Consider the following 57,671-nt stretch of genomic DNA (forward strand, 5'->3'; position numbering starts at 1 on the left):
AGCGCTCATGCACGGTTGTGTGGCCGCGGCGGAGGGGCGCGTTGTCCATAATATCGTCGTGCATCAACGTAAAATTGTGAAACACTTCAATCGCAAGCGCAGGCTTGATGGCTGCATCAACATCGCCGCCAAATAAGTCGCAGGCCATTAACAGCAATGCAGGCCGCATTCGTTTGCCACCAAGCGACAGGATATAAGTTAAAGGCTCATATAATTGTGCAGGATATCCCGGGAAATTCAGTTCTTTTACCGCATCACTGATAATCTCCTGCAGTTCGTTCAATTGTTTCATGTGTTTTTTATTCACAGCAACGGTTTCAATATCCCGGTACGCCTGGGGTATCCATTCGGTCCTAATCATTTTATCCGCAGCCATTTTTTGATTTACCCTTAATCTTGTACCAGCGAAAAGTCAATCTGTTTTTTGGTCAAATCAACGTTTTTCACTTTTATTCTCACCTCATCGCCAAGCTGGTAAACTTTCTTTTTACGCTGACCGATGATGGCGTAATTTTTTTCATCTAAAGTATAAAAGTCGTCGGATATATCGCGCAGCCTTATCATACCTTCGCATTTATTCTCAATAATTTCCACATACATACCCCATTCGGTGACGCCTGATATTACGCCGCTAAATACGTTGCCCACCTGGTCGCGCAAGTATTCGGCCTGTTTGTATTTAACGGAAGCGCGTTCAGCATCAGCAGCTTTTTTCTCCATTTGCGAGCTGTGCTGGCAAAGCTTCTCGTAGTGCTCCTCGTTAGCCGACTGTCCGCCATTTAAATAATGAAACAACAATCTGTGTACCATTACATCCGGGTAGCGACGGATAGGAGAGGTGAAGTGGGTGTAATGGTCGAATGCCAGCCCGTAATGGCTGGAACTTTTAGTCGTGTAAATAGCTTTAGCCATCGAGCGGATGGCCAGTTGGGTAAGCACGTTTTGCTCTTTTTTGCCTTCCACATCCTCCATTAAATAGTTAAGGGATTTTGCCGTTTCCTTGTCCGATTTGGTGTTTATCCTATAGCCAAATTTCGCAGCAAATTGCGCAAAATTAGCCAGCGCGTCTGGTTTGGGGGTATCATGCACACGGTAAACAAAGGTGTATTTATGTTTGCCTTTGCCCATTTTGCTTACATGTTCAGCAACTTTACGGTTGGCCAGTAGCATAAAATCTTCTATCAGCTTGTGTGCGTCTTTACGTTCTTTCACGTAAACGCCGGTCGGTTTGCCGGTTTCATCAAGCTTAAATTTCACCTCGGTGGTTTCAAAGCTGATGGCGCCATTTTTAAACTTGCGCTCACGCAGCTTGTAGGCCAGGGAATTAAGTTTTAATATTTCCTGCTCAAAATCGCCGACTTTATTTTCAATAACTTCCTGCACTTCCTCGTAAGTAAAGCGCCTGTTCGAGTGGATTACTGTTTTGCCAAACCATTGGCTAATTACGTTTGCATCCTCGTCCATTTCAAACACTGCGGCGAAGCAAAGTTTGTCTTCTTTCGGCCTTAACGAGCACAAGCCGTTCGATAAACGTTCGGGGAGCATCGGTATCACTCTGTCTACCAGGTAAACCGATGTTGCACGGTCAAGGGCCTCTTTATCCAAAGCTGAGTCGGGCATTATGTAATGCGATACGTCAGCAATGTGGACACCTACTTCGTAATTGCCGTTCTCCAGTACCCTGAATGATAGCGCGTCATCAAAATCCTTGGCATCAAATGGGTCGATGGTAAATGTCGTAACATTTCTGAAATCGCGCCTTTTGGCAATTTCTTCAGGTGTGATAACATCTGATATTTCTTCCGACTCATGCTCAACCTCGGCAGGGAATGCCAGCGGGAAACCGTACTCTGCAAGTATGGCGTTCATCTCCGTATTATTGTCGCCCTGTTTACCTAAAATATGTTTGATACGACCTATGGGGTTTTTGGCATCAACAGGCCAGTCGGTAATTTCGGCAACTGCTTTTATCCCATTTTTGGCGCCGTTTAGCTCGCTCATCGGGATAAAAATATCGTGCATCATTTTACGATCGTCGGGGATGAAAAATGCAAACCGCTCGGATAGTTTTACAATACCTGTAAACTCCATTTTGGCTCGCTGTAATATTTCAATTACTTCGCCTTCTTTGTGTTTTCCTTTGCTTTTGGCGTAAACGTAAACTTTAACGCGGTCGCCGTTCAAAGCGGTGCGCAGTTTACGGGGAGCAACGAAAATATCGCTTTCAAACTCATCATCGGTAATTATAAATGCCGAGCCATCAGCGGTAAGGTCAACTTTACCTTCAATAAAAGTTTTTAGCTCAAGCAACTGGAATTTACCGTGGGTTATTTCTTTTAAGACGCCTTTTTTTGTTTCATCCTTCAGGACATTGAATATAATTTCGTTCGCTTCAGAATCGCGGATATTTAGTTTTGCTGCAACTTGCTTTGTATTTAATGGCGTATTGCCGTTTTGTTCAAATATATCAAGCACCAGTTGCGTGAATACTTTATTTATAGATGAACTGTTTTTCTTTTTAGACATAGATAGAATTAATGTGTCACTGCAAAGATACGATTGTTTTCATTGCGGAATGCGGAGTGTCGATTGCGGAACGTTTTGAATGTGAGAAATTGAAATGCATGGTACTTTTATCAATTCGAAGCATTTTCTTCATCAAACTTTTTTAGCTCTTTTGATGATTTACCTGATAACACATCAGGCAGCCAATTCATAAGATCTGGGTCGTTGATAGTTTTGTTGTTTTGTATATTGTTTATAAGTGCTATGACTTCGGGGTTGGTATAATTATCAATAATTATCCGTTTTCGTAAAAAATCAGGCGAGATGGCATGGTCTAATATGGTGACTGGTAACTTCCTGGCATTGTACAAATCAAGAACGGTGTTGCATAACTTAACATAGTCGTGCACATCGAGGTTTTGCATTGCACAGATAGATATTGCCACTTGACCTGTATTAAATTTTCCATCGTTTAAAAATGAAAGTACATCGTTAAAGTAAAACTTACTATGTTCAAGTACATTTACAAAAGGCTTGTCAGCTAAAAGCTCTTCATAAAAGTCAAGTGTGTCATTTCTATGTTTCCCGATAAAACTAATGAAATCGATTTTGTTAAAATTTGCTTCCTGTTGATGCTGTTGTATTGGCTTGCTATGATTAGCTTTTTCTGTGCAACCGAAAACAATACACGATAGAATTGAAAAAAGTGCGCTGATGTACGGGTTGGTTTTTATAATCATATAAAACTTTACCTTCCTGGAATAGAAGCAATCAACCTCTTCGTATATTCTTCCGTCGGATGATAGTAAATCTCATCCGGGTCGCCCATTTCCACAATTTCGCCCTTGTTCATCACCATCATCCTGTCCGAAATATGTTTAATCACCGCCAAATCGTGCGAGATAAAAATATAAGTCAAATTAAACTCCTGTTGTAACTCCCTTATCAAGTTAAGCACCTGCGCCTGTACCGATACATCCAGTGCCGAAACAGATTCATCGCAAATGATAAACTTAGGTTGCAACGCCAGCGCACGGGCAATTACTATCCGCTGCCGCTGCCCGCCGGAAAATTCGTATGGGTAACGATTGAAATGTTCGGGCAGTAGGTTTACACGTTCCAAAAGTTCCAGCACCTTTTTTTTGCGTTTGGTGTCGTTAGTGTAAAACTGGTGTACCTGTAAGGGTTCCATCAGCGAGTCGCCAACTGTTAGGCGCGGGTTGAGAGACGAATAGGGGTCCTGGAAGATAATTTGAATATCCTTCCTGATATCGCGCAGATCGTTTTTCTTTAACGAGCGTAAATCGGTATTGCCAAACTCTATGCTGCCCGATGTTGGTTCTATCAACCTTAAAATGCTTCGCCCCAGCGTCGTTTTACCGCAGCCCGATTCACCAACAAGTCCCAATGTCTCGCCCGGGTATACATCAAAACTTACCTGGTTAACCGCCTTTACTACCGACTTTGACCTGCTGAACATACCGCCATTCACCGGGAACCAAGTGCTAAGGTTGTTTATTTTTAACAGCGGCTCGCGGCTGTACAATAACGTCTTTTTGTCTTTTATTTCATTCAGATGGTAGGCATACCCTTCCCGGATTTTTTTAATGGTCTCCGCTTTTTTATCGTTTGTATCTAAAAAATCCGCAATTACCGGCAGCCTCTTTAAATGCAGGCCCGGCACAGGCCTGCAGGCCAGCAAACCTTTTGTATATGGATGTTTTGGATGCTGAAATAGTTGTTTTACCGGGGCCTCTTCCACCACTTCTCCCTTGTACATCACCAACACCCGGTCGGCAATTTCACTGATGACACCGAGGTCGTGCGATATAAATATCAGGCTCATATTACGCTCAGCCTTCAGCTTTAGCAATAATTCGATAATGGTCTTCTGCACAGTAACATCCAGTGCGGTAGTTGGCTCATCGGCAATTAATATTTCCGGGTTGCAGGATAGCGCCATGGCAATCATTACCCTTTGCTTTTGTCCGCCCGATATTTGGTGCGGGTAGCTGTCGAATATCGCTTCTGGTCGTGGTAGCTGAACTTCATTGAAAAGGGCTATGGTTCTTTCTTTCGCCTCGGCTTTGCTTACCTTTAAGTGCAATTGAATGGCTTCGGTGATTTGGTACCCGCAAGTTAACACCGGGTTAAGCGACGTCATAGGTTCCTGGAAAATCATCGCCATCTGGTTACCACGGACGGCACGCATTTCGCTTTCGGGAATACTACATAAACTATTGTTATTCAGTAAAATATGGCCACTTATTTCAGCCTGCTTTTTATCAAGTAAACGCATCAGCGCCAACGATGTTACCGACTTGCCCGAACCTGATTCGCCGACTATGCCGATGGTTTCACCTTTTTTTAGGTTAAAAGAGATTCCTTTAACCGCTTCAAATAAACCGTTTTGAGTTTTAAATTTTATTGAAAGGTTTTGTACCTGCAGCATTATGTACCAACAATGGTTATGTGCTCGTCAGTAATCAGTTCCTCGCCGCGGTAGCGCCTTAGCAATTGTGCAGTTGCCACTACATCTTTTTGGCAATAGGTGCTAATACGGTCGAGTTCATTATCAACCCAGTATACTTTACCGACCATGCTACCGTCGATATCATCTTTCGGAGTCGGTATATTGAAGATAGCCGTAAGTAGGCTAAGCGATGTGTAATTTTTATAATCCCCGAATTTCCAGAGTTCCATGGTATCCAGGTGGTTTATTTCCCAGGGTTTTTTGCCGGCAAGTTCCAGTTGGTTTGGTATCCGTACACCATTTACCAGCATACGGCGGCAGATGTACGGAAAATCAAACTCTTTGCCGTTATGCGCACAAAGTATCAAGCTTGCCGGTTGGCCATTTAGCAAAGCAGAAAATTTCTCCAGTAACTCCTTCTCATCGTGCGATGCGATGGACTTTACCCTTAAGCCAACATTACGCCCATTGGTAAATATTCCCATCGATATACAGATGATCTTGCCAAACTCGGCCCAGATGCCGGCCCGCTCGTAAAATGCTTCAGCGGTTTCTTCCTTGCGCTGGTGCAACGTTTTAAGGTCCCAGAATTTTTGAAAGTGCTCCGGAACCTCGTCGAAACTTTTGTATTGCGGCACAGTTTCAATATCAAGTACCATCAGGTTATGAAGGTCGTATTGCTCGAGCATTTAGTAATGTTTGTTTTTTGAGGCAAGATAGTAAATCAGTTGGCAGTTTGCAGTCGGCAGTGGACAGTTTTTAGTTGTGACGCGCTAAATTTACATTTAAACCATCCAATTCCGGTCATTAACTATTAACCATCGCCTATGAACTAATCACTTAGCCAGCACTTCGAACCCTATATGAACCGTATTACCATTCCCATCAACCAAGGTTAGCGTATGCTTGCCAGCGGGCGGGTTTAGCGCTATCTGATGAAAGTCTTTCGTTTCGCCTACATACTTATCGTCCAAATGCCAGAATATTTTTACACCTGCCACCCTGTGCGCTGCATTGAAAATAACCCTGCCGCGCGTGCCATCTGCTTCCAGCGGCACATAAATTTTAGCACCGTCTTTTGGGTAGATAACTTCCATCGGCTGGGCGCTTTCGCCCTGCACACAATCCGGCCGGAAAGGCGGCAGCACCCGGTATTGGTAATTTTTCGTTTTATAGTAATACTCCATCGATGGCGGCAGCACAAACCAGTTTTTGTTAACGATTTGGTTCGGCGGCACACAATTGCCTGTAACCTGCCATTTACCATCGGCACTTAGATGTACCAATTGGTGATATGGGCAAACCTGCACTTTTAAGCCGCTCTTTGGCACCCACATATCGTCGGTATCATCACAATACTGGCCTGCGCGGTAGCCGCTTTGGTGGCACACTTTAATTTTTACCATTTCACCAACCGGCATCTCAAACCAGTCACGGGTAACCGGCAGCAGCCTGAATATCTCGAAAAGGGCAGGGGCGGCGGTGTTTATCCCGGTAAGGTTTGGCCTGCCTTCGCCATCCGTATTACCCACCCAAACGCCCACAACATATTTCGGCGTTATGCCAATCGCCCAGCCATCCCTGAAGCCAAAGCTGGTTCCCGTCTTCCAGGCAACCCGCTGGCTCGAGCTGAATTGTTGCCACAGCATTTCTTCACCGGGTCGCATCACTTCTTCCATGGCCTGCAATGTGTAATATATGGAACCCGCATCCAGCAGGCCTGCTTTTTCAAATTCAGGCTTCGGTTTTTCGCTTATATTATAAACAGGGTTATGGTAATCTGCCGGGTCATATTTGCCATTGTATTTGTTGTAGTGGTTCAACACCCGCGCCATATCAGCATAAGCGCCGGTTAGCTCCCAGAGTGTGTTTTCGCCGCCGCCTAAAATAAGTGATAGGCCATAATGATCGGCGGGTTTGGTTAGGGTGGTAATACCCATTTTATGAAGCGCGTCATAAAATCTTTCATACTTAAATTGCTGCAGCATTTTTACAGCCGGAACATTTAACGAGCGCGATAAGGCCCTCGATGCAGGTACAGCGCCATCATAACCCAAATCAAAGTTCTCCGGGTGATAGCCGGCAATTTGTGTAGGTATATCAGGCATCAGGCTGTTTGGCAGCAACAGGCCGTCGTGCAGCATGTTGGCGTACAATATCGGTTTTAAGGTGCTGCCGGGGCTACGCGGCGCATCAACTACATCCACATCGCTTTCCATCTCGGGGTCTTCGGGGTGTGCTATGTTACCTGCGTAGGCCAGTGCCGCCCCCGTTTCCACGTCAAGCACCACCGCAGCTATATTATTTACATGGTTCGACTTTAATACCTGGTGGTGCCGCTCCAATATTTCATTTATTTGTTGTTGCAAGGCTGAGCGTATGCTGGTTTTAAGCCGGGTGTCGCCATGGGTGTTATTCTTATGGTCGGTTTTAAAACGCTGCAGCAGGTGCGGGGCAAGCTGCGGTAAGGGCACGGGTCTGTCGGGCACGGGTTCAAATTTTGCCAGTGCCGCTGTGGTTGAATCAATTATGTTTTGCTGATAGAGCTTATCGAGCAGCAGGTTTCTCTTTTTTAAAAGAATTTGCCTGTTCTTACCCGGATGCACCAGCGACGGCGAATTTGGCAATACCGCCATCGTCGCCATTTCGCCCCATGACAACTTATCAGGGCTGCGCCCAAAATATCGCCAAGACGCTGCATCCAACCCGATAACATTGCTGCCGAAAGGGGCATTGCTGGCATAAAGTGACAGTATTTCCTCCTTGCTATAACCAACCTCCAGCCTCACAGCCATAAATATGTCACTTATTTTGTTCCAGATGTTGCGTTTATGCTTGGTGGCCAGCCTGATTACCTGCATTGTAATGGTGCTGCCTCCGCTTGTTACTTTTTTCGAACGGAAGTTTTGTTTAATAGCCCTGCCCATTGCAAGCGCGTCAAAACCGGGATGGCGCATAAAGCGTTTATCCTCAAAGGCAATAATACACTGCTTAAACTTTTCGGGCACATTAGCGTTTGGCGGGAAGCGCCATTGGCCATCAGTAGCGATGGAGGCGCCAAGCAACTGGCCATCGGCATCATCAATAACATACGACGTTGGGCTGTTAAATAGTGGCTTGGGTAAACAAAACCAGAACACGATAAACAAAGCCAATAAAAACGCGAGTATTATTATTACTTTTGGTTTTTTAAGAAAAGTTTTTAGTCGATTTAAACCCAGTCGCATTTATTGGAATGAAGATAGGAAAGTTATCAATTATTATCCCCGCTTACAACGAAGGTAATACGATACATTTAATTTTAGATAAAATTAAGGCCGTTAACCTTATTGAGGATATTCAAAAAGAGGTAATTATTGTAAACGATTTTTCATCTGACCATACCGAACAAGCTGTCCAAGACTATCAGCAAAACAACCCCGATCTGCCAATCAGCTACTACAAGCACGAACACAATAAAGGCAAAGGTGCCGCATTGCACACTGGCATATCCAAAGCGACAGGCGAATACCTTATTATACAGGATGCCGATTTGGAATATGATCCCGCCGAATATAACGACTTACTAAAACCCGTTTGTGCCGGCTTTGCCGATGTGGTTTATGGCTCCCGCTTTATGGGCAGCAACCCCCACCGTATCCTTTTTTTCTGGCACACCATTGGCAACCGCTGGTTAACATTTGCATCAAACATGTTCAGCAACCTTAACCTTACGGATATGGAAACCTGTTACAAGCTGTTTGACACCAAACTCATCCAGTCCATAAAACTAATAGAGCAGCGCTTCGGCTTTGAGCCTGAAGTTACCCAGAAAATTGCCCGCGTACCGAAAATTCGTATTTATGAAGTTGGTATATCTTACTATGGCCGTACCTATGAAGACGGTAAAAAAATAGGCTGGAAAGATGGCGTGCGCGCTATTTATTGTATCCTGAAATACGGACTGTTTAAGGCTTAAAAAAATAGGCAGTTTATCTGCTGCAGGGCCCACGTTGAGTGGCCCCCGCGGAAACGGATGAAACAGTTGATACCACTAAATTATTTTACCTGCCTTCTGCCACATTACTGTGGTGGCCTTACGCTGCGCAACCGGTTATCAGCCCAGTCGGCGCCGAAGAGGAGAAAAAGAAGATAAGAAGCTTATACCTTTAGCTGCTATTTTTGGCTGATTCTATTTGAGCATACCGTTAAACATTGTATGAAATTTAAAAATCCCCCGGTTAGGGGGAAAATGGGCTTGCATGAAAGATTTATTTTTACATCGCCATATTATTTTACCTAAATAATAAGGTCAGTTAATAGTTAATCTAAAAAGTCATTGGCGCAAGGCGAATGACTTTTTTGTTTATTTACTAAAACTTAATATAAAAATAACGGATACTGGTTAATACACTCATATTCACTTGTATTATTAGTTATAAATATGAAAATAATTAAGCTGTGAGTTTAAAGAGCATCAGTCCTTGCAATAAAATTTTGTGGGTTTACTTAAAAATATCTACTTTCGCGCCGCATTGTTATTTGAAAGAATAACCATACATCTATCCAAATATAAACCATGAGAAGAAAACAATACCTGAAAATATTTTTGTTTCTGGCATTCATAATTGGCGCTACTTCGTGTATCGATCAAAAGAAATATATCTATTTTCAAAAAAATGCAAATCAATCAGACACAATTAGCGTAGCACAGGCTTATGTACCTAAAATACAGACTGGAGATATTCTAGCAATTACTATAGGTTCATTAAACCCTGCGGCAAGCAGCTTTTTCAACCCCTTTTCAACGAGTGCGGCAGTACCTGATAACACTTCAGCAAACGGGGCTCCAAGTACAGGTGCGGTATCAGCGCCGTCATCGGTAGGGAATTTGGTTGATGCCGCAGGTGTGATCGAGATTCCTATTGTTGGGTTGGTTAAAGTTGCCGGGCTTACAACTTCTGAAGCCAGGGATACAATTAAAAACAAGCTGAAGTTTTACTTAAAAGAACCCACAGTAAATGTGCGTTTCTTAAACTACAAAATATCTGTAATGGGAGAAGTAATGCACCCCTCAGTATATGTTATTCCTAATGAACGGGTTTCACTGCCCGAGGCCATTAGCATGGCCGGCGATCTTACACCTTTTGCCAAACACGAGAATTTATTGGTGATAAGAGACAACAACGGCAAAAAAGAATTTGGCCGGGTTGACTTAAACAGCAGAGAGATATTTACTTCCCCTTATTATTACTTGCATTCAGGCGATATTGTTTATGTTGAACAAACAAAAACAAAAGCTCAGCAAAATGATCCTACCCTGAGGCTGCTGCCAATAATTCTCAGCTCACTTGCAGCATTACTTTTACTTGTCTACAGGATTAAATAAATAATATTAACTAACAGGATATTTTCAATCGATGGATGCTAATAATGATTACAGCGTTGTAACCGAAGACGCGAAAGAGATAAATTTAAGAGAAATTATATTTAAATATCTGCACCATTGGAAGTGGTTTTTATTATCACTAATTATATTCCTTGCGCTGGGCTTTGTTTATATTAGAATTTCTACACCACTATATCAAATTGAAACTGATTTATTAATAAAGCAGGACAAAAATAACCCGACCGGTAGCAGCGATGATATATTGAAGAGTCTGGACCTTTTTTCATCAGACAAGGTAATAGATAACGAGGTGCAAATCCTTAAATCTTATACGTTGATGGAAAAAGTTGTTAAAACTTTAGGGCTAGAGGTTTCATATTATTTAAGTGGTAACGCAAGAAAGTTCCCCATTTATGAGCACCTTCCATTTCGTGCCGAACTGTTAAAATCAAACATTAACAGCTACTCTGATTTTTTAAAAATCAAAATTTTGAATGCTAATGAAGGAGAAATTGACGGCAAAAAATTTAAAATAAACAACCCGGTTCAAACGGAATTTGGCCTGGTGTTGATAAGGGCAGAGCAAATTGATCCTAAATATTTCAATAACGAAATTCAAATAAAATTCAACGACTTGCCCACCTTATACCAGGATTATAGTAAATTATTAAACATCAACCCTGTAAGTAAGGACGGTACCGTACTTATTATCACTTACCAGGATGCTATACCGAAGCGTGGTGAAGACATTTTAAACAGGCTTGTACTTGAATATAATAATGCAGCTGTCGCCGATAAAAATCAAGTTACTGCAAGCACGTTGAACTTCATTCAGACGAGGTTGACCAAATTAGCCGAAGAATTAGGATCGGCAGAGGCAAACGTAGAGACATACAAGTCAAGTAATCGCATAACTGACATTAGTGCACAATCGCAGGTATTTATGCAGAGTGTGCAGGAAAATGACGCGCAGCTAAGCAAGGTGAACATCCAGCTCAGTGTTTTGCATAACCTTGAAGGCTACGTTCATTCCACAAAAGAATCGCCTGATAAATTGCCATCCATGCTGGGTATTGATGATCCTACGCTACTTGGTTTGGTGAGCAATTTGGGCCAGTCTCAACTCAAAAAACAAAGCTTATTAACCACAGTTCCTGAAACAAACCCGATTGTTCACTCAATTAACGATCAGATCGATGCGCTGAAAACGGCTATCGCCCAATCAGTTCAGAATTTAAAAGCCGGCCTGTCTGTTACCAAACAGCAACTTGAAAACAAAAACCGCCAGTTTGAATCTGTTATTAAGCAAGTTCCTTCAAAAGAGCGTGGTTTATTGGATGTAATGCGGCAGCAGGATATTAAAAGTACGCTATTTAACTTTTTGCTGCAAAAACGCGAGGAACAGGAATTGTCGTTGGCGTCGACGCTGGCTGACAGCCGTACAGTTGATGTAGCCCGGAGTACACCAATGCCTGTAAAGCCAGTTAAGCCATTGATTATTATTGTGTTCTTTGCGCTTGGCTTGGTGGTACCAGTTAGCGTAATATATTTGCGCGAAACGCTAAATAACAAAATTGTAAGACGATCAGATATTGAGAAATTAACAAAGGTACCTGTATTAGCGGAGATTGCTCACTCAGACGAATCCATCCCTCTTATAACTGTCGAGAAACCCCGCTCAATGGTATCTGAGCAAATCAGGGCGTTGCGTACCAACTTACAGTTCATCAGTTCGGACCAGGAACATAAAGTATTACTGTTTACTTCGGGCACAAGCGGCGAAGGTAAATCATTCGTGTCATTAAATCTTGGCGCCAGCTTAGCAATGTCGGGCAAAAAAGTTGTTATTCTTGAGCTCGATCTTAGAAAGCCAAAATTGCACATGGCATTAAAAATGGATAATGATAAAGGGCTTTCCAATTATTTGATAACGAATTATAGGTATGATAAGGTTATTAGGGAAATTCCTCAGCAAGAAAATTATCATATAATTACAAGTGGGCCAATTCCACCTAATCCAGCTGAGCTATTGACAAACGGCCGAATAGAATCTCTGATTAAAGATTTAAAAGAAGATTTCGATTTTGTGATTATTGATGCCCCGCCGGTTGGATTAGTTACCGATGCACAAATTTTGGGTCAATATGCCAATGCGACCATGTTTATTGTAAGACACAATTACACTTTCAAGAGCCAGGTATTATTAATTGATGAACTTTATAAGAAAAGGAAATTCCAGAATTTAAATATCGTATTTAACTCTATAGATTATTCTAAAGGTGCTTACGGCTATGGTTACGGTTATGGCTACGGTTATGGTTATGGTTATGGCTATGGCTACGGTGGCGGTTATTACCACGAGGACAAGCCTGCCAAGGTTAGCTTTTTGAAAAAACTTTTTCAAAAAAGGAAGAAGTAGAATTTTATTAATATTTACTACAAGAATTTCTCTGTTACCAGGATAAATTAAAAATATGAAGCTTGATAGTCACGAACAATTTAGAATTGCAATAATTGGGCTGGGTTACGTAGGGTTACCACTTGCCGTTGAATTTGCAAAAAAGTACAAAGTAATTGGATTTGATATCAACAAAGACCGGGTTGAAGAACTGAACGGCGGAAATGACCGCACAAAAGAGGCCAATGTTGAAGAACTGACAAGCGTTATTGAGGTCGGAAAAACAGATGCAGGTAAAGGGCTGGTTTTTTCGTCCAACACAGGCGACCTTCGCAATTATAACACTTTTATAGTAACTGTACCTACGCCAATTAACAAATTCAAAGCGCCGGATCTCACACCATTGTTAAAGGCTTCAGAAATGTTAGGGTCAATACTAAAAAAAGGAGACTTGGTTATTTATGAGTCTACAGTTTACCCGGGTTGTACCGAAGAGGACTGCGTGCCGGTACTCGAAAAAGTATCAGGATTGAAATTTAACACGGATTTTTTTGCCGGATACTCTCCTGAACGGATTAACCCGGGTGATAAAGTAAATACCTTAACAAAAATTAAAAAAGTTACCAGCGGTTCAACTCCGGAAATTGCCGAAAAAGTAGATTTTTTATACCGGTCAATTATCGAGGCCGGCACGCACAAAGCGCCAAGCTTAAAAGTGGCTGAGGCATCAAAGGCCATAGAAAATGCACAACGAGACGTAAATATTTCATTTGTAAACGAATTGGCATTGATTTTTGATAGAATGGGTATCGATACGCACGATGTATTAGATGCGGCAGGTACCAAATGGAATTTTTTGAAGTATAAACCAGGTCTGGTTGGCGGCCATTGCATAGGGGTAGACCCATATTATTTGGCCCACAAAGCCGAATCACTTGGCTATCATCCACAGGTTATCTTATCTGGCAGGCGCGTCAACGATAATATGGGGATGTTTGTAGCTAATAAAGTAGTAAAACTGTTGATACAAAAGGGTCATAAAGTTGCTAAAGCAAGGGCGCTGATATTAGGGATAACTTTCAAAGAAAATTGTCCGGATATACGTAATACCAAAGTGGTTGACATTTATAACGAATTAAAACAATTTGGTTTGGATGTTGAAATAAATGACCCATGGGCTGATGCCGTGGAAGTGAAACATGAATATGGGATTGACCTTTTATCTGAGATTGGTGAAGGTTATGATACAGTGATACTCGCCGTGGCACATGACGAGTACAATACACTGGATTTTAAAAAGATAGTTAAAAACGAGAACTCCGTTATTTTTGATACAAAATCTTTTATTAAAAGAGAATTGGTTGACGCGAGACTGTAAAAGTTTAAACGGATGAATTTAGCAGGTAAAAAAGTATTAGTAACAGGGGCCGATGGATTTATTGGGAGCCACCTGGTTGAAAGGTTGTTGGATGAAGGTTGTACTATAAGAGCTTTTGTTTACTACAATTCTTTTAATAGTTGGGGTTGGCTGGATACGCTGCCAAAAGAGAAACTCGAAAAACTCGAAATATTTTCGGGCGATATTAGAGACCCCAATGGCGTACGAACGGCTATGAAGGACATAGAAGTAGTATTTCATTTAGCAGCTCTTATAGCTATCCCTTTTAGCTACCATTCGCCCGATTCATATATTGATACCAATGTTAAAGGGACGTTGAATATAGTGCAGGCAGCTAAAGATCTTGGTGTAGAAAGGGTCCTGGTTACGTCAACTTCAGAGGTTTACGGAACCGCCCAATATATACCTATTGATGAAAATCACCCACGTCAGCCGCAGTCTCCGTATTCGGCATCAAAAATTGGCGCTGATTGTATTGCCGATTCATTTTACAGGAGTTTCAACTTGCCTTTGACGATTGTAAGGCCGTTCAATACTTTCGGGCCGCGACAGTCAGCAAGGGCCGTTATCCCAACAATAATCACCCAATTGCTAAATGGGAAAGAAGAAATTAAGCTTGGCGACCTTACACCAACCAGGGATTTGCTTTTTGTAAAAGACACCGTAAATGGCTTTGCTGAGATAGCGAAATCAGATTTGCTAATTGGGCACGATTGCAATATCGCAACTCAATCTGAGATTTCGGTTGCTGATCTTGCACAGGAGTTGATAGCGCAAATCAATCCCAATGCCCGCATTGTTACAGATGAGGTGCGCATCAGGCCTGAAAAATCAGAGGTTTTCAGGCTGTACGGGGCAAACGAAAAAATAAGAAAATTCACCAACTGGCAGCAACAGTATGATTTAAAGCAAGGCTTGGCCGAAACCATTGCCTGGTTTAAAAATGCCGAAAACCTGAAGCAATATAAAGCCGATATTTATAATATATGATTCCTTTATCTGTACCTAATCTTGCCGGAAATGAGTGGCAGTATGTGAAAGAATGCCTGGATACCTCGTGGGTATCGTCTGTAGGTAGTTTTGTTAACAGGATGGAAGAAGTATCGGCTGAATTTAGTGGAGTAAATAAGGCGGTTGCCACATCAAATGGTACAGCTGCGCTACACATCAGCCTGCTTTTGGCTGGAGTGCAGCAGGGCGACATGGTTATATTACCCAATATAACATTTGTTGCTCCTGCCAATGCAATCACATATGTGGGAGCTAATCCCCTGTTAATTGATGTTTACGAAGATACGTGGGAATTAGACGTTGAGTTGCTTGAGCTGTTTTTGGACGAAGAGTGCATAATTAGTAACGGCGCATGCCGTCATAAAATTAGTGGCAAGAGAATTCCTGCAATTGTACCCGTTCATGTACTGGGGAATATGGTTAATATGGATAAGCTTATGCCGCTGATGGCAAAGTACCATATACAAGTTATTGAGGATGCTACAGAATCGTTAGGAACGACCTATAAAGGCAAACCTGCAGGTTCGTTTGGCGTTTTTGGTTGCTTAAGCTATAATGGCAATAAAATAATTACAACCGGTGGTGGTGGAATGATTTTGACTAATAATGAACAATTGGCAAAGGAAGCCAAGCACCTCACTACGCAGGCAAAAGCCGACCCGCTGGAGTATTATCACGACCAGGTAGGCTATAATTACAGGATGGTTAATATATTGGCGGCGATGGGGGTTGCCCAAATGGAACAGCTTCCGGGTTTTATACAGCGAAAAAGAGAGATAGCAGAGATGTACAATGCCGGGTTGAAAAATATCCCTGGCTTTAGGGCTCAGCAGACAACTGAGCATGTAACAGCTAATTGCTGGCTTTACACGGGGGTATTCAACAAATCGAACGAATTAATGCACTTTTTAACAGCGAAAGACATACAAACAAGGCCATTTTGGGTACCCATGAATCGTTTACCGGCATTTGCTCTGGATACTTACTATACCAAAAATGATATTGCAGGTAAAGTATACTCCACCTGCCTCAGTTTACCATGCTCAACAAATATAAGTGATGATGAAGTAAATTTTGTCATCGAAAATATAAAGGAATTTTATGCCTAAAAAGCCTTTGATATTGATTGGTGGTGGGGGCCATTGCAAATCGTGCATTGGGGTGATTGAGTCAACGGGCGAGTGGGAGATAAAGGGTATATTGGACGGCAACATCAGTCGGGGCGCTAAAATATTAGGCTATGAAATAATTGGGAATGATACAGACATCGATGAGCTGAATGACGGACTTAATCAGTTTTTTATTACTGTCGGCCAAATAAAATCTGCTGAAACCCGTAAAAGAATTTATAAATCTTTAAAATCAAAAGGTGCAACTATTGCGACAATAGTTTCGGACAAAGCCTCGGTTTCAAAACATGTAACTATTGGAGCAGGAACTATTATTCACCACTTTTGCATAATAAATGCAGACGTGGTTATAGGCGAAAATAACATCATCAATACTGCGGCTAATATCGAACACGATGTTAATTTGGGAGATAATAATCATATTTCAACAGGAGCGATATTAAACGGAAATATTAAAATTGGAAATGATTGTTTCATCGGCAGCGGTACGATTATAGCCAATGGAGTATCAATTGCTGATGAAATAGTTGTTGGCGCAGGTAGTTTGATTTTTAAAAATATTGAGCTCGCCGGAATATATGCAGGTTCTCCGGTCAAAATGATAAAAAATGGATAGAGTACTAATAATAGCAGAGGCTGGTGTAAATCATAACGGAAGTATTGATCTGGCTTTTAAGCTTATTGATGCCGCCAAAGATGCTGATGCAGATTATGTGAAATTTCAAACCTTTAAGGCTGTTAATCTGGTTAGCAGGCAAGCAAAAAAGGCTGCATACCAATCTGAAAATGTTACTTCGTCGTCCGACACTCAGTTTGATATGTTGAAAAAACTAGAGCTGACCGAACAACAACACTATGAGTTGAAAGCCTACGCCGAAGCGAAGGGAATAAAATTTCTGTCGACCGGATTTGATGAAGAAAGTATAGATTTTTTAGACAAATTAGGCATCGATTTTTTCAAAGTTCCATCAGGTGAAATCACCAATTATCCCTATCTTAAACACATAGCGTCAAAAAAGAAACCGGTAATTCTATCTACCGGGATGACAACACTTGGTGAAATCGAAAGCGCTTTAACGCTGCTGATAGACAATGGAATTGATAAAAACGATATCAAAATATTACATTGCAACACCGAATACCCGACGCCAATGGTTGACGTCAACCTGCGCGCAATGAACAGTATTGCTGCTGCGTTTGGTGTTGAGGTAGGTTATTCAGACCATACACTGGGGATTGAAATACCGATTGCCGCAGTTGCAATGGGCGCCTCAGTTATTGAGAAACATTTTACGCTTGACAAAAAGATGGACGGGCCCGACCACAAGGCGTCGTTAGATCCTGCGGAACTTAAAAATATGATTTCTGCCATACGCAACGTTGAGCTGGCGATTTCGGGTACTGGATTCAAACAGCCAAGTAATTCGGAAAAGAAGAACATGGCTATTGCGCGCAAAAGCATTCATTTAAAAACCGCCCTCAAAAAAGGGACTAAATTATCATACCAGGATTTAATTATGCTGCGCCCCGGCGATGGCATAACACCTTTTGATATTGACAAAATAGTTGGCTTAACGCTAAAAGCAGATGTTGAGGCGTGGCATAAACTTTCCTGGCACGATTTATCATGAGAGTTGCAGTATTGACAAGTTCCAGAGCTGACTACGGCATTTACAGGCCTTTATTAAAGGCTTTTAAAGCGGATGCTTATTTCGATTTGAGCGTTATTGCTTTTGGGTCTCATTTGTCAAAATATCATGGGTACACCATTCAAAATATCCTGGAGGATGGTTTCAATGTTGACTATACAGTATCGTCTCTTTTACTTACCGACGATGAAAACGCAATTAGTACCGCTATTGGCTTAACGACAATAAAATTTGCTGAATTTTGGCAGGCGCACGCAGGTGATTTTGACATTGTTTTTTGCCTTGGAGATCGTTTTGAAATGTTTGCGGCAGTTATGGCCGGGCTTAGTTATGGTGTCCCTTTCGCTCACCTTCATGGCGGAGAAATTACACTCGGGGCTATTGACAATGTTTTCAGGCATAGCATTAGTATGGCGGCTAAGCTACATTTTGTTTCTACTCAGGCTTTTGCTGACAAGATAAGCGCTTTGCGCGACGATTATACAGGACAAAGCGATAATATTATTGTTTCAGGTGCCTTAAGTCTCGACAATTTGAGAGAGATTGAGTTTCTGAACGATGCGGAATTCTTAAAGAAATGGCAAATTGACTTGTCAATTCCCACCATACTCATAACTATTCATCCTGAAACTGTTGAGCCTGAAAAAAACAAGCTTTACTTACAAGAAGTTTTACCTGTCTTAACTGAACTAAAAAAACAATACCAATTGGTAATTACGATGCCTAATGTGGATACGAACGGTATAATTTATCGGGAGGCTTTCATTGATTTTGGGGGCAGATATCCGGATAGGGTGAAGCTAATTGAAAATTTCGGGACACAAAGCTACTTTACTTGCATGCAAAGAGTTGATTTTATGTTGGGAAACACGTCAAGCGGTATTATTGAAGCTGCTTCATTTAATAAATTTGTTATAAATGTGGGTGATAGGCAAAAAGGGAGGCTAGCGGGCTCGAATGTTATTCAATGCCCGTTTAATAAAGAGCAAATATTAAAAGCTGTTGCGGATATAAAAAATGCTTCTCCCCGGCAATTTGAAAATATCTATTATAACGGCGGTGCAACCGAAAAAATTGTCAATAAGTTGAAGTCGATAGAATATCGTTAAGCTTTTTAAAACTTAATCTTAATAATGCAATGTCTGATTATAAAAAACATTTAGTAGATCAAAACGCCGGCGTAAAAGAGGCGCTGGCGAAATTGAACATATTGGCAAGCGATGCTATTTTATTTGTAGTTGACGAACATGAAAGATTAATTGGTTCCCTAACCGATGGCGACATTAGGCGAGGCTTTCTTGGTGGCCTGGGACTTGAAAGTAGTGTCTTGAATTTTATCCAAAACAATCCTAAATTTCTGAAAAAGGGCGACTACACTGTTGCGCAGGTGATTGAATACCGCAACAAAGGTTTGCGCATCGTTCCTGTTTTGGACACTGAACATCGGATAGTTAAAATATTGAATTTTCGCTTTCATAAATCGTACTTACCTATTGATGCTATTATTATGGCCGGCGGGCGCGGCGAGCGACTTAAACCTTTAACAGATAACACACCAAAGCCATTGTTAAAAGTGGGCGACAAACCGATAATTGAGCATAACGTTGACCATTTGATAAGTTATGGTATAGACGATATATGGATTTCAGTGCGTTATTTGGGTGAACAGCTTGAAGATTACTTTAGGGACGGTGCATCAAAGGGCACTAATATTAAATATATTTGGGAAACCAAGCCACTTGGCACTATAGGTGCTGCATCAAAAGTAGAGGTTTCTGAACATGACTACGTTTTGGTGATAAATTCTGACCTGCTAACCAATTTGGATTTTGAAGATTTTTTTCAGGATTTTATAGCTAAAGACGCCATGTTATCTGTGGCAAGTATTCCTTATTCGGTTAATGTTCCTTATGCAATAATGGAAATGAATGGCGAGCACGTTACATCGCTGAGGGAGAAGCCTACTTATACTTACCCGGCCAATGCGGGTATTTATTTGATGAAGAAAGAATGTTTGAAGTTAATTCCGAACGACGAGTACTTTGACACTACTGATTTAATGGAATTACTGATATCAGAGGGTCAAAAGGTTTCAAACTATGCGTTGAGGGGATACTGGCTGGATATTGGCAAACACGAAGACTATATTAAGGCACAGGAAGATATTAAACACATAAAGTTTTAATGAAGATTCTCTATTTGATACCTGCCAGAGGCGGTTCAAAAGGCTTGCCCGGCAAAAATATTCTGGATCTCGGCGGGAAGCCGTTAATAGCATATTCTATTGACATTGCAAAACAAGTTTTGGCAGAAGGGGATGAGATATGCGTTTCAACAGACGATGATGACATTATACAAAAGGTAAAAAGCCTGGGAATTGAGCCCCCGTTTATACGTCCGGCTGAATTGGCTGCCGATACATCCGGTACACACGAGGTTATTTTACATGCGCTTAATTTTTACGAACAGGAAAGGGGCACCGTTTTTGATGTAGTGATGTTGTTGCAGCCAACTTCGCCATTCCGGACGTTGCGGCACATTACTGATGTAATTGAGTTAATGGGGGCGCACCCGGATGCCGAAATGGTAGTTTCGGTAAGAGAATCAAAAGATAACCCATACTTTAATTTGTTTGAAGAAACAGATAACGGATATCTTAAAAAATCAAAAGCGGGTAATTATACGCGAAGGCAGGATTGCCCTAAGGTGTTTGCTTACAACGGTTCAGTTTATCTAATAAAGGTAGCAGCGGTTAAAGAAAAACCGTTGCACAGCCTGGAAAAAATAATTAAATATCGAATGGATGATCCGTATAACCTGGACATAGATACCTGGCAAGATTGGAACATTGCCGAGCAGGTTATCAGGAAAATATGAAGATAACATGAAGATATATTTGCCAGGAGTAACTTTTAAAATAATATATGGTTAATACGTTATACATAATAACAAATTAATCTTTAAAAAATATGAATATGGAAGTAAGTAAGAAGGCAATAACTACTGCAGGTGTGCTTGTTGTTGCTGTGGTAATAGCAGCTTTTGCGTTGCTAAAAGTAAACACATTTAAAAATGAAACTTTAAAAATCGACAGTAGCAATACTGCGCAACCTAATGTTAGTCAGCCGGTTGTGTCGACTGTGCCCGAAAAAGAAGCTTCCTCATCTGATAAAATGTCGGCATCGAAATCTAATTCGATTTCGGGTGCTCATGTCAACTCAAAAAAAGACATTGGCTCTGCGGCTAAAGTAGATGCATCTGCAAAATCAATTGCGGGCGCGAACAGCTCCAAAACAGCTGCCAGCACCAAAGCAGCGATTAATAAAGGCGGTAAAAGATCGGTTGCTGGCCTTGTAAACATAAAAGACAAGGGAGCAAAGGGTGACGGAAGGTTTGATAATTGGCTTGTTTTTCAGAAAACAATTGACAGCCTGGCGATAAATGGCGGCGGCACAATTTATATACCATCGGGCTCATACGCAATTTTCGACAAAGGATTGGAAATATGGGGCGAAGGAATAACAATACAAGGGGAGAGTGCTGGTACTACTACAATACTTAAAAAAGGTTCGGCCGGATATTTTGGGGACTGTATTGATGTGGTTGGCAAGCTTAATGGCGATAAATATTATGGTAATTTCGGCAACGGCGGGGATTATAACAGGTTAGTTCCATACACAGGCGATACCGAACCTGCAAGAAATATACATATAAAAAATCTTACCATCGCGACTGATGCGTCGGTTATGGCGAGAAATGCAAATAATCTGGGCATACTTAATAGCGAAAATGTTTACGTTGATAACTGCATAATAAAAGGCGCACCCCAGACCAACGTAGCAATTGTAAATGATACCAAGCGAAGCAAAAATGGTATTATTAAGTTTACGAGCTGCCAGTTCAAAGAATCAGGCCAACATTCTGTTAGGGTTTGTTCATATAACCAGGGTTCGTTCATTGGCAACGATGTTACTTTTTATAAATGTACTTTCTCTGGAACAAAAGATAACGATTCACAGATTAAAGAAGTAATCGGAAAAAAAATCCTGCTATGGTACCGTGGTTCCGTATCTTCCGGATTGACCCACGTAAATGTTGACCAATGTGATTTTGACGACTCCGGCACTATATACGCAAATAGTAACGTGAGTGGTTTAACGGTACAGGGCAGCATAATGAGCAATCAAATAATTGTTCAGCATGCAAACAAGGTTGATCCAAATCCCAACATCGTTATAAAAAACAACACTTTTAGAAACAGGCGTAAATTGGGATTAAGTTTAAGCGCAGCCGCCGGAAATAATGGCTCCGTAGTAAGCAATTCCGCACGCATACAGATGTCAAATAATAAAAACCAGGATCAATAATAATCCTGGTTTTTATAGCGCAATAAATACCCCTTTGCTACATATTAAATTTTCAATGTCAACTGCAATTTTGCTAAATGTTTAAGAATAACGCGCTAAAATTTAAATCTATCAAATTTCAGGCATTTTTATACGTAATATCAAATACGTTTAGCTCTGCATTACCGATTTTGTTGTTGCCGTTTTTATCCAATCGTCTAAACATTGAAGACTATGCGGTTATAACAAATTTTTCGCTGATAGTAATGTTGTTGAATTTTTATATGGCTTTTCAGGGCAACACATTACTTAACCGGGAGTTTTTTTTAGTTGAAAAGAAAACATATAGCGTTTACATTTACAATGTTTTTGTTTTAACAGTAGTTAGTCTGTTAATCCTCATTGGATTTGATTTGATATTCGGCTCGTTTTTAGTCAGTGTTTTGGGCGGTCATAACCTGTTTCCGCAAATTATAGCTGTTGGTCTTTGCGTGTTTGTAACTAACCAACTTGCTTTGCAGAAACAGATGGAAAAAAAACCTGCTTTTGTCTTATCGCTGCGTTTTTTGCAACTATGTTTAGAAGTCGGGTTTACGGTGCTCTTAGTCAAAAAATCGCCTGATGCTTTATTTCAGCGGGTTAACGCAATGGTAATATCCAGCGCAGTTTTGGGGATTTTTAGCTTGCTGTATTTTTATAAAAACTATATAGCCCGGATAGCTATCGACAAAGTCTTTATAAAGGATGCGCTTGCTTTCGGGATACCAATATTTTTTAATAACCTATTTGGCTGGGTCATGACATCGTCGAGCCGTCTCTTTCTTTCAAAAATCAGCAACTTGAAAGAAGTGGGTCAGTACAGTTTTTCATTTCAACTTGCTCTGGCCATATCGTTAATCGGAAATTCCATCAACCAGGCCTGGATGCCGTGGCTGTTTGGAAAATTAGCTATCAATGATGAAGCTTCTGTCAAATCCATTCGTAAAGGAATTATCTCATGTTACCTTTTAATCTCGGCTTTAGTAGTGTTCCTTATCTTGATAGTTCCTTTGATAAGCCCTTATATGTTCAATTCAAAATACAAAATCAACCTGCCTGTATATCTTTTTATTTGCAGTGCTTTTGCTAGTAATGCATTTTACAGGATACTTATAAATTTTCTTTTCTTTCACAAAAAAACTAAGATCATTTCGTCAATAACCTTTATATGCGCATTTGCTAATATAGGTTTAAACATGTTGTTAATCCCTGTTTGGTCATCATTTGGGGCTGCTGTTGCTACCTTTGCCTCGTTTTTTCTGGGGCTGTTGTTGGTAATAATATATGTTATAAAAGAAGATTACTTGCGTGTAGGGTTTGGGAATAAATCATTTAGCTTTCAAAAATGAGTACATTTATAACTCAAAATAATAAGGTATTAAATTTAATCGATCTTGAAAGGCAAATTTCGATAAACGCCATACATCATAGTGAGCTGCATTTTAGCACTTGTTTCGAACTGGCAAAAAATATCCTCAATAACTACGGGTCGGCAAATCAGGTTAAAGTATTAACTAACCTCTTATTTGCAAAGTCAAAAAAAGCCTATTTAATTTCATTAATAAGCTTTTACAATACCAGGGCCGATGATAAAATAGTGAAGGTAGTTCACTCATTTGATAATATTTCTGCAAAGATTTTGGGCGAAAGAGGAATTCTGGTCGAGACTGGAGAGAAAGCAGGAGCATCATTGTTAGACGCCCGGCTAACTACGCTTTTAATAAAGGTTATCATTCATAAACTTTTTCGATTACATTTTTTTGTCTTTTCTTCATTTAAAACAGCTAAAAAAAGTTTAATAAGGAGTTGGGTTGAAGTGTCGTATACACTTTATCGGGATAAATATCCCGATTCGGTGATCCTTGTGTATCCGTTTGGCCTTAGTTTAGGCAGGCAAAAACGATATTTTACGATGCTGAAAGCAAATGGTTTTAAATACCTTCTTATAGGTGTACCTTATACTTTTAGAAATTATATAGCGATACTTTTTAGTGGTAAGCAGGCCCGCGACCTCAAAATTCTAAAATTCGAATACGATGCTTATCAAAAACACAGCTTTGAACTAGGCAAATTTAATGCGACCCAAATATATACTACTGATGAATTTGAGGCGGCTGGCATCGTTTTATATGAAAACCTTTTAACTAATAAAGTTAATGTTCAAAACAGGGCCCACGGCATAGGCCAATATTGTCCATTTGTAAATTATTCCGACTTCGTTTTATATAACCAGGCACAAATAGATTATTATAAACGTAATAATACTCTTATAAATTATAAGATTGATATCGGGTTAAAACCTGCGATTGAACCCGTTGACCTGGAGGATGGGGCGCAAAAATGCATCGTATATCTGCACTGTCCCGCTGAAATATTGAATATGGTGTTCGAGGCCGACAGGCAGATCGAGTTATTAAAACGGCTGAAAATTTATGCCGACGAAAGAGGTATAAAATGCATTATTAAAATACATCCTAATACATCGGAAAAAGAAATGGAGCGGCTTAACAGCCAATTCCAGGTACCATGTATACGGTCAATAGCCGATATTATTAATAGCTACCGGCCCACTTTTGTCCATTTTTTGTCCACGGCGTATTTTGATTTTTTTAAGCTGGGAAATTTTTACTTTTACACCGATACATACTACAACCCGAAAGACTATTTCGGAGATGATATTTTGACATTTTCATTTGAAAACTTAAATACAACATTAGATAGGGAATTTGGAATATGAAGATTAAACTATTTGGTATTTTGTTCAATTTCTCGTCTATCGATATGTGGCTGGGCTTGCTGTTGGGTTTGCCTATTAGTTTCCCCCAGCCATACTACTGGTTTTCGTTCATCGCGTTTGGCCTGGCAATGTTCAGGATTAACAAATCCACAGTTTACAAGCGCCAGAAAGTAATATTTGTTTTGATATTTATTTCAGGTTTAATATCAAGTTTGATAAGTGTTTATAATTATAAAATAGATGCTTTCAGGACCGTTTACTCGTCCACATTTTTTGTGTTTTTTTTGTTTGGTGCAGGGGTCAAAAACATATTGGAATTTGCCAAAGGATATGTGTTGTCAGCATTGATGTTGTCTCTAATGGTGGTTTTTTTGTTCTTTAAACTAAAACCTTATACTTCGGGGATATTAATGTTTGTGTACGAAGATGCGCGAATGTGGGCATTCAACTACGTTCCGGACTGGCCGAATTTTTATTGTTTCGGCGTGTGTTTGGCCGCGATATTTTCATATTATTTTTTAAAACACAAGTTGCTTACAATATTTTTCAGCTTTGTAGCTGTAATTACAACGTCAAGGATAGCGCTCGTAATGATAGCCGTACTGTTACTTTTTGAAGCTATTGGCTGGGTTAAACAGAAAAAATACTACAGGATAGTACTATTAGTGATTGCATTCGTTGTTGTAGGCTTGGTATCCGGCAAGCTGGCAAGCCTCGAAGGCTCAAGCCAGCTTACATCCCGCCTTGGGAAAACGGAGGATAGGCAGCACATTTATGGGCTGCTTATTGACCAATTTACTAATAACCCGGTTTTTGGGATAGGAAATGTGTTGACTGCAGATTTTATCAGCGATACGACTTCGGCTGGTTCCTATCATAATACTTATCTTGAAATTTTAACGCGGTATGGCACTGTTGGGTTTGTTTTGTTTTTGCTATTGATTTTTCCCAGTCGTTTAATATTTAAGAAATTCGACAGTATTGACCTGATTCTATTATTTATGTGCGTCTGTGCACTTTTTCAAAATATACTTGGACACCCGCATTACGCTATGACGTTTTCGGCAATTATGTATTATCTTATTCATAGAAAAAAAGTTAGCAAAACCAATGTTCAGCATTTTACGAAAGTTCCTGGGAACGCTCAGGTTAGCCTCAATTAAGCTTAGGGCGAAACAACTCAGCGTTGGCGCCGATTTTTTTTGCGGCAGGGGGTGTTTTGTAAGCAGGAAAAATGTTATAAAGATTGGCGACAGTTTTTACATGGGTAATTACTGCCACCTGTCGGCAAATGCGGTTATCGGCAATGATGTGCTTTTTGCCTCATTTGTGTCATTAGTTGGCGGCGACCATAAGATAGATAATATCGACGTCCCCATCAGGTTGTCAGGCAGAGATGAATTTAAGACAATAACCATAGGAGACAACGTTTGGATCGGCCATGGCGCAATAGTGATGCATGGGATTAACATTGAAACAGGCGCCGTTATTGCATCTGGTGCGGTAGTTACGAAAGACGTACCCGCTAACGCAATAGTTGGCGGTAACCCTGCCAAATTTATACGATACAGAAAAACTTAATATCTATTTATCTACTTATGAAACAAATAATACAAGACTTAAAAAATGGTCACACTGTATTAGAAGAAGTCCCGGCCCCGGTTGTAAAAAGTGGCCAGGTGTTAATTCAAACCACACGGAGCCTGGTATCACTAGGTACGGAACGGATGCTGGTTGAATTTGGAAGGTCGAATTTTTTGCAGAAAGCAAAGCAACAGCCCGAAAAGGTGAAAATGGTGCTGGATAAAGTTAAAACTGATGGACTAAAACCAACCATTGATGCGGTTTTTTCGAAACTTGGCCAGCCGCTACCCCTGGGGTATTGTAACGTAGGTAAGGTTATCGCTGTCGGAAAGGGAGTGTCGGACTTTAAAGTAGGCGATCGGGTTGCGTCCAACGGGCACCATGCAGAATATGTTTCGGTACCACAAAACCTGGTAGCCTCTATACCGGCCAATGTAACGGACGATGAAGCTGCCTTTACTATTATCGGCTCTATCGGTTTACAGGGTATCAGGTTAATAGCTCCTGCCTTTGGCGAAACGATAGTTGTGGTGGGGTTAGGTTTAATAGGTTTGCTTACTGCTCAACTGCTAAAAGCTAATGGCTGTCGGGTAATAGGATTCGACTTCGACGAAAAAAAGGTGAAGTTGGCCCATGATTTTGGTATACTTGCTTATAACCCGGCAGCCGGAAACGACCAGGTTAAAGTCGTAGAAGATTTGACGAACGGGGTAGGAGCAGACGGCGTTATTATTACGGCATCAAACAAAAGCGACGAAATAATCTCGCAATGTGCGAAGATGTCGAGAAAACGCGGCCGCATAGTGCTTGTTGGGGTAATAGGCCTCAACATAAACCGTTCAGATTTCTATGAAAAAGAACTATCGTTCCAGGTTTCATGTTCGTACGGTCCCGGCAGGTACGATGACAACTACGAACAACGCGGTAACGACTATCCCTTAGCATTTGTACGCTGGACGGAAAAAAGAAATTTTGAAGCAGTATTAAACGGCATCAGTTCCGGCGCGATAAATGTTAATCCCCTGATTACTGAAAAAGTTAAGCTTGATGATTTTGGAAAGATTTATGATAATATTTCCTCATCAGCTTCAATAGCATCAATACTAGATTATGGCGATGACAAAGAAATACCAACAAACGTAGTTAATTTAAGCAGCAACTCGTTTAATGGGCAAAAAGGCGTTTTGGGTATAATAGGTGCTGGTAATTTTACCGGGGCAATGATATTGCCGTCATTAAAAAAGACTAGTGCCCTCATAAAATATATTGCCAGTTCCGGCGGCTTGTCTGGCACAGTAATGGCAAAGAAGTTTAACATAGCAAATTCTACAACCGACTATAAAAGTATCCTTGCCGACGCCGAAGTGGATCTGGTTTTGATTACAACACGCCACAACCTGCACGCTCAAATGGTGGTTGAAGGATTAGCAGCTGGAAAACACGTTTTTGTTGAAAAGCCACTTGCTTTAAATACGAATGAATTAAAAGACATTATTGAAACGCATCAAGCTCATCAAAAAACTATTACAGTGGGCTTTAACCGCAGATTTGCGCCTTTGTCGGTTAAAATGAGGAAGCTTTTGGGTAACGGCAACGCTCCGATAAATATTATTGCCACTATGAACGCAGGGTTTATTCCAGGTACGTCGTGGGTGCATGATAGCGAAGTAGGAGGCGGCCGGATAATCGGCGAAGCGTGCCATTTTATTGATTTATGCACGTACCTTGCGAGCTCAAAAGTTAAATCAGTCTGCATGAATACAATGGGTGTAAACGCTGATGAGTATACCGACAACGCGTCTATTTTATTAAAATACGAGAATGGTTCAAACGCTGTAATCAATTATTTTGCGAATGGCAGTAAGGCCTATTCAAAAGAGCGAATTGAAGTTTACAGCCAGGAACGTACGTTGATTATGGATAATTGGCGTAAGCTTAGCGGATATGGATTTAAAGGTTTTTCATCTGAATCGTCATCGCAGGATAAAGGACATGCAAACCAATTTAACCTGCTCGTTAAAGCTGTGAAGGAAGGTGGCGAACCGATTATTCCCTTGGATGAGATCGTTAATACCACACTTGCCACCTTTGCTGCTATAGAGAGCGTAAAGGAAGGAAAGTGGATTGACCTTGCCAGTGAGATGGCAGCAGTTCAGCGCTAATATTATTATATACCTCTTTTTAACATTAAATAAAAAAATAAGAAATGCTTTGTGACATAATTGCGGGCGCACGTCCAAATTTCATGAAAATAGCTCCTATAATCGCTGCCATAAAAAAGGCTGCTGCTAACGGGAAGGATATAAAATACCGGTTAATTCATACCGGTCAGCATTACGATAAAAAAATGTCGGGTGATTTTTTCGAACAATTGGGCATACCTGAGCCGGATATTAACCTGGAAGCAGGGGGCGGTACTCAGGCAGAACAAACCGCCGCAATTATGGTGCGCTATGAAAAGGTGCTTATGGAAACACGGCCGAACCTTGTCTTAGTAGTGGGCGACGTTACATCCACCATGGCCTGCTCCATAACAGCAAAAAAACTCAATAACATAAAAGTCGCACACGTTGAAGCTGGGATAAGAAGCGGTGACCTGACTATGCCCGAAGAAATAAACCGGATGGTGACAGATGCCATTACCGATTATTTTTTTACTACATCCGATACTGCAAACAATAATCTTAAAAACGCGGGGATAGGAAAAGATAGAGTTTTTTTTGTAGGTAATACAATGATAGACACACTATTAACCCAGATGCCAAACTTTCAAAAACCGTCAGTTTGGGATGAGATTGGATTACAGCCAAAGGAATATATTGTGATGACACTTCACCGCCCGGCAAATGTAGATGAAGAGGGAGGCTTACGTAAATTGATAACTGCTATAATTGATTCCTCGCGCGGCATCCCCTTAATTTTCCCTGTCCATCCGCGTACAGCGAAAATGCTGGAAAGTTTAGGTATTGCGGCTCCTAATCTGCATATGATAGAGCCTTTGGGATACCTTGAGTTTAACTACCTTGTGAGGAATGCAAAAGCAGTTATAACAGATTCCGGAGGGATAACTGAAGAAACTACCGTGATGAATGTGCCTTGCATGACGTTGAGGAATAATACTGAACGGCCCGAAACTTGTGAAATAGGCACCAACGAATTATTGGGTACCGATCCAATAGCTATTCCTCCCGCATTTGATACACTTTTTGCCGGGCAATGGAAAAAGGGAGAAATACCCGAGTTATGGGATGGTCATACTTCTGAAAGGATTGTTGATGTTATATTAAGTTTAAACTTATAACGCAATTGTGGTAAAAAAAAGCTTATTACTTTTCAGGACCGTAAGGCATCTAAAATTAAAGCAAATAATTTACCAGTTTTACTACAGATTAAAACCGCGTAAAAACTTAGCGTCGTACAAACCTAACTCCGTAATTGGGTTGACCTTTAACGCACTACGTTTTACTACCGCCTATGAAATAACTGGTTTGGCTGGCGCAAATTGTAGTTTTACTTTTTTAAATCTTAAAAAAGATTTCGCCGGCACTATTAACTGGGACTACCAAGGTTATGGTAAACTATGGAATTACAACCTGCAATATTTTAATTACCTGCACCAAACCGACATAACAGTAGAGCTAAAACAACAGTGGCTACATGACATCGGTTCGTGGTTAAATATAGGTAAACTTAAACTGGAACCATACCCGGTTGCATTGCGCGCAATAAACACTATAAGGTTTTTAAGTACCGAAAAACTTTCTGATCCTTTAATTATCGAAGACCTGTATGGGCAACTTGATTATCTAAACGATAATTTGGAATTCCATTTATTAGGCAATCATTTGCTGGAAGACGCCTTTGCTTTATTTATGGGAAGCAGCGTGTTTAATAATAGCACCTGGGCTGAGACGTCAAAAAGAATTTTGTACGCCGAGCTAAATGAACAAATATTAAATGATGGCGGGCATTTTGAATTGAGCCCCATGTATCATCAAATTATTTTATTTAGAGTACTGGAACTTATTGATTGGTACAGCAAAGTTGAAGATTACGATTGTGATTTTTTAAAATTTGTTACATCGAAAGCTGCTGAAATGTTAAAATGGTTGGAACTTATCACCTTTTCAAACGGCGATATCCCTCATTTTAATGACAGCGCTGAAGGTATAGCCTTTACCAGCGCCGAATTATTTGCATTTGCACGGCAATTAAACATTAAACCTAATGAAACGTTACAACTTAACGGTTCCGGGTACAGGAAGTATGTATCACCAAAATACGAATGCGTGGTTGATGCGGGAGATGTTGGGCCGTCTTATCAACCTGGGCATAGCCATTCAGACATGCTGTCATTTGTATTATATAGCAAGGGGGTACCAATCATTGTAGACACAGGCACGTCAACTTATCAAATAGGGACTAAAAGAACTTATGAACGCTCTACAAATGCCCATAATACTGTTGAACTTCCTGGATGTAATCAATCGGAAGTTTGGGGTGGTTTCCGGGTGGGCAGGCGGGCCGAAATTGAAATAACTAAAAACACTGAAACAGCACTTACCGCAGGGCATAACGGTTATCGAAAAAAAAATGTGGCTAATCACGAAAGAAATTTTATTTTTGCCGACGATGTTGTAAGCATCATTGATGTTATAACAGGTGCGGATGAGCTATCCCTAAAGGCTCTATTCCACTTTCATCCAAATTGTAAAGTTGAAATTCAAAATCCTAATAAGGTTTTTGTAAACAACATAGCAACTATTGAATTTACTGGTAAGAATAAACTCGAACTGCAGGAGTACGAACTGGCAAATGGCTATAACAAGTACTTGACCGCTACTTGTTTAACAGTTGAGTTTAAAAAGCAATTGCAAACTGAAATAACGTTGTTATAAAATTAAATGAAAAGAATTCTTTATTTGAGCTTTTATTTTGAACCCGATCTTTGTGCTGGCTCTTTTCGGAATTCGCCTTTAGCTAAAGAACTTGCTAAACAAGCTGATGGTAAGGTAATTATTGATATTATTACCACGCTGCCTAATCGATACAATACATTTGATGTAGGAGCTCCAGCATTTGAGGAACGAGACAATATTACCATCAATCGCGTATTAATCCCGAAACACAAAAGTGGTTTTGCCGATCAGATTAACTCGTTTAAAACTTATTTTTTTGAGGCTGAGAAAATAATAAAAGGTAAAAAATACGATATGGTATTTGCTTCATCGTCCAGGTTGTTTACCGCTTATTTGGGCTATAAAATTGCAAAAAAACAAAAGATTCCATTGTATCTTGATATTCGGGATATTTTTACTGATACCATGAATGACGTCCTGAAAAACGCTATTCTAAAAACCGGAGTTTTGATGGTTTTAAAAAACATCGAAAAACGTGTGTTCAACTACGCAACTCATATTAATTTAATATCGGGCGGCTTTAGGTCGTATTTTGCCAAGTACAAAAAGCCTGCATATTCGTATTTTTCAAACGGAATCGATCCCGAATTTTTAGATTTAAGCCCAAGCCCCGAAAATAATACCGGCCAGTGCTTGATAACCTATGCCGGAAACATAGGCGAAGGACAGGGATTGCATAAAATTATACCCCAGGCTGCTAAAAGGCTCGGCGATAAGTACAAATTTTTAGTAATTGGTGATGGCGGCGTAAAGCAGAAATTATTAGAAGGATTAAAAGCTGAGAATGTAACCAACGTTGAATTAAAAGAACCTGTTTCGCGAAAAGAGCTGCTCGAAATCTATAAAAAGTCGGACTTTTTATTTTTACATCTGAACGATTATGATGCGTTTAAAAAAGTACTTCCATCAAAAATTTTTGAGCTGGGGGCGTACGACAAACCAATGATAGCTGGCGTAGCAGGCTTCGCTAACCAATTTATAAATGAGAATGTTCCTAACCATATACTTTTTTTACCGGGCGATGTGGATGGCATGGTTAGTCAGCTAAAGAACTACACCTATACGACTGGCTTTCGCGAGGATTTTATTCGGAAATTTAAAAGGGAACAGATCAATACAGAAATGGCAAAATCTATTTTAGCCTACGTATAATGAGCAAGATATTAATTTCAGGTTCAAATGGCTTTGTAGGTGTCAATCTCAGTAACTATTTAGCGAAGGCTGGTAACGAGATTTACACATTATCGCGAAATGCCGGTAAGCAAGAAAATGATGTTTTATGGAATGATCTCGAGAGAATATCTGAATTTAAAATTGATGTTTTTATTCACCTTGCCGGCAAGGCTCATGACTTAAAAAACACATCGGAGCCAGACGAGTATTTTAAGGTAAATACTGACTTGACTATAAAATTATTTAACCAATTTTTAAAAAGCACAGCGTCTGTTTTTATATATTTCAGCACCGTTAAGGCGGCTGCCGATACGGTCGAAAATATTTTAAACGAGGATGTCGTCCCGAATCCGAAGACGGTTTATGGCCAATCAAAATTCAAGGCCGAACAATATCTCTTGGCGCAAACGCTTCCGCCCGAAAAAAAGTTATATATCTTAAGGCCGTGCATGATTCATGGCCCGGGCAATAAAGGAAATTTAAATTTACTGTATAGGTTCGTTAGTAAGGGAATTCCCTACCCCTTTGCTGCATTTGAAAACAAGAGGTCTTTTTTATCAATTTCAAATCTTTGTTTTATAGTTGAAAAATTAGCCGGCGCCGTTAGCCCTGTGGGTGGGGTTTACAACATTGCGGATGATGTGCCCTTATCTACTAACGAAGTAATTATGATTATTGCGGAAACCAATAACTTAAAATCCAAATTGTGGAAGATAAATCGCAAACTTATTGAGCAGATTGCATTTGTTGGCGATAAATTGCGATTGCCAATAAACACAGAACGGCTAAAAAAGCTCACTGAAAATTATGTAGTGAGTAACAGCAAGATAAAAAAGGCACTGGCGATAAGTCATTTGCCCATTTCGTCGGCCGACGGACTTAAAAGCACCATCAGCAGTTTCCAGAATCAATAATTTTATGATATATCCTATTCTAACTTTGGTATTTTTTCTGGCAATGTTGGCTTACTTCCGAATAGCTGATCATTATAATATTATAGATCATCCGAATGAAAGAAGCTCACACACTGAAGTCACAATAAGAGGGGGTGGGGTTATTTTTGTATTTGCTGCGTTGATTATCCTGGTTTTGTATCCTGAATTTTGGCTGGCAATAACGGGGATTGTAATTATTGGAGCAATAAGTTTTCTGGATGACAGGCTTACTTTATCAAGCCGATTGAGGTTATTGTTTCACTTGTTAGCAGTAACCTGTATGTTTTGTTATTTAAATATCTTTCAGTTCGAGCCGCTCTATATTATCCCGTTGCTTTACATTATAGTAATTGGTGTAGTTAATATGTACAACTTTATGGATGGTATTAACGGCATAACCGGCACATACAGTTTGGTTGTTCTGGGGGGATTGCTTTACGTTAATCAAAACCATATATTGTTTATTAAAAACGAGATGATATGGATACCGATGCTGGCTTGCCTGGTGTTCCTTTTTTACAATTTTCGTAGAAAAGCCAAATGTTTTGCAGGCGATGTAGGCAGTATAACAATTGCTTTTTGGATAATTTTATTGATACTGCGTTTAATTTTTGTAAGCGGTAATTGGGAGTATATTATGTTTCTTGTTGTGTATGGAATCGACTCCGTTTTGACGATTATTCACCGCATAATACTTAAACAGAATATTTTCAAGGCACACCGGCTGCACTTCTATCAGTTAATGGTAAATGAATACGGAATGTCGCATTTATGGGTGGCGTTTGGCTACGCGCTGTTACAAGCTACAATAATTTGTTTAATTATTTTTAACAACCTTTTAACGTCGCCTGTGTTATTTTGTTTAGTGATTGTTCCGTTATCTATTGTTTATATAATTTTAAAGCTGTTATTAATTAAAAATAACCGAAATAACTTAAAAATACTACAAAAAATATAAGTTAATATCTTTTTATATTTAAGGCTAAATAGTTGATTTTTATTGCTGTTGACTGGGCCGCTGGTAATATGGAATTTGGTGCATATCGAGTTATATAATGTATGTTGCAGTAAAACAATTTATTTTTTTTATTAAAATATAATCTTACTTTTATCTTAGGAAATAATAATAGTCTTATGAAGAAATACTCACTATCTAATAAGGTTGTTCCGCGATGGGTTATAATCGTACTGGATTTTTTTATTGTTGCGGCATCATTCTCGGTCTCGTATTTTATTGTGTACCGTTTCGAGTTTATAAATATATTAAGAGGATATTTCTTAATTTATACGAGTCTATATTGTTTAACGTCGCTGGCTGTGATGTTTATGATGCGGATACACACGGGGTTAATCCGCTACTCGAACACCCGTGATGTTTTACGGATATTCAGTGCAGTATTTTCATGTACATTAATATATTCTGTACTTATTAATATTTGGTTTTTACCGCAATGGCCTATTAGCCGTATAACCATAAATATGGTAATGCTGGTTAATTTTTCGTTATCAAGCACTTTGTTGATATTGTTACGTACTGCAGTTAAAAGTGCATATTTCTACATTAACAATTATTCAAATGCTACTAAAACGGTTGTGCTTATTTATGGTTCAGATACCAGCGCAGTTTTAGTGAAGCAAGCTTTGGAGACCAGTGTAAAAACTAATTTTTCGGTTATCGGCTTTGTTGATGACGACCCTAATAAAATAAATAAAGAAATTCATCAGCTTAAAGTTTATGATATTGATAAGCTGGAAAACCTAATAAAAAAGCGTAAGGTAGACAGGCTCATTATTATGAACCATCACCTTGATGAACAAGCCAAGAAAAATGCGCTTGAAAAGTGCCTGGCGCTGGGCATACAGGTGCTTACAGTTCCACCGTCTGACCAATGGATATACGGCAAACTTAACCTGCAGCAGATTAAAGATTTGAAAATAGAGGATTTACTACAGCGTAAGCCTATCCAGATTGACACCACGAGGATTTCGGAAGATTTACAAGGGAAACGAGTACTGGTAACGGGTGCTGCGGGTTCTATCGGATCGGAGATTGTTCAGCAAGTGCTTGGCTATAAACCAGCGATGATTATTTTGTGTGATCAGGCTGAATCGCCTCTTCACGAACTTCGCCTGCAGGTTGAGGAGAGTTTCCCTGATAGCGATATTAAAATATTTATCGGGGATGTGCGGAATTATTCAAGGATGCGCAAATTGTTTATCGACTACACACCTGAAATAGTATTCCACGCCGCTGCCTATAAACACGTGCCGATGATGGAAGAAAACCCTACCGAGGGCGTATTAACTAATGTTGTAGGCACTAAGTATCTTGCCGATCTGTCAGTTGCTTTCGGCGTTGACAAATTTGTAATGATTTCTACCGATAAAGCCGTAAACCCTTCCAATATAATGGGTACAACAAAGCGGATTGCCGAAATATACATTCAATCGCTTAAAAACGATCCTGATAACAATGGAACTACGCGCTTTATCACCACAAGGTTTGGTAACGTGTTAGGATCTAATGGCTCAGTTATACCGAGATTTAAAGCGCAGATACAAAAAGGCGGACCACTGACTGTTACGCATCCGGAAATTACCCGTTATTTTATGACTATCCCCGAAGCCGTTCACCTGGTTTTGGAAGCAGGCACAATGGGTACCGGTGGCGAGATATTTATTTTTGACATGGGCGAACCTGTAAAGATCACTGACCTTGCGTTAAAAATGATTAAACTGGCCGGTTTGCAGCCTGAAAGGGATATTAAGGTTGTTTTTACAGGTTTAAGGCCAGGCGAAAAACTGTATGAAGAGCTATTGAACGATGGTGAAAATACGATGCCAACCTATCACGAAAAAATAAAAATTTCGCGGGTTATTGAGTATTCATATGCCCAGGTTCATAATGATATTAACGAATTGCTTGCGTTAAATAAGCAAAACGACATATTGGGTGTGGTTAATAAAATGAAAGAAATTGTACCTGAATTTATTAGCAAAAACTCAGAATACGAAGTGCTTGATAATAAAGACGCGAGTTTAGTTCCTGAATTGTAACTCCCGTTCAGCTTATATATATACTTCAAGTAGTGAAATATATCAAAGCCTGGCTTTTGCCGGGCTTTTGTATTTGGGGTCTCCGGAAGATGCCTGTACATACATTCAAAAAACAAATGACAGTAGTGTCCAATTTTTAAACTTTCGATTGTTACCAGGTAATTGATATATTTAATACTATTAATAGTTAAGAAAATGGAAGAGTTTATTTTAATTTTCAGGCACCAGGACGGTTCAAAAATTGCCTCGCCAGAGCAAATGCAAACGTGGATGAAACAAACCATGGACTGGATAGGTGGCATTGCTTCACAAAACAAATATATTGGCGGTAATGGCTTACCTCTTGATAATGCAAGGGTTGTGCACCATAACAGGATAGTGACCAATGGCCCGTTTGGGGAAATAAAAGAAACCCTGGGTGGATATATCATGGTCAAAGCAGAGTCGATTGATGAAGCAGTTGAGTTTGCCAAAGACTGTCCCATTTTACAGGCCGAGGGAAATACGGTAGAAGTAAGGAAAATTGCAAAAGGCGATGGTACTCATTGACACAATTGCCGAATTTGGGTGCGCAGCTTTCGTGTATGGAGCAACAAGAGTTAATACCACATTTATTTAGAACCGAGTACCGCAAAATAGTTTCGGTGCTTTGTAAACGGTTCGGTTTCGCTGAGATTGAAGTAGCTGAAGATATTGCCAGCGAAACTTTTATAACAGCTGCGCAAACATGGGGCATCAAAGGTATCCCGCCAAACCCTGTTGCATGGCTTTATAACGTTGCAAAAAATAAGGCCAAAAATTACCTGCATCGGGAGCTTCTTTTCAATGGCAAGATCGCCGCCGAATTAAGGAATAATTTGGATGAGGAGTATGAGTTAGAAATAGATTTGTCGCCGCAAAACATCAACGACAGCCAATTGCAGATGATGTTTGCCATTTGCCATCCATCAATTGCGCCAGAGGCGCAGGTTGGGCTGTCGCTGCGCATATTGTGCGGTTTCGGTATTGATGAAATTGCCGAAGCCTTCCTATCAAATAAAGAAACTATAAATAAACGATTGTTTAGGGCCAAAGAAAAACTACGCGAAGGAAATATAAAAATCGAATTACCGACGTTGGCTGAAATTGATGAACGCCTTGACGCAGTTTTAACAACAATATACCTTTTGTTTAACGAGGGCTATTACTCCGTTAATAAAAACCAAACCATACGTAAAGACTTATGCCTGGAAGCCATGCGTTTGTGCAATATGCTGATTGAAAATAAAAACACCAATAAGCCGCATGTAAACGCCCTTATGGCTTTGATGTGCTTCCATACTTCGCGGTTTGACGCGCGGATAGGCATAAACGGCGAGCACATATCATATGAAGAGCAGGACACAAGCCTCTGGAATCCCGATTTAATAAGCAAGGGCGGATATTTTTTAAATTGTGCAGCAGTAGGGGATAGATTAACAAAGTATCACCTGGAGGCTACAATTGCTTTTTGGAGCACCCGGCAACCCGATACAACGGAGAAATGGGAAAATGTGTTGCAGCTTTATAATCACTTGCTGCAAATAGAATACTCGCCAGTAGCAGCGCTGAACCGCACGTTCGCTTTGTCAAAAGCAAATGGCAAAAATGAAGCCATTATTGTTGCCGAAAAATTAAACCTGATTGATAATCAATTTTATTTTACGTTGCTGGGTGAGCTTTATACCGGGATAGATAAGGGAAAAGCTAAACTGAATTTTGAAAAGGCGTTGTTCATAGCAAAAAATCAGCCTGACAAGCAATCCATTCAAAAGAAGATAGACTACTTATAGTGTAAATTGTCATAAATATGCCATTCTGCTCGCCGGAGCGAATAATTTGTATTTTATACATTTATTTTAATTGCATTAATTCCTATATTAGTGTCCTGAATTTGATGAATTAAAAGGGGTTCTTATCACACCCTTATTTACTGAAAAATAATTTTGAAATGGTAGCATCGCGTTGTTTAAATCAATGCACGTTGGTGTTAATCATGTATTATCAATCGCAATTATGCCCCTGATGAAAAATTTTGTATACTGGACTATGGTTTTGCTGGGACTTATTTGCGCCATCTGCATAGCAATTCTTATAATTAACTGGTCGGTTACGACGAAAATTTAGCCTCTCTAATAATTTTTCATTCAACGAAAATTTAGCTTTTGAGCGTAACACCCTGAATGTTAATGGCTATGAAAGCTATCTTTAATCGACTATACAATGCGCACTAAAAAAGATGAAATTTTATTTAAAAAACATTTGCAACAATAAGTATAAATCTTACCTTTGCGTTCCCTTTCGGGATGTAGCGTAGCCCGGTATCGCGCCACATTTGGGATGTGGAGGCCGCAGGTTCGAATCCTGCCATCCCGACTAAAGCGATACCAATCGAGTCGAAAACCCCTTAAATCGTATGATTTAAGGGGTTTTTCTTTTTATTTCAACCCAAGTTATTCAAGTAAAACCAAAGAAAATGAGACCTATTCGGTTACCCATTTTAATTTATTACGTTTGGGTCACCAAAAGCATTATAACGTACTGATAGTCAATTAATTGATTAGTTTATTTTGACACATTTTGATACGGTTTGATACCTGTTTTTTATTCAGACCGGTGACCCTTTTTCAAGGGACATATCAAATCAGTCAAAACCATGCTTTTGTAAATTATTAATTGAAATAGCTATGAGTACCACAAACAACACCTTTGGAGTTGCTTTTTATCTAAAAAAGCAAAAGACTACTCAAGCGGGAAAATCACCGATTTATGCCCGCATTACTGTAAACGGCAAGCGTATAGAAATATCTGTTAAACGCTCTATTGAGGAAAATAATTGGAATGCTACTAAAGGAATGGCAAAGGGCAGCCGCGAAGAAACCGTTAAATTGAATAAATACTTTGACCAATTTAAGGCTGGAATTATTGACAGCTACCAACAGCTTTTATTGCAGAAAAAATTTATTACCGCAGAACTCTTAAAAGAAAAAGTTACCGGGGGCGATCAGGCCGAGTTTACATTATGTAAATTAATGGAGTATCATAATTCAGATCAAGGGCAGCTATTGGAGCCAGGCACGATGAAAAACTATTATACTACGCAGAAGTATATTAAAGAGTTCATCAAAGAGCGCTTTAAAACCAGCGATAAATACCTATCAGAATTAAGCTATAAGTTTATTACGGACTTCGAGTACTACCTGCGCAACAGAACGCCGGAGAAAGGCCAAAAAGCTCTAAATAACAATGGCCTGATGAAACATATTGAAAGGTTTTGCAAGATGATTAATCTTGCTGTAAGGTTGGAATGGATAGACCGCAACCCCTTTCACGCTTACCAGTTGAAATTTGATAAGGTAGAACGGGAATATTTAACCAAAGACGAATTGGCAAGAATTGAAGCTAAGAAATTCAATATTGTACGGTTACAGGTAGTTCAAGACCTTTTTGTTTTCAGTTGCTACACAGGATTGGCTTATATTGATGTGTTTAATCTAACGCCTGCTAACCTGATAGAGAAATCCGAGAATAACATTTGGATTGCTACCAACAGGCAAAAGACAAACGAACCTGTTAGAGTGCCTTTGTTACCAAAAGCTTTAGCGATCATCGAAAAATACAAAGGGCATCCACAAGCAATAGCCGAGGGCAAGGTATTGCCAACGCTAAGTAATCAGAAACTGAACAGCTATTTAAAGGAAATTGCCGATACGTGCGATATTACCAAGCCCCTTACCTTTCATATTGCCCGCCATACATTTGCCACTACGGTAACATTGACCAATGGCGTACCTATAGAAACTGTAAGTAAATTGTTAGGGCATAGCAAACTGACCACAACACAAATTTATGCTAAAGTGGTTGAGAGCAAATTAACTGATGACATGGCACAACTGAGCAAAAGATTAAAATTATGATAATCATTGTAGTAATTAATATTCAACTCGGGAGGTACTTCCGAGTTGAATATTAAATTAGTGATGGTATTTTGGTAGGTATAGGTTATTGCTTTAAGGAAAATTTTCTTGTTTTTACTTAACAGGTAAGTGCTACCGAGAAAATGGAATATACCAATAATAGTTCGCGAATTCCTGAATAAAAGCCGACTTGTCGCATTGACCGTTACAGTTTGTGACAGCGCATACTTTAATCTAACTAAATGCCGACAGCTTTTTTTATGCTTTCTCGGGTTAATGATTGCATATACGAAATAGCTTTTGCATTTACCTTGCCATTTTTATCAATGACAACATAAGCAGGATAACCGGCTCCCGCATTAAGGGCTGTTTTTATCTTGTTTATAATTTTATCGTTTACGTAAATATGCGTACCCGGAATTTGCATATCGCCAATCCTGTTTTTCCATACTTTCATAGTTGAGCCGCTGTTAGTACACAGATAAATGTATTCAATAGGCAAGTCGTTATTTTTCTCATGAAGCTTTTTGCTGTAGGGCATATCAGCTATACATGGGGCGCACCAGGTAGCCCAAAAATCGAGAATAATGGCTTTGCTGGGAAATTTTTGCTTAAGGGTCACAATAAAATTATCAATGTTGGTTATTGTATCTAAACTATACAGTCGGGCATCAAAAGATAATTGTACCAAAGGGGTTCCAATATCAGCTTTGTCCAGTTTTTTTGACTGCGCAAACAGGCTGTCTATCCGTTTTTGATTGGCGCTTACTTTAGCCAATTCGGTCGTTGCTATTTTCTTGCACCAGCTTGTTTTTATCCCGTTAATAATTTGTGAGTAGGAGACGGCGTAGTTATCCTTCTCTTTTTCCAACAGGAATAGTTTAAATACGTCTGCCTTTTGCTGCGTGTATAAACTGTCAAATAGCTTAATGGTCCCGAATACCACATTTTTTTGTTTAAAATTTTCCTGGGTTAGGCTGTAAATACCCAGGTAATTATAATAACCAACACCATCGTTACTGATAAAATAAGGTTGATGAACGCTTATCGCTTTAAAAAGTTTATTGGGCATCACGTTGTTCCAATAAGCTACGCAAATATTTCCGTAATAATCAGACAAGGTTTCATTCTTAACTGCCCAACTATAAGCAGGGTACCCGACAATAAAATCGTTATCTATTTTAGTAAGCAGTTGAAGTATAGAATCGGTTTTAAAGGCGAATGTGTCCTCATTATATTTCTTTCTCGCATGGCAAACGTTGCGCAGGCTGTCATTAATACTCCCCCTTTCCTTTTTCCTGAACAATACGTGTTTATTCATAACGGTATTCAACTCTCCGTCAGTGCCCGAATAGGTTATTCCCTCGCCAATCATGTAAGCGCCATCCTTAGGTACTTTGCGTGCGTTTATGGTGATAGTTAACCCTGAATTAACATAGATGCCGGCGTATAAATAGTCACCTGCCTCAAGCCAAATTTGTTGATAGGGTAAATTTTGATCGAGAACAATTTTAGCTGACCCTGCAGTGTTCGTTTCGGTGAACCTTGTAGCTTGAAATGCGATGCCCAGTTGTACTAATGTGTATTTGATATTTACTTTTTTAACGCTATCGGGCAAGTTATTTAATTGGATAGTTAAGGTGGCCGGTTTACGGGCCGTTAGGTAGGCATCCATCTTTTTATCTTCGATAGTAAGCGGAGCCGTGTTTTGCGCCCTTAACTGCATGCAGCAACAGGCCAGTAGCAAAAATATGAGGTGTTTCATAGGTGTGATGCTTTATTTTTTAATTGTATTTAAGGCTTTTAGTACGTTTTCTTTTTTGTTGCGGGATATCGGGATGTGTGTGTCATCGTTCATTAACAGGTAGCCCGAATCTTCTTTAACCAGGCTTTTTATATATTTAATATTTACCAGGTGTGATTGATGGCAGCGGATAAAGTCATAGCCGGTGAGCAATTCATCGTATTCAAAAATGGGCTTAGATACGAGAATGCTGTTTCCGTCAGATAAAAAAAATTGAGTGTAAGCGTTTGACGATTCGCAGCGGATAATATCCCCCGTATGTACAAATCTGATCTCTTTGGTCGAGGCCAGCGCCAACTTGTGTTCCCTTTTGGCGTCCTTATCTTTAATAAAATCCATTAAGTTTTCAAGTTGAAGGTTCGCCTTCATTTTGTTAAGCTTTGCTTTTACTTTGCTTACACATTCTTTTAATTCTTCAGGATTTATCGGTTTTAATAAATAATCAATAGCTGAAAACTTAACTGCCTGTATACCATAGTTGTCAAAAGCGGTAACAAAAACCACTTCAAACTGGTAATGCGGCAAAGCTTTAAGCACCTCAAAGCCATTCTTATCCGGCATCTGAATATCTAAAAACAACAGATCTGGAAGTGTGGCTGTAATCAAACCAACCCCTTCATCGGCATTTGTAGCTGAGCCTACAATTACTACAGGCAGTTCATGCTCTTTAAGCAAGCGTTCAATATTTTCTATATTGTTCTTTTCGTCGTCGATAACTACCGCTCGTATCATATCAGCCAATTTTTAAAATGGATAATCACCTTGGTTATGTTGTCCGTTCTTTTCATAAAAAGCTCAATATGCTGGTCGTTAAGTGTCTGGTTTAATAACTTTATCCGCTCCTTTGTTAGCTGAAGGCCAAACCCGTTACTGCTATTATTTTTATAAAACCCTTTGCCATTATCGTTTATGCTCACCACCATATCATTATTCAATTTATCAAATAGCACAAACAGTTGTCCGTCTTTCTGCAAGGCCGATATGCCGTGCTTTACCGCATTCTCTACCAATGGTTGCAGAAATAGGGCTGGTATTTCGAGAGCGCTGGCATCTATCTGCCCGTCAACCTTAATTTGATAATAAAATCCAAACCGGAGCTTTTCCAGCGCTAAATAACTCTCCAGGATCTTTATTTCGGTTGAGATACTTACAAATTCCTTATCACTGGCCTTTAATGAATCGCGCATTAAATTGCTGAACTCAATTAAGTATTTCGATGCATTTTGCGGGTCATTCTTTGTGATTAGCCCTTGTATAGAGCTTAGTGCATTAAACACAAAATGCGGATTAAATTGCGACCGGATAGACTTGAGCTCTGTTTGCACCAACTGCTTTGAAATACGCTGTTCTTTTAGTTTTTCCGCCTGTTTCCCTGACCTCCACAGCAACAGCAAAAATCCGGTAGCCAATATGCCAAGCAAGCTTAAAGCGGCCTTTGCCCAGACAGTTTGGTACCAGGCCGCTTGTATGGTAAATGCATAGGTGCATATATTATCACGCTGTACACTGTAACGAATTTTAAGCCGGTATTTGCCGGGCGAAAGATTTTTAAGCCAAACCAAATTAAAATCGAAATCATTCACCGTCCAGCCTGTACTGTCTTTCCCGTTTACCAGGTTATATTCAATGATACTTTTCGATTTTATAATATCGTCTAAATAAAAGATCAGGTTGTTTTCATTGTAGCTAAAGTCTTTTTTTAGTTTCAAAACAGTATCCTTGCTCCAATCGGCTTGGTTCGGGTTTTCCAGCGGACTTGTCCACTGCTTTTTAAAAATGCTTAAAAAATCGGGCAACTGCGAAAACGTGAACACCCCAACAACTCTCGGCCGCCATTTTACCCAGTAAGCCGTTACCGAAGCATTAATGCTATCTGGTGTGCTTATTTTGCGAACCTGAAAGGTAAGTGCTGTACCATATGCTGCCTTAAACTGACCTAAATAGGCTGATAGCTCATCTTCTTTATCAGGATCAGCAATTTTAGTCATTAAATATGCCCTGCAAAACAACTTCGGCTTTGACCATGGCAACACAACTTTTTGCTTATCCTCTATCACCCTGAATTGATATTGGCCAACGTTTTTCGGGTTGATGCCATTAACGGTTATAATGATTCCTGACGAATCAAAAATAGGGATAGCATATTTCCCGGCATAGCCGTCAATCATTTGTATATACGATTGTGATCCGGGATTGCCGTATTCCTTTAGCTTGGGAATCTTTTGCAAAGCCTGACGATAGTTAACCGCCAGTTTATTAGAGTAAAATGCAGCAATTAATACATTTTTATTCTTTGAGCGGGAGTTTTCATAATTAAAATATGTTGAAGAAAAATACTTGCGAATAGAATCGCCGTGGCTATCGTACCGAATGACCGGGTTGATACTATCCAAGTGCATGACAGGCTTTTGTGCCTGGCAACACAAACCTAAAAAACAAAAAAGCAAGAATATGATGATACCACGCATTCGCTAATTTCGATTATATATATCAAAGTAAAGCTTTTAAATCTTATTAGGATATGCTGATTTGAATCTGGTATGCCTTAATTTGAATCGGGTGGGGTAATGTCCTTTTTTGGTATTCTTGGGAGCTGCTTTTTACTATATCGTCAACTCATCCCGCAAATTGTGATTAGCTTCAACGATGTTTGGCATAAATTTGTAGTATAAACTATCATTATGCGATTGCAATATTTTAAACATCGAAATTTATTCGACTTCGATAAAAGCACAAACGATGTCGGCTTTCCTCTGCCATGGAAAAAGGGTAATGAAGACAATCACTTCCTTTATCGCCTCTACAGAAAGAAGAAAGATCAATACGAGTCTTTATATCAGCATCACCTCAACTTCTTTTTAATGAAACATAATGATGCAACCGAGCAGGAGTTCTTTATTCACGTCAAGCAAATCATAACTGATGCGATCAGCGAGCTTGTCAACAAAGACCGCTATACCTCGAAACATGCCCGGGAACGCCGAAACCGTTTGCAATTGCAGGAGTTTTTGGAATACCTGAACACGCTTGACCAGTGGTTTATACAGTCAACCGACCAGGAGACAATTAAACGCCAGTTGGAAGAGATCGCCAAGCTTATCAGCGGAAATAAGAAGCTGAAAGAGGAAAATAAAAAATTGCGCGAATTAGAGACCAAAGATTACATTGACATTCGCGAAGGGAGGCACAAAACGCTATATCACCTTATGTTACAGATCAGGGAGCTTAAACTGGAAGACAATAAGGAACTCACGAATGCCACTACGCTCAACATATGGTGCAAGATGATCGCCAAGTACTTCAGAGTGGGCGGAAAAGAAATCAACTTTGAGAGCGTAAAGCCTTATTTCCCACCGGAGAACAGTGACGACCTTACCAAATATAAAGACATACCTAAGAAAGATCAGCTTTTTACCATCATTCCTGCAAGGAAAAGAAGCTTGTAAAATATCACTTTAACTATACCTGCTTTAATCCTCACCTTTTAACAACTATCTGTATTAGAGTTTATTAGTTGTGTCTCTATCTTTTCAATAACCCATCAAATCTGACCTTCGAATTTTTGGGGGTCAGCCATGCGCTGTTTTTCTGCTTTCATTTGCGGCATGGAAATAATCAATTACGAAGCCCTAAGCCACTGCATCAGGGATGCGGTCAGGGACGAATTACAGGAACATTTTAAGAAAAGAGATAGCCCGCCCCAACAGATCAATGAACGGCTATTGTCCAAGAAAGAACTATCGGACGAGTTAGGAGTGTCATTGGTGACTGTCACGGACTGGATGAAAAAGGGATTACCTTTTTTGCGCCTGCACAAAAGGGTGTATTTCAAAATGAGCGAAGTGCTCAAAATCATGCAACAAAAAATTAAAGATTAGGGAGGGAAAGATGAACATTGAATTTATCACAAAGGATGATATACGTAGGATCGAGAGTTTATTAGGCGAGATCAAGGGGCTTATAAAACCCGGTCAGGGACAAAGCAAACAATGGCTGAAAAGCTATGAAGTCAGGAAGCTATTAAACATTTCGCCTGGCACCTTGCAGAATTTAAGAGTTAACGGAACACTCCGTTATACCAAGATCGGCGGGCTGCTTTATTACAAGTTAGAAGACATTGAAAAGCTATTGGAGGGCAACGCCAGGTGAGGGAAAAAAGCAGCTCCGATGCGAAGCATCGGAAAAAGCAACAGGCGAAGACCAAAGCGAAGCTTTGGTAAAAGGGCGGCACAGCATACCGCTTGCGGTATAGCTGTATAGTTGTCTATACCGGCCGGAGGCCGTTAACAAAAGGCATTTTCCGATAGGAAGCAAGTTTGTGTTTTTGGTACCCAAAAACTCCGCCCGCGCCTTTGGCGGGTCGGCAAACTTGCTTTTTGCTCCCGATGGTCGCAAAAAGGGATATCGAAAAGAGATGGTTAAAGACAGGGGAAGATTATGGAAGCTAAGGAAAAATTAAAAGCAGTTAACGATAATCCGAAACACAAAGGCGGAAGACCAAAAGTGAAAATCAGGCGAGAAAATCATGTGAAAGTGAGGTTGACAGCAACGGAGCGTTTTATGATGGTTGCCAAAGCTAAGGATGCCAGTATGCGGTTGAGCGACTGGATAAGAGCAGCCGCAAGAACCGCCAAAGTTGTGGCAAGAATAACAAAGGAAGATGCCCAGGTCCTGCGGATGTTAGCAGGTTTAGCCAACAACCTGAATCAGTTAACAAAACTTGCGCATAGGGATGGCATCTTAACGATAGCACGAAAATGCGATGCGCTGCTGATCGAAATTGACCAAGCCTTAAAATACTTTAACGAACATGATCGCCAAGATACCTAAGCCGGGCAAAAGCTTCGGCGGCTGCATAGAGTATAACGTCCTCAAAAAAGAGGCGGCCATACTTTATGCGGATGGCGTGCGCATCGACAAGACAGCGCACATCATTGCCGATTTTAATATGCAGCGAAAGATGAACCCCGGTTTAGGTCAGGCAGTAGGCCATATTTCGTTAAGCTGGAGCCTCGAGGATAAGGACAAGTTGAACGATGAAAAAATGGTCAGTATTGCCAAAGAGTACCTGCAAAAAATGAAAATACAGGACACGCAGTTACTGATCGTTAAGCATAAAGACCGGGCGCACCCGCATATTCATATCGTTTATAACCGGGTTAATAATGAGGGTAAAACCATACCTGATAGTTTCCAGCACCTCAAAAATATTAAGATCAGCAAAGACCTAACCTTAAAGCATGGCATGCACATCGGGCAAGGTAAGGAAAAGGTTAACCGTCAGCAGCTAAAAGGTATCGATAAGTTAAAATACGAATTATTCGATACCATTAAAGCGGTAAGCCAAAAGGTTACCAGTATGGCAGAGCTTAAACAGGAATTGTTGAAGCAGGGTATCGGTATGCAGTTCAAATACAAAAGCGGCACGTTGGAAAAACAAGGTATCAGCTTTAGTAAGGGCGACTATAAGTTTAAAGGGTCGGAGATTGACCGTAGTTTAAGCTATGGCAGGTTAAGCAAGCAGATTGAGCAGCAGGCACAGCAGAAGCAGGCAGAAGAGCAACGCCCGACCTTAGCGCAACAGCTAAGGGAAGTCATAAACAGGGGGCCAGTTAAAGAGCAATCCAGCCACCAGTCCGTAATTGATTTGTTTGGCCGCATTCCGATAATTACACCAGAACCTGATCCATACCGCAGGAGAAAAAGAAAGGGTCGGGATAACGATCAAGACCAAAGCCAGGGCATTAGCAGGTAATAAACAACAAAATTAATGAACAACAAAAAATTATTAAGACATGGGAACGCACGAAGAAAATAACATGCAGCAAGAGATTATAGATAGTATGGCTAAAAAGGTTACAGACCTTGAAAAAAGACAGTCCAAAATTGAGGAACTTGGTTTAAGCTCCCTGCCATCAAAAGTTAAGGAATTGGAAAGTAAGGTAACAGAAACAGCCGAAATGCAAACGCTGGAAAATACCAAGCAATTAGAGCGTTTTGATAGACAAATGAATGGCTTTGATGTAAAAATCAATGCCATACCCAAAGAAATACCTGTTAAGTATAATGTTCAGTTTGATACCAAAGCAAAATTTGTAATCAGGACAATTTTAGGATTAGGGCTTGCCACCGCCATTATGCTTGCTATCTCGATAGGCTTGTGGATTGAAAACAATCGCAGAGCTGATGAAACAAACAAATTCCTAATTTTACGGGGCTTTTATCCCAATGTGGCAAAATATATTGATACCGCTTATCTCACCAATGCCGACTTCTTGCTTAAAAAAGCAAAATCCAACATTGATGAACAGCAAACTATGTCAGAAGCAGAATTTCGAGCGAAGCAGGCTGCCGAAGAAAGCAAAATGGCAGATGAAAAGTTAAGGACAATGAAACGTAAAAGCCAACCTGTAAAAACCCATGCAAAAAACAGCGACAGGCGGTAATTCTAAGTGACTCATATAAAACGGCATTTCTTTTTTATTCTCTGATAAAGGGCTACCCTCTGTTAACGGAATTATAAAATTTATTAAAATTGAAACATTGCCTTAACCATTAACATTCGTCCCCTTAAAGGATAGTTAGCAGTAGTCAAGATGTTATTTGAATAAACATAATCAATGTAGTTTTTCGTATTGAATAAATTTGATGCGGTAACTCCAAAATCAAGCTTTCTTTTCATCAGCCTCTTCTGCAATGTAAGGTCAACGAATGAAGCATTCGTACGCTTTGAACCAGTTGTAGAATTAATATACTGCTCTATATTCCCTGTTGCCTGGATTTTCCAGGGAAGAAATATAGTCGCTTTTAGGGTTTGGCGAAAAGAATAAACCGGATCATAATGCGTGTTTAGCCCAGCTGTTTCCGAATCATTTTCGTATACCGTTAGTTCGGCGTTATGGGTCAAAGTGATAAAGTCATTCGGATTACTATTGATTTTTGTGCCTACAGTATACTCATTATTCCTAAAGTGCAGTAAATTGCCTTGTTGAAGTTGCTCTGCAATGTTCAAAGCATAATTAAGATGTAGGGTTAAAGTCGTTTTGAGGGATAACCAAAATTTACTTACGTTTAATGATGTATTAAGGTATTGTGACTGGTTTGAAAAAGCAATATATTTCCTTACAGTCAGTGTGCTATCATACTGATCGTCAGTCATTACATTTGACCTGCTGCTGGTATAAAGGAAATTTAAATTGGAAAAAATGCCCGTAATAGTATTTTTATAGTTCAATTGATAGGACAGCGTTTTATTGTTCACTTGGCTTATAGGTGCATCGTTAACATAAAAGCTTCTATAATCATTTAAAATAAAACCCGGTGAAGTGTTGTCATCCAGTTTATTATTCATTGCCAGCGTTATACTATTTGAAAAATAGTTATTTAAGTTGAACTTAAAATACAACTGCGGCTCAAAGAATAACTTATTGAAAGATCGCTCTAATTTCAGGGCTGAATCATCAAGTGAATTATAACTAATTTTGGCAGTTAGCGAACCGTTGAAGCCTTCATTAATGACGGTCACCCCTAATTCATCATAGAGTCTCAGCATGTTTCGTTTAATGGTGTCCTGATAAAATGATCCAACAGGCATGCGATCATTACTGATTTTTTTGGTTAAATCGTTTCCTAACGTTTCGCTTCTGACCGTAATCCCAGGCGAGTTAGTAAAGTTTATCAGTTTCAACTTCTTTACATAGGTTAAATAATTATTTGTATAAAACGTTTGCTTATGAATTTGTTGAAATAACCCTTCGAAAGGGTTGCCTGCATTCAAAATATCAGGGTAAAGCCCCGGCGACACAGTTAGGTTTTGCGGCAGGTTATTAAATGCAGTAAATGAGCTAAAGCCAACGATATTATTAGCTACACTTATAAATCCATTTAAATTGTTTGTAAAACTTTGAAAGGGGTTTTTGAGTTGCTGGCTGATACTTCCATTTGAAATGTAATCGGATTGACTGCTCCAAATTTGCTCATAGCGTAAATCATTGTTTAGGTAAAAATCTTTTTTATTAGCTTGTAGGGCGAGGCCAGTGATCAGCTTTGTAACCGATTGTTTCCCGGCGTGGCCTTCATTGATCCTAATAGTATCTTTAGGGAGATAAATGTTGGTCAGGGAACTTGGATTTGCAGAAACAGCATCGGTTTCAATGGCTGTGTTCAGCTTAAGGTCTAAAGTTTTATTTAAAGACACAAGATAGTTTCCCGTTCCCAAATTGTTATTATTAAACCAGTACCGGTTCTGATCTATAGGGGGTTTTGACGGCATCGCAATTTTAGCCAGGTCTTGTTTTGAGCTGCCGCTTTCATAATAATTAGGCGAGAAATATTGTTGGGAAAGTTCCTCATCGAGGTTGTCGCCAGTATTGTTTGTCTTTGCAGTGTTAATAAACTGAAGCCCCTTACTAAACTTCAGAAGACTTAAATTGTCGTCTCTTAAGTTACCCGGAACACCTGCACCCAGCTGCGCATTTCCCAAAAGGCGCAATTTGGCATTATCTTTTAGCCTGATATTAATTGCGGCACGATCTGAGGGGGTGGTGTTTTCAAGAATTTTTATCGGTTGATGGTCTTCTAAAACCTGGATCTGTTCAACATCGTTGGACGGTAAATTGTTGGTCGCAATGTTATACCTGCTGTCCAGTAGATCCTTGCCTTCAATGTATAATTTATTTATTGCCTTATTGTTATACAATATTTGCCCTGACTTAGTGACTGTTATGCCTGGCAGCTTTTTTATAACGTCAATAATAACCCTGTCGCTACTATCTGAAAACGCTTTAACATCATAATTAATAGTATCGCCCCTTGCTTTAATCGGATTTTTGACTGCCTTGATTTCAACCTCATTCAAATCATTTGTTGATGGTTTAAGCAAAATATCAAGAAAGTGGCTGTCTTTACCGGACAACAATAGCGCCGCTTTTTCGTAGCCTATATTAGAAGCAGTAATGATTAAACTATCAGTTGGTGAAGTATAAGAAACAGTAAAGATGCCATCTTTATTGGTTGTTCCATAAGTTAAAATTACTCCATTCGATTTTTGGGATAATATGATATTCGCACCATCAATTGCTTTCCCGGTTGCATCATGAACTTTTCCTTTAACAATGATCTGTGCCAGTCCATTTAATTTAAGACAAAAGAGAAATATGCATAACAGCTTATACTTCACGAATTTTCATAGAATTAATTACCTGTGACCTGTTTCAAAGCATCACCATTTGGCAAAGTGCCATTTTTGTTCAGCGCTCTTTGATTTAGCATCGCTTTTTTTAATTGCGACTCTTTCACCACTGCATACGACTTAATATTTAAAATCCGGTTTTGATCTTTGGCATAATTAAACGAAGTCAATTTAATGTCAAAGCCGGTGTTTGTAGTAGCCTTAATTATTAACCCCGGTAATCCATAAAAATAATTAGGCCCATCGCGCAGCGGTATTTCTATGCAATACCAGGCTGTTATTTGGATAGTGTCCTTAGTCATGGACGCTTTATGGCACATCAGTTTTCCAATCATAGCTGTTTCAGGTAGTAATTTCCATCGTTTAGAGCTTAATGTGTCAACTTGAAATCCTAACGACTGATCACCAACGTCCTGAATGTAAAATGCCTTGTTGCGGGTATAATCCTTTTCAATCTCGAAATTACATAAATTGGTTAGCAAATCTCCACGTTCAAATTTCATAGGTGTCCCTGATGATTGCGATTTTTCATATTTTTTTTGAATGCGGCTCAAATTTTCCTGCTTTCCTGTGCTACAAAAATAACTCCCGGACTTTGTGATATCCAATTGACATACATCGTTTATTATTTTTTGCCCGTTTTTGAGATAAACGACTTCGTACTGTGCTGTTGCAGTTATTGTCTTCTTCGCCTGGCAAAAGGTACTCTGTTGCGTACATAGGAAGACGATCAAAAATAATATTGTGGCTCTCATAACTTCTATTAAAAAAGGAATAGCATCTTACGACGCTATTCCTTATTAAACTATAATCGTGGTTAAATATTTTGTTAATTTATAAATTGTCAATTACTGCACTATCAAAGTAGTGTTCGTGCCGCAAGCTGCGTCACAGGATTGGGTTAAACTATACATTCTTGACACAGCTTCCCCTTCTGTCGCTCCGTGAGATACGCAGTTCCAGGTTACGCCGCAAGAGCTGACGTAAGTTGCTGTCATTCTAACTGCTTCCATAAGCCACGAATAACTCGAGATCGCGACATTTCTTTTCGATTTAGTTTCGTTAATAATATTGGTTGATTTTGTTCCTGCAAAGCTTGCAAGCGTTAGGAAAAGGATTCCTGTTGATAAGATAATTTTTTTCATGTCAGATAAGTAATTTAGGATTATAGATTAATTATTTTAAAGATATATATTATTCCGCAAAAAACAATAAAATATTAATTAATTTTTAATCGATAATTTATCCTATTCTGAAAATGATTTAATTTCTGTTTTCAGTCTCTCTGTAATTGAACATATTGTATGATAAGAAGCCGGTTTTCTTTATGGGGGATATAAATCAAAGAGGGAAGTCCAATTTATGATCAATATGGAAATTAAGGAAGCAGTGAATGAGATTTAAAATACAAAAGGCCCTAACACTTTCTGTAATATTCAGGCAGTTTCATTCAGGTAGAATTAAAAAGCTCGCTGTTATAAGCAGCCTAATAAAATAGATTTCCAGTTTAATTTATATCCCCCAATAACGAATTAAGATATTTATCATCAATCGGCTGCATTTCTATCTTTTTACCCTGTGCCCTCGTTATTTTGGCAAACGAGTTGGTTTGATTAAGGTTATTTAATAACGATGTAAAATTAGCAGGCGAAATATTTATGTCTTTTGCATTTTTTAAATCACAAACATAATATCCATCCACGAACTGAACATGCTTATAAAAACGGTAATCTATTGCTTTGGCTAGCATCTTCTCAGTACATATCAGATTTCGGCATAAAGATATGCCTGTCGTTTCTATCGCGATTATCGGTATTCAGATGCTCTAAAATACGATCTGCCACAATAATCTGCACCGCCTCTGATCGGAAAGCGTTAACGGCATCAGTAATTTCAACCAATTGTTTTTTTAATCGTTCTGTTTGTTTATACATGCAGTGCGTTATTTGCCCTTAAAAAGCTCATTTTTTTCTTTTTCTGCCTGTAGCAAACGTTCATAAAGCTTTTTATTTTCCTCAACCAACTCCATTAGTTTATCTAATGGGTTGAAAGTACAATGATGACGGAAGTCGCCTGTACTGTTATCATGAAAGTTATTAAAATAGTTAAACACAGCTTCTTCACTGAAATTTTTGATAGCATCAGGCGTCACGCCTAAAATCTTAGCTACTTTTTCTAAAACATCGTCTTCCAAAATCTCACTTTGTTCCATTCGGGAAACAGTTTGTTGGCTCACACCCAATTCAGATGCAAGAGTTTCCTGTTTAATGCCCCGAAGTTCACGGATGCGGCCAATCTTTCGACCGACATTGGTATTGGTAGATGTTTCCATAGTTTCAAATATACAAAGATTTCTTTTTGATAATAATAAGGGTAATATACGGAATATTCCCTTCGCTTCGGCAGACGGCTTCATTGCACCACGCACTGCGTGCCGGGTCCCATTGCGCCGTCAGCCTTCGCGCCGCGCCGCAAAACTGAAATTCGCTGCACTCATAACAGATTTGCTTCCGGCCACCGCTCCTTGATAGGACACATTCCATATTCACCTGTACAGCGAAGATAGCCCACGCCGGGATAAAAAGTAAAGGCTATACAGAGCGGCGGGAGTTGTTCGCTTTCAGCGGCCCCGCCGGCCTTGACATTTTACCCGGCTACGCGCTCTTGGTTGCTTAACAGTTGAGTATGGCCTGCGTGTTCATAACCTCTTCCGGCTCACCTGAACGCGGCCGAGCATCGGCGGTAAACAACACGGTCGTATAAGTAAAATACACGCGCTATGGGTTCAGTACCGCTTTACACGTGTCGAAATTTGAATATAACGTAAAGCAAATCCATCATGAAAGTCATTATTAATAACATCAATATCTACTTTAACACCGGGTATAAAAGCACTATTAATATAGGAAACGAAAGAACAACTGTACCGGATTTACAGGATTTCTCCCCTCATATCGTCGTAAAAGATGGCGTTGTAACAGATGATAGCGCATTTCTTGAACGCCTAAAGGAACGCCTTACCCAAAGTGAACAAGAAGTAAAAGAATTTCTGGAAAAGTATAACGCAAAAAACCAATAAATGCGATGGAAAGAAAGCATATCAATCTCTCTCCTTTTCAGTGCAGGGAATTGGAAGAAATTATTACTCCCCTGGTAAGCCAGTATCAAACAGAATATATTCTTTGTTTTGGCTGCCTGAACGATACGAAATCCGCAGCGAGTTGTTTTATTGAAGAGATCAAGCAAAGTAATACACATTATTTCCTGCTCATGGTCACCACAGAGCCAACACGTATTGAGCATGAAGTTCAGGATTATGTCAACAATCATTTTGAACAGGCAGCCATTACCATTATCGCGCATGGCCTCGAAACGGTAACGAATGCGGTAAGCCAGGGCAACCGCTTTTTTAACGTAGTTTGCCGTGAGGGAATGCAGTTATATACGGCCAGTGGCTTACGGTTAAACCTGGGTTACCCGAACCTGAACCCCGCTACCACACTGGCAACGGCCGAAAAACATTTTTATCACCGGTATCAAATGGCTTTAGGCTTTATGGAAGCGCCAGGCGATTGTTTTGAAAAAGCATATTATGACAATACCGTTTTTATGCTTCATCAGGCTGTCGAACAGGCTTGTATTACCATGATCGGTGTATTTATGGCTTACCGTTCAGACAAGCACAATCTTACCCGCCTGTTGAATTTATGCCTTTGTTTTTCCGGCGAACCCGCCGCCATATTTCCACGCAAGACCGGGGAAGATCAGCGTCTATTCCAACTATTACTGAAAAGTTACTCGGAAGCCCGTTACCGGGACGAATATAATGTGAGCAGTCAGGATGCAGATATCCTTTGCACACAAGTAAGGGCATTGATAACGCTTACGGAGGAACTTTGCATCGACCAGATAAATGACCTGCGGACGGCGGTTAGCCATATCCCTAAACAGAATTGAATCTTTACTTAATTACCTAACTGTAATATCATGCCAGCTAAAAAAACAAAGTTGAGTACGGTTTTATCACCTGACACTTTCTTTTATACCATTTCATTTGAACAGCCCAAACAACGTTTGACGAGAGAAATACTTGAGAAACATTTTCCGGTACCCAAAGGCAGAAAGGCACACCGGGGCATCCATACGGAATACAAAAACTTTAAAAATAGATTGGTGTCAGTGAGTGTAAAACTGCCTGATAATTCTGAAAATATGCTATCTCTGCATGTGGGCTTAGATGAATTAGATGTTGCCTGTACCTGTGGTATGCCGGACAGAAAACTATGTTATCATGCTTACATGGGATGTATAGCCTTACCTGGCGGCATTATTTGGATTTCGACAGCTATTACTGGCCGGGTTTTATAGCTGACGAGAAAGTTAAAGCCAAGTTTTTAACTACCGAAGTAACTAAAAACTGGATTGCTGTAAAACCGAAAGCAAAATACGGTAACATTTTTAAATCTACCATCGGATTTAAGGATATTGAAAAGTTGCCATTGGTTAAACCTGCAATGGTTACAACTATGCCAACAGGTGGTCAGCAGGTAATAGCTTATTGCTTAACTTACAATGTAGGCAGCCATTCCAATTTGCACCTGCCTGTTCTAATGCCTTGTTTGGGAGTGACAAGTAAGCATAACAATGAGGTTGTTAGCTTTAAGCGGTTCAACCGCAGGGATAAACCTATTGCGGGTGTCACCTACAACATAAACCAGCAGCAACTCAATGAAATATCCACTCAACAATATGATACTTCAATACGGCATTACGGATTAACTGGTGAGGGAAAAAAGCAAGAAGCGGCAAAGGCAAAGCAAGAAATGCTTAACTTATGGGAACGGGCAATTCCCTTACTTTTAAACGAAAAATATAACTATTGCTATTATACTTATTGGTTAAAGTATCTTAAAGACAAACCCCGCAAGGCCGATATGAGGGGATGTCAATACAGTTTAGAAAGACCCGTTCTAAGTTTTATATTAAAGTTTCACCAAGACCATTTTTCATTTGTTGCGATGGTTTCTGTTAACGGCCAACCTTTAAAATTTAACTATAAGCCGCATTTGTTTGTATTCGATGACACTACAGAATTATGTTACCTCATGCCATCGGTTCAGGGGGACGATCTGTTAATGTGGGTGTTATCCGACAACAAAAGGTTAACGGTGCTTAAAGAACATTTTAAAGAGTTTCACGATACATTTCTTGCTGAGGTTAGTTCATACTATCCGGTGTTATTTATCGATCCTGAATCTCAAAAACCTGTCCCATATAGTTTTGAAATGATTTCCAATGGAATAATTAAAATGACGTATCTATGGAAAACGATGAAATCGAATTTAAGGAACTATCAGCAAGCGAGGTCAAAGAAATGCTTTTAGTATAAGGTATATTTTTATTAATTACCCACTCGATAAACTTAAAGAAATAATATGGCAATTGTATCGGGGATGGGTTTACAATTCGCCGAGTGGGTACTGCAGGATGATATAAAAGATATGCTACTGTTTTATGATTTCATAACTCACTTAATAGATGATCTATTTGAGTATTCCCAATATCTAAACCGCCGGGAGTAAGGTTCGGGTACACGCTGTTCTTTGATAGCGGCGACTGCAACTTCAATTAACGAAAAGTCGGTTCATCGTCTTAAAAAACGACTTTTTTTATTCAAAAACATTGATTATATTTGTATAACAAGTTCATTGACTATCTGTTACGAGTGCTTTTATGATGCAAATGCAATCAAATGACGTCTAATAAAATGAGACCCATTCGGTTACCATTTTCATAAGGAAGCTTGATAACTTTAACATAATCAACCCTTTAAGGGGTGGGATAATCATCCTGCCATCCCGACTACACAGGACAAATCAGAATGGCTTCTGATTTGTCCTTTTTTTTTGCTCGATAATTCGCTGTCCATCAAGTAAATATATTTTATTACCTCGTTTACCCTACCGGTTCGAAGTACCCCATTTTCAATCTCCATTTTATCAGGAAACACAACACCCAC

General features: G+C 39.7%; 50 protein-coding genes and 1 tRNA gene (2 of these 51 cut by a window edge). 37 read left to right on the top strand and 14 right to left on the bottom strand.

The window, feature by feature from the left end; all coding sequences use genetic code 11:
* From Q0R52_RS15475 to pbpC, 6 genes are all read right to left on the bottom strand, one after another.
* Positions 1–361, bottom strand: the 5' end (the start) of a protein-coding gene (locus Q0R52_RS15475) for a polyprenyl synthetase family protein (RefSeq protein WP_366520907.1). It extends 683 nt beyond the left edge of the window; only the first 361 of its 1,044 coding nucleotides appear in the window; its start codon is at positions 359–361; the stop codon falls past the left edge of the window.
* A 29-nt stretch (positions 362–390) separates the two neighbouring features.
* Positions 391–2,526 carry a ribonuclease R gene (rnr, locus tag Q0R52_RS15480; protein ID WP_295795834.1) on the bottom strand — a complete coding sequence of 712 codons (2,136 nt, stop codon included), beginning with the start codon at positions 2,524–2,526 and terminating at the stop codon, positions 391–393.
* Between the two features lie 110 nt (positions 2,527–2,636).
* Positions 2,637–3,245: a hypothetical protein gene (locus Q0R52_RS15485; protein WP_295795836.1), complete on the bottom strand. Its 609-nt coding sequence runs from the start codon at positions 3,243–3,245 to the stop codon at positions 2,637–2,639.
* A gap of 8 nt (positions 3,246–3,253) precedes the next feature.
* Positions 3,254–4,957, bottom strand: coding sequence for an ABC transporter ATP-binding protein (locus tag Q0R52_RS15490; RefSeq protein WP_295795838.1), 1,704 nt, complete (start codon positions 4,955–4,957; stop codon positions 3,254–3,256).
* Positions 4,957–5,667, bottom strand: coding sequence for a 3'-5' exonuclease (locus Q0R52_RS15495; RefSeq protein WP_295795840.1), 711 nt, complete (start codon positions 5,665–5,667; stop codon positions 4,957–4,959). The genes Q0R52_RS15490 and Q0R52_RS15495 overlap by 1 nt, the downstream gene beginning before the upstream one ends.
* 147 nt (positions 5,668–5,814) lie before the next feature.
* Positions 5,815–8,118, bottom strand: a complete 2,304-nt coding sequence (gene pbpC, locus Q0R52_RS15500) for a penicillin-binding protein 1C (protein WP_295795842.1) — start codon at positions 8,116–8,118, stop codon at positions 5,815–5,817.
* A 95-nt stretch (positions 8,119–8,213) separates the two neighbouring features.
* Between pbpC and Q0R52_RS15505 the strand changes: the two genes are divergently transcribed.
* The 27 genes from Q0R52_RS15505 to Q0R52_RS15635 all read left to right on the top strand — a co-directional run bounded on the left by Q0R52_RS15505 (position 8,214) and on the right by Q0R52_RS15635 (position 40,658).
* Entirely contained in the window at positions 8,214–8,936 is a 723-nt protein-coding gene (locus Q0R52_RS15505; protein ID WP_295795844.1) for a glycosyltransferase family 2 protein, read from the top strand.
* Positions 8,937–9,536: 600 nt separating this feature from the next.
* Positions 9,537–10,346, top strand: a complete 810-nt coding sequence (locus tag Q0R52_RS15510) for a polysaccharide biosynthesis/export family protein (protein WP_295795846.1) — start codon at positions 9,537–9,539, stop codon at positions 10,344–10,346.
* Positions 10,347–10,377: 31 nt separating this feature from the next.
* Positions 10,378–12,765, top strand: coding sequence for a polysaccharide biosynthesis tyrosine autokinase (locus Q0R52_RS15515; protein ID WP_295795849.1), 2,388 nt, complete (start codon positions 10,378–10,380; stop codon positions 12,763–12,765).
* Positions 12,766–12,820: 55 nt separating this feature from the next.
* Complete coding sequence (locus Q0R52_RS15520; RefSeq protein ID WP_295795851.1) at positions 12,821–14,122, top strand: nucleotide sugar dehydrogenase; 1,302 nt, start codon at positions 12,821–12,823, stop codon at positions 14,120–14,122.
* A 12-nt stretch (positions 14,123–14,134) separates the two neighbouring features.
* Entirely contained in the window at positions 14,135–15,133 is a 999-nt protein-coding gene (locus Q0R52_RS15525; RefSeq protein ID WP_295795853.1) for an NAD-dependent 4,6-dehydratase LegB, read from the top strand.
* Positions 15,130–16,263: a LegC family aminotransferase gene (locus tag Q0R52_RS15530; protein ID WP_295795855.1), complete on the top strand. Its 1,134-nt coding sequence runs from the start codon at positions 15,130–15,132 to the stop codon at positions 16,261–16,263. The genes Q0R52_RS15525 and Q0R52_RS15530 overlap by 4 nt, the downstream gene beginning before the upstream one ends.
* A complete protein-coding gene (locus tag Q0R52_RS15535) occupies positions 16,256–16,900 on the top strand; it encodes an acetyltransferase (protein WP_295795857.1) in 645 nt (214 codons plus the stop codon). Before Q0R52_RS15530 ends, Q0R52_RS15535 begins: the two co-directional genes overlap by 8 nt.
* On the top strand, positions 16,893–17,915 hold the full coding sequence (neuB, locus tag Q0R52_RS15540) for an N-acetylneuraminate synthase (RefSeq protein WP_295795860.1): 1,023 nt from the start codon (positions 16,893–16,895) through the stop codon (positions 17,913–17,915). Before Q0R52_RS15535 ends, neuB begins: the two co-directional genes overlap by 8 nt.
* Positions 17,912–19,042 (top strand): UDP-N-acetylglucosamine 2-epimerase, encoded by a 1,131-nt coding sequence (neuC, locus tag Q0R52_RS15545; protein ID WP_295795861.1) that lies wholly within the window; start codon positions 17,912–17,914, stop codon positions 19,040–19,042. Before neuB ends, neuC begins: the two co-directional genes overlap by 4 nt.
* Before the next feature lie 29 nt (positions 19,043–19,071).
* On the top strand, positions 19,072–20,118 hold the full coding sequence (locus Q0R52_RS15550) for a nucleotidyltransferase family protein (RefSeq protein ID WP_295795863.1): 1,047 nt from the start codon (positions 19,072–19,074) through the stop codon (positions 20,116–20,118).
* Positions 20,118–20,810 carry an acylneuraminate cytidylyltransferase family protein gene (locus tag Q0R52_RS15555; RefSeq protein ID WP_295795865.1) on the top strand — a complete coding sequence of 231 codons (693 nt, stop codon included), beginning with the start codon at positions 20,118–20,120 and terminating at the stop codon, positions 20,808–20,810. Before Q0R52_RS15550 ends, Q0R52_RS15555 begins: the two co-directional genes overlap by 1 nt.
* A 98-nt stretch (positions 20,811–20,908) precedes the next feature.
* Complete coding sequence (locus tag Q0R52_RS15560) at positions 20,909–22,300, top strand: glycosyl hydrolase family 28-related protein (RefSeq protein WP_295795867.1); 1,392 nt, start codon at positions 20,909–20,911, stop codon at positions 22,298–22,300.
* A 77-nt stretch (positions 22,301–22,377) separates the two neighbouring features.
* Complete coding sequence (locus Q0R52_RS15565) at positions 22,378–23,667, top strand: oligosaccharide flippase family protein (protein WP_295795870.1); 1,290 nt, start codon at positions 22,378–22,380, stop codon at positions 23,665–23,667.
* Positions 23,664–25,055, top strand: a complete 1,392-nt coding sequence (locus Q0R52_RS15570) for a hypothetical protein (protein WP_295795871.1) — start codon at positions 23,664–23,666, stop codon at positions 25,053–25,055. Before Q0R52_RS15565 ends, Q0R52_RS15570 begins: the two co-directional genes overlap by 4 nt.
* Complete coding sequence (locus Q0R52_RS15575; protein ID WP_295795873.1) at positions 25,052–26,218, top strand: O-antigen ligase family protein; 1,167 nt, start codon at positions 25,052–25,054, stop codon at positions 26,216–26,218. The genes Q0R52_RS15570 and Q0R52_RS15575 overlap by 4 nt, the downstream gene beginning before the upstream one ends.
* Before the next feature lie 100 nt (positions 26,219–26,318).
* Entirely contained in the window at positions 26,319–26,636 is a 318-nt protein-coding gene (locus Q0R52_RS15580; RefSeq protein WP_366520909.1) for a DapH/DapD/GlmU-related protein, read from the top strand.
* Between the two features lie 17 nt (positions 26,637–26,653).
* A complete protein-coding gene (locus tag Q0R52_RS15585) occupies positions 26,654–28,801 on the top strand; it encodes a bi-domain-containing oxidoreductase (protein WP_295795875.1) in 2,148 nt (715 codons plus the stop codon).
* 44 nt (positions 28,802–28,845) lie between these two features.
* Positions 28,846–29,940 carry a UDP-N-acetylglucosamine 2-epimerase (non-hydrolyzing) gene (wecB, locus tag Q0R52_RS15590; protein WP_295795876.1) on the top strand — a complete coding sequence of 365 codons (1,095 nt, stop codon included), beginning with the start codon at positions 28,846–28,848 and terminating at the stop codon, positions 29,938–29,940.
* A 7-nt stretch (positions 29,941–29,947) separates the two neighbouring features.
* Complete coding sequence (locus Q0R52_RS15595) at positions 29,948–31,537, top strand: alginate lyase family protein (RefSeq protein WP_295795877.1); 1,590 nt, start codon at positions 29,948–29,950, stop codon at positions 31,535–31,537.
* Between the two features lie 6 nt (positions 31,538–31,543).
* Positions 31,544–32,710, top strand: a complete 1,167-nt coding sequence (locus tag Q0R52_RS15600; protein ID WP_295795878.1) for a glycosyltransferase family 4 protein — start codon at positions 31,544–31,546, stop codon at positions 32,708–32,710.
* On the top strand, positions 32,710–33,645 hold the full coding sequence (locus Q0R52_RS15605) for an NAD-dependent epimerase/dehydratase family protein (protein WP_295795879.1): 936 nt from the start codon (positions 32,710–32,712) through the stop codon (positions 33,643–33,645). Before Q0R52_RS15600 ends, Q0R52_RS15605 begins: the two co-directional genes overlap by 1 nt.
* Positions 33,646–33,649: 4 nt before the next feature.
* On the top strand, positions 33,650–34,624 hold the full coding sequence (locus Q0R52_RS15610) for a UDP-GlcNAc--UDP-phosphate GlcNAc-1-phosphate transferase (protein ID WP_295795881.1): 975 nt from the start codon (positions 33,650–33,652) through the stop codon (positions 34,622–34,624).
* Positions 34,625–34,800: 176 nt separating this feature from the next.
* Complete coding sequence (locus Q0R52_RS15615) at positions 34,801–36,723, top strand: nucleoside-diphosphate sugar epimerase/dehydratase (protein ID WP_295795882.1); 1,923 nt, start codon at positions 34,801–34,803, stop codon at positions 36,721–36,723.
* 195 nt (positions 36,724–36,918) lie between these two features.
* Positions 36,919–37,272 carry a YciI family protein gene (locus tag Q0R52_RS15620; RefSeq protein WP_295795884.1) on the top strand — a complete coding sequence of 118 codons (354 nt, stop codon included), beginning with the start codon at positions 36,919–36,921 and terminating at the stop codon, positions 37,270–37,272.
* 35 nt (positions 37,273–37,307) lie between these two features.
* On the top strand, positions 37,308–38,534 hold the full coding sequence (locus Q0R52_RS15625; protein WP_295795886.1) for a DUF6596 domain-containing protein: 1,227 nt from the start codon (positions 37,308–37,310) through the stop codon (positions 38,532–38,534).
* A gap of 509 nt (positions 38,535–39,043) precedes the next feature.
* Positions 39,044–39,117 (top strand) — tRNA-Pro (locus Q0R52_RS15630).
* 311 nt (positions 39,118–39,428) lie between these two features.
* Positions 39,429–40,658, top strand: coding sequence for a site-specific integrase (locus tag Q0R52_RS15635; RefSeq protein ID WP_295795888.1), 1,230 nt, complete (start codon positions 39,429–39,431; stop codon positions 40,656–40,658).
* Positions 40,659–40,896: 238 nt separating this feature from the next.
* On the opposite strand, the gene Q0R52_RS15640 is transcribed toward Q0R52_RS15635, so the two are convergent.
* The 3 genes from Q0R52_RS15640 to Q0R52_RS15650 are packed head-to-tail and all read right to left on the bottom strand — an operon-like array spanning position 40,897 to position 44,861.
* Positions 40,897–42,423 (bottom strand): TlpA disulfide reductase family protein, encoded by a 1,527-nt coding sequence (locus tag Q0R52_RS15640; RefSeq protein WP_295795890.1) that lies wholly within the window; start codon positions 42,421–42,423, stop codon positions 40,897–40,899.
* A 12-nt stretch (positions 42,424–42,435) separates the two neighbouring features.
* Positions 42,436–43,194, bottom strand: coding sequence for a LytTR family DNA-binding domain-containing protein (locus Q0R52_RS15645; protein ID WP_295795891.1), 759 nt, complete (start codon positions 43,192–43,194; stop codon positions 42,436–42,438).
* Positions 43,191–44,861 carry a histidine kinase gene (locus tag Q0R52_RS15650; protein ID WP_295795893.1) on the bottom strand — a complete coding sequence of 557 codons (1,671 nt, stop codon included), beginning with the start codon at positions 44,859–44,861 and terminating at the stop codon, positions 43,191–43,193. The genes Q0R52_RS15645 and Q0R52_RS15650 overlap by 4 nt, the downstream gene beginning before the upstream one ends.
* A 282-nt stretch (positions 44,862–45,143) precedes the next feature.
* Here Q0R52_RS15650 and Q0R52_RS15655 point away from each other — a divergent pair, with 282 nt between their 5' ends.
* The 6 genes from Q0R52_RS15655 (at position 45,144) to Q0R52_RS15680 (ending at position 48,908) form a co-directional block, all read left to right on the top strand.
* The gene (locus Q0R52_RS15655) at positions 45,144–45,908 is read left to right on the top strand and encodes a hypothetical protein (RefSeq protein ID WP_295795895.1); all 765 of its coding nucleotides are present in this window, start codon (positions 45,144–45,146) and stop codon (positions 45,906–45,908) included.
* Between the two features lie 159 nt (positions 45,909–46,067).
* Entirely contained in the window at positions 46,068–46,340 is a 273-nt protein-coding gene (locus Q0R52_RS15660; RefSeq protein WP_295795897.1) for a DNA-binding protein, read from the top strand.
* Positions 46,341–46,350: 10 nt separating this feature from the next.
* A complete protein-coding gene (locus Q0R52_RS15665; RefSeq protein ID WP_295795898.1) occupies positions 46,351–46,611 on the top strand; it encodes a helix-turn-helix domain-containing protein in 261 nt (86 codons plus the stop codon).
* A 288-nt stretch (positions 46,612–46,899) separates the two neighbouring features.
* Complete coding sequence (gene mobC, locus Q0R52_RS15670) at positions 46,900–47,292, top strand: plasmid mobilization relaxosome protein MobC (RefSeq protein ID WP_295795900.1); 393 nt, start codon at positions 46,900–46,902, stop codon at positions 47,290–47,292.
* Positions 47,273–48,217, top strand: coding sequence for a relaxase/mobilization nuclease domain-containing protein (locus Q0R52_RS15675; protein WP_295795903.1), 945 nt, complete (start codon positions 47,273–47,275; stop codon positions 48,215–48,217). Before mobC ends, Q0R52_RS15675 begins: the two co-directional genes overlap by 20 nt.
* 40 nt (positions 48,218–48,257) lie before the next feature.
* Entirely contained in the window at positions 48,258–48,908 is a 651-nt protein-coding gene (locus Q0R52_RS15680) for a hypothetical protein (protein ID WP_295795906.1), read from the top strand.
* A gap of 83 nt (positions 48,909–48,991) precedes the next feature.
* Here Q0R52_RS15680 and Q0R52_RS15685 read toward each other — a convergent pair whose 3' ends face one another.
* From Q0R52_RS15685 to Q0R52_RS15700, 4 genes are all read right to left on the bottom strand, one after another.
* Positions 48,992–51,640, bottom strand: coding sequence for a carboxypeptidase-like regulatory domain-containing protein (locus tag Q0R52_RS15685; protein WP_295795910.1), 2,649 nt, complete (start codon positions 51,638–51,640; stop codon positions 48,992–48,994).
* Positions 51,641–51,654: 14 nt separating this feature from the next.
* Positions 51,655–52,407: a GLPGLI family protein gene (locus tag Q0R52_RS15690; RefSeq protein ID WP_295795913.1), complete on the bottom strand. Its 753-nt coding sequence runs from the start codon at positions 52,405–52,407 to the stop codon at positions 51,655–51,657.
* Positions 52,408–53,159: 752 nt separating this feature from the next.
* Complete coding sequence (locus Q0R52_RS15695; RefSeq protein WP_295795915.1) at positions 53,160–53,402, bottom strand: hypothetical protein; 243 nt, start codon at positions 53,400–53,402, stop codon at positions 53,160–53,162.
* A 192-nt stretch (positions 53,403–53,594) separates the two neighbouring features.
* The gene (locus Q0R52_RS15700) at positions 53,595–53,984 is read right to left on the bottom strand and encodes a helix-turn-helix transcriptional regulator (RefSeq protein WP_295795917.1); all 390 of its coding nucleotides are present in this window, start codon (positions 53,982–53,984) and stop codon (positions 53,595–53,597) included.
* A 507-nt stretch (positions 53,985–54,491) separates the two neighbouring features.
* Between Q0R52_RS15700 and Q0R52_RS15705 the strand changes: the two genes are divergently transcribed.
* The 4 genes from Q0R52_RS15705 (at position 54,492) to Q0R52_RS15720 (ending at position 57,036) form a co-directional block, all read left to right on the top strand.
* Positions 54,492–54,731, top strand: a complete 240-nt coding sequence (locus Q0R52_RS15705) for a hypothetical protein (RefSeq protein WP_295795918.1) — start codon at positions 54,492–54,494, stop codon at positions 54,729–54,731.
* A gap of 5 nt (positions 54,732–54,736) precedes the next feature.
* Positions 54,737–55,609: a HEPN domain-containing protein gene (locus tag Q0R52_RS15710; protein WP_295795920.1), complete on the top strand. Its 873-nt coding sequence runs from the start codon at positions 54,737–54,739 to the stop codon at positions 55,607–55,609.
* A gap of 30 nt (positions 55,610–55,639) precedes the next feature.
* Positions 55,640–56,020, top strand: a complete 381-nt coding sequence (locus Q0R52_RS15715; RefSeq protein WP_295795922.1) for a hypothetical protein — start codon at positions 55,640–55,642, stop codon at positions 56,018–56,020.
* A gap of 131 nt (positions 56,021–56,151) precedes the next feature.
* The gene (locus tag Q0R52_RS15720; protein WP_295795924.1) at positions 56,152–57,036 is read left to right on the top strand and encodes a hypothetical protein; all 885 of its coding nucleotides are present in this window, start codon (positions 56,152–56,154) and stop codon (positions 57,034–57,036) included.
* Positions 57,037–57,497: 461 nt separating this feature from the next.
* Here the strand turns inward: Q0R52_RS15720 and Q0R52_RS15725 are convergent, their stop codons facing one another.
* Positions 57,498–57,671 carry the final stretch of a recombinase family protein gene (locus tag Q0R52_RS15725; protein WP_295795927.1) on the bottom strand. Its footprint extends 1,356 nt past the window's final position, so the window shows 174 of its 1,530 coding nt (coding positions 1,357–1,530); its start codon lies off the right edge, out of view; it ends in the stop codon at positions 57,498–57,500.

The organism is Mucilaginibacter sp. (assembly GCF_025359345.1).
GTDB lineage: Bacteria > Bacteroidota > Bacteroidia > Sphingobacteriales > Sphingobacteriaceae > Mucilaginibacter.

Excerpts from the sequence above, each read along its gene's own strand:
- Q0R52_RS15660 (WP_295795897.1), top strand. The coding sequence starts at position 46,068 with ATGGAAATAATCAATTACGAAGCCCTAAGCCACTGCATCAGGGATGCG.
- Q0R52_RS15640 (WP_295795890.1), bottom strand. The coding sequence starts at position 42,423 with ATGAAACACCTCATATTTTTGCTACTGGCCTGTTGCTGCATGCAGTTA.
- Q0R52_RS15625 (WP_295795886.1), top strand. The coding sequence starts at position 37,308 with ATGGAGCAACAAGAGTTAATACCACATTTATTTAGAACCGAGTACCGC.
- Q0R52_RS15675 (WP_295795903.1), top strand. The coding sequence starts at position 47,273 with ATGATCGCCAAGATACCTAAGCCGGGCAAAAGCTTCGGCGGCTGCATA.
- Q0R52_RS15525 (WP_295795853.1), top strand. The coding sequence starts at position 14,135 with ATGAATTTAGCAGGTAAAAAAGTATTAGTAACAGGGGCCGATGGATTT.
- Q0R52_RS15645 (WP_295795891.1), bottom strand. The coding sequence starts at position 43,194 with ATGATACGAGCGGTAGTTATCGACGACGAAAAGAACAATATAGAAAAT.
- Q0R52_RS15490 (WP_295795838.1), bottom strand. The coding sequence starts at position 4,957 with ATGCTGCAGGTACAAAACCTTTCAATAAAATTTAAAACTCAAAACGGT.
- Q0R52_RS15615 (WP_295795882.1), top strand. The coding sequence starts at position 34,801 with ATGAAGAAATACTCACTATCTAATAAGGTTGTTCCGCGATGGGTTATA.
- mobC (WP_295795900.1), top strand. The coding sequence starts at position 46,900 with ATGGAAGCTAAGGAAAAATTAAAAGCAGTTAACGATAATCCGAAACAC.
- Q0R52_RS15565 (WP_295795870.1), top strand. The coding sequence starts at position 22,378 with ATGTTTAAGAATAACGCGCTAAAATTTAAATCTATCAAATTTCAGGCA.
- Q0R52_RS15620 (WP_295795884.1), top strand. The coding sequence starts at position 36,919 with ATGGAAGAGTTTATTTTAATTTTCAGGCACCAGGACGGTTCAAAAATT.
- Q0R52_RS15495 (WP_295795840.1), bottom strand. The coding sequence starts at position 5,667 with ATGCTCGAGCAATACGACCTTCATAACCTGATGGTACTTGATATTGAA.
- Q0R52_RS15535 (WP_295795857.1), top strand. The coding sequence starts at position 16,256 with ATGCCTAAAAAGCCTTTGATATTGATTGGTGGTGGGGGCCATTGCAAA.
- Q0R52_RS15655 (WP_295795895.1), top strand. The coding sequence starts at position 45,144 with ATGCGATTGCAATATTTTAAACATCGAAATTTATTCGACTTCGATAAA.
- neuB (WP_295795860.1), top strand. The coding sequence starts at position 16,893 with ATGGATAGAGTACTAATAATAGCAGAGGCTGGTGTAAATCATAACGGA.
- Q0R52_RS15585 (WP_295795875.1), top strand. The coding sequence starts at position 26,654 with ATGAAACAAATAATACAAGACTTAAAAAATGGTCACACTGTATTAGAA.
- Q0R52_RS15550 (WP_295795863.1), top strand. The coding sequence starts at position 19,072 with ATGTCTGATTATAAAAAACATTTAGTAGATCAAAACGCCGGCGTAAAA.
- neuC (WP_295795861.1), top strand. The coding sequence starts at position 17,912 with ATGAGAGTTGCAGTATTGACAAGTTCCAGAGCTGACTACGGCATTTAC.
- Q0R52_RS15505 (WP_295795844.1), top strand. The coding sequence starts at position 8,214 with ATGAAGATAGGAAAGTTATCAATTATTATCCCCGCTTACAACGAAGGT.
- Q0R52_RS15560 (WP_295795867.1), top strand. The coding sequence starts at position 20,909 with ATGGAAGTAAGTAAGAAGGCAATAACTACTGCAGGTGTGCTTGTTGTT.
- Q0R52_RS15700 (WP_295795917.1), bottom strand. The coding sequence starts at position 53,984 with ATGGAAACATCTACCAATACCAATGTCGGTCGAAAGATTGGCCGCATC.
- Q0R52_RS15705 (WP_295795918.1), top strand. The coding sequence starts at position 54,492 with ATGAAAGTCATTATTAATAACATCAATATCTACTTTAACACCGGGTAT.
- Q0R52_RS15605 (WP_295795879.1), top strand. The coding sequence starts at position 32,710 with ATGAGCAAGATATTAATTTCAGGTTCAAATGGCTTTGTAGGTGTCAAT.
- Q0R52_RS15680 (WP_295795906.1), top strand. The coding sequence starts at position 48,258 with ATGGGAACGCACGAAGAAAATAACATGCAGCAAGAGATTATAGATAGT.
- rnr (WP_295795834.1), bottom strand. The coding sequence starts at position 2,526 with ATGTCTAAAAAGAAAAACAGTTCATCTATAAATAAAGTATTCACGCAA.
- Q0R52_RS15485 (WP_295795836.1), bottom strand. The coding sequence starts at position 3,245 with ATGATTATAAAAACCAACCCGTACATCAGCGCACTTTTTTCAATTCTA.
- Q0R52_RS15580 (WP_366520909.1), top strand. The coding sequence starts at position 26,319 with ATGGGTAATTACTGCCACCTGTCGGCAAATGCGGTTATCGGCAATGAT.
- Q0R52_RS15665 (WP_295795898.1), top strand. The coding sequence starts at position 46,351 with ATGAACATTGAATTTATCACAAAGGATGATATACGTAGGATCGAGAGT.
- Q0R52_RS15555 (WP_295795865.1), top strand. The coding sequence starts at position 20,118 with ATGAAGATTCTCTATTTGATACCTGCCAGAGGCGGTTCAAAAGGCTTG.
- Q0R52_RS15690 (WP_295795913.1), bottom strand. The coding sequence starts at position 52,407 with ATGAGAGCCACAATATTATTTTTGATCGTCTTCCTATGTACGCAACAG.
- Q0R52_RS15510 (WP_295795846.1), top strand. The coding sequence starts at position 9,537 with ATGAGAAGAAAACAATACCTGAAAATATTTTTGTTTCTGGCATTCATA.
- Q0R52_RS15515 (WP_295795849.1), top strand. The coding sequence starts at position 10,378 with ATGGATGCTAATAATGATTACAGCGTTGTAACCGAAGACGCGAAAGAG.
- Q0R52_RS15715 (WP_295795922.1), top strand. The coding sequence starts at position 55,640 with ATGCCAGCTAAAAAAACAAAGTTGAGTACGGTTTTATCACCTGACACT.
- Q0R52_RS15610 (WP_295795881.1), top strand. The coding sequence starts at position 33,650 with ATGATATATCCTATTCTAACTTTGGTATTTTTTCTGGCAATGTTGGCT.
- Q0R52_RS15570 (WP_295795871.1), top strand. The coding sequence starts at position 23,664 with ATGAGTACATTTATAACTCAAAATAATAAGGTATTAAATTTAATCGAT.
- Q0R52_RS15600 (WP_295795878.1), top strand. The coding sequence starts at position 31,544 with ATGAAAAGAATTCTTTATTTGAGCTTTTATTTTGAACCCGATCTTTGT.
- Q0R52_RS15520 (WP_295795851.1), top strand. The coding sequence starts at position 12,821 with ATGAAGCTTGATAGTCACGAACAATTTAGAATTGCAATAATTGGGCTG.
- Q0R52_RS15695 (WP_295795915.1), bottom strand. The coding sequence starts at position 53,402 with ATGCTAGCCAAAGCAATAGATTACCGTTTTTATAAGCATGTTCAGTTC.
- wecB (WP_295795876.1), top strand. The coding sequence starts at position 28,846 with ATGCTTTGTGACATAATTGCGGGCGCACGTCCAAATTTCATGAAAATA.
- Q0R52_RS15710 (WP_295795920.1), top strand. The coding sequence starts at position 54,737 with ATGGAAAGAAAGCATATCAATCTCTCTCCTTTTCAGTGCAGGGAATTG.
- Q0R52_RS15530 (WP_295795855.1), top strand. The coding sequence starts at position 15,130 with ATGATTCCTTTATCTGTACCTAATCTTGCCGGAAATGAGTGGCAGTAT.
- Q0R52_RS15635 (WP_295795888.1), top strand. The coding sequence starts at position 39,429 with ATGAGTACCACAAACAACACCTTTGGAGTTGCTTTTTATCTAAAAAAG.
- Q0R52_RS15575 (WP_295795873.1), top strand. The coding sequence starts at position 25,052 with ATGAAGATTAAACTATTTGGTATTTTGTTCAATTTCTCGTCTATCGAT.
- Q0R52_RS15650 (WP_295795893.1), bottom strand. The coding sequence starts at position 44,861 with ATGCACTTGGATAGTATCAACCCGGTCATTCGGTACGATAGCCACGGC.